Origin of the sequence: Micromonospora sp. 050-3 (assembly GCF_046549335.1) — a bacterium.
Lineage (GTDB): Bacteria > Actinomycetota > Actinomycetes > Mycobacteriales > Micromonosporaceae > Micromonospora > Micromonospora trifolii.
This window is the reverse complement of record NZ_JAJPVX010000005.1, coordinates 1-57671: the sequence shown is the minus strand read 5'-3', so window position 1 is coordinate 57671 and position 57671 is coordinate 1. Positions and strand designations below refer to the sequence as shown.

The 57671-nt window shown below is 70.9% G+C and carries 51 protein-coding genes, 2 tRNA genes, 1 other RNA gene and 1 pseudogene (1 of these 55 running past the window's edge); 23 read left to right on the top strand and 32 right to left on the bottom strand.

Annotated features, from left to right (window positions below; genetic code table 11):
* From ACLJOK_RS33435 to ACLJOK_RS33415, 5 genes are all read right to left on the bottom strand, one after another.
* On the bottom strand, positions 1-470 hold the start of the coding sequence (locus ACLJOK_RS33435) for an ABC transporter permease (protein ID WP_410822470.1). 493 nt of this gene lie to the left of the window's left edge; only the first 470 of its 963 coding nucleotides appear in the window; the start codon lies at positions 468-470; its stop codon lies off the left edge, out of view.
* Positions 467-1471, bottom strand: coding sequence for an ABC transporter permease (locus ACLJOK_RS33430; protein WP_124776655.1), 1005 nt, complete (start codon positions 1469-1471; stop codon positions 467-469). Before ACLJOK_RS33430 ends, ACLJOK_RS33435 begins: the two co-directional genes overlap by 4 nt.
* Positions 1472-1556: 85 nt before the next feature.
* Positions 1557-3218: an ABC transporter substrate-binding protein gene (locus tag ACLJOK_RS33425; protein ID WP_238682368.1), complete on the bottom strand. Its 1662-nt coding sequence runs from the start codon at positions 3216-3218 to the stop codon at positions 1557-1559.
* 314 nt (positions 3219-3532) lie between these two features.
* Positions 3533-4126, bottom strand: coding sequence for a recombination mediator RecR (gene recR / locus ACLJOK_RS33420; RefSeq protein ID WP_238657997.1), 594 nt, complete (start codon positions 4124-4126; stop codon positions 3533-3535).
* An 8-nt stretch (positions 4127-4134) separates the two neighbouring features.
* Complete coding sequence (locus ACLJOK_RS33415) at positions 4135-4443, bottom strand: YbaB/EbfC family nucleoid-associated protein (protein WP_007466279.1); 309 nt, start codon at positions 4441-4443, stop codon at positions 4135-4137.
* Positions 4444-4644: 201 nt separating this feature from the next.
* Here ACLJOK_RS33415 and ACLJOK_RS33410 point away from each other — a divergent pair, with 201 nt between their 5' ends.
* A complete protein-coding gene (locus ACLJOK_RS33410) occupies positions 4645-5319 on the top strand; it encodes a DUF998 domain-containing protein (protein ID WP_410822469.1) in 675 nt (224 codons plus the stop codon).
* A 62-nt stretch (positions 5320-5381) separates the two neighbouring features.
* Here ACLJOK_RS33410 and ACLJOK_RS33405 read toward each other — a convergent pair whose 3' ends face one another.
* Together ACLJOK_RS33405 and ffs are read right to left on the bottom strand one after the other, a co-directional pair.
* Positions 5382-8531 (bottom strand): DNA polymerase III subunit gamma and tau, encoded by a 3150-nt coding sequence (locus ACLJOK_RS33405; protein ID WP_410822468.1) that lies wholly within the window; start codon positions 8529-8531, stop codon positions 5382-5384.
* Between the two features lie 181 nt (positions 8532-8712).
* An RNA gene (gene ffs / locus ACLJOK_RS33400) (signal recognition particle sRNA small type) lies at positions 8713-8802 on the bottom strand.
* Positions 8803-8884: 82 nt separating this feature from the next.
* Here ffs and ACLJOK_RS33395 point away from each other — a divergent pair.
* A tRNA-Ser gene (locus tag ACLJOK_RS33395) sits at positions 8885-8969 on the top strand.
* 71 nt (positions 8970-9040) lie between these two features.
* Here the strand turns inward: ACLJOK_RS33395 and ACLJOK_RS33390 are convergent.
* Complete coding sequence (locus tag ACLJOK_RS33390; RefSeq protein ID WP_410822492.1) at positions 9041-9133, bottom strand: pentapeptide repeat-containing protein; 93 nt, start codon at positions 9131-9133, stop codon at positions 9041-9043.
* Positions 9134-9171: 38 nt separating this feature from the next.
* Between ACLJOK_RS33390 and ACLJOK_RS33385 the strand changes: the two genes are divergently transcribed.
* Positions 9172-10008: a class I SAM-dependent methyltransferase gene (locus ACLJOK_RS33385; protein ID WP_410822467.1), complete on the top strand. Its 837-nt coding sequence runs from the start codon at positions 9172-9174 to the stop codon at positions 10006-10008.
* A gap of 7 nt (positions 10009-10015) precedes the next feature.
* Here ACLJOK_RS33385 and ACLJOK_RS33380 read toward each other — a convergent pair whose 3' ends face one another.
* Positions 10016-10258, bottom strand: coding sequence for a flavin reductase (locus tag ACLJOK_RS33380; RefSeq protein ID WP_410822466.1), 243 nt, complete (start codon positions 10256-10258; stop codon positions 10016-10018).
* Positions 10259-10456: 198 nt separating this feature from the next.
* Here ACLJOK_RS33380 and ACLJOK_RS33375 point away from each other — a divergent pair, with 198 nt between their 5' ends.
* The gene (locus ACLJOK_RS33375) at positions 10457-11224 is read left to right on the top strand and encodes a helix-turn-helix domain-containing protein (protein WP_410822465.1); all 768 of its coding nucleotides are present in this window, start codon (positions 10457-10459) and stop codon (positions 11222-11224) included.
* Positions 11215-11406 (top strand): DUF397 domain-containing protein, encoded by a 192-nt coding sequence (locus ACLJOK_RS33370; protein WP_410822464.1) that lies wholly within the window; start codon positions 11215-11217, stop codon positions 11404-11406. Before ACLJOK_RS33375 ends, ACLJOK_RS33370 begins: the two co-directional genes overlap by 10 nt.
* Before the next feature lie 93 nt (positions 11407-11499).
* Here ACLJOK_RS33370 and ACLJOK_RS33365 read toward each other — a convergent pair whose 3' ends face one another.
* Positions 11500-13431, bottom strand: a complete 1932-nt coding sequence (locus ACLJOK_RS33365; protein ID WP_410822463.1) for a hypothetical protein — start codon at positions 13429-13431, stop codon at positions 11500-11502.
* Here ACLJOK_RS33365 and ACLJOK_RS33360 point away from each other — a divergent pair.
* Together ACLJOK_RS33360 and ACLJOK_RS33355 are read left to right on the top strand one after the other, a co-directional pair.
* The gene (locus ACLJOK_RS33360; protein ID WP_410822462.1) at positions 13360-13914 is read left to right on the top strand and encodes a hypothetical protein; all 555 of its coding nucleotides are present in this window, start codon (positions 13360-13362) and stop codon (positions 13912-13914) included. The two genes, ACLJOK_RS33365 and ACLJOK_RS33360, sit on opposite strands and share 72 nt — an antisense overlap.
* A 92-nt stretch (positions 13915-14006) precedes the next feature.
* A complete protein-coding gene (locus ACLJOK_RS33355; protein WP_410822461.1) occupies positions 14007-14501 on the top strand; it encodes a hypothetical protein in 495 nt (164 codons plus the stop codon).
* 14 nt (positions 14502-14515) lie between these two features.
* Here ACLJOK_RS33355 and ACLJOK_RS33350 read toward each other — a convergent pair whose 3' ends face one another.
* Complete coding sequence (locus tag ACLJOK_RS33350) at positions 14516-16066, bottom strand: alpha/beta hydrolase (protein WP_410822460.1); 1551 nt, start codon at positions 16064-16066, stop codon at positions 14516-14518.
* 38 nt (positions 16067-16104) lie between these two features.
* The gene (locus tag ACLJOK_RS33345; protein ID WP_410822459.1) at positions 16105-17265 is read right to left on the bottom strand and encodes a serine hydrolase domain-containing protein; all 1161 of its coding nucleotides are present in this window, start codon (positions 17263-17265) and stop codon (positions 16105-16107) included.
* A gap of 110 nt (positions 17266-17375) precedes the next feature.
* On the opposite strand from ACLJOK_RS33345, the gene ACLJOK_RS33340 reads away from it, so the two are divergent.
* Both ACLJOK_RS33340 and ACLJOK_RS33335 read left to right on the top strand, forming a co-directional pair.
* The gene (locus ACLJOK_RS33340; RefSeq protein ID WP_410822458.1) at positions 17376-18596 is read left to right on the top strand and encodes a sensor histidine kinase; all 1221 of its coding nucleotides are present in this window, start codon (positions 17376-17378) and stop codon (positions 18594-18596) included.
* Entirely contained in the window at positions 18584-19231 is a 648-nt protein-coding gene (locus ACLJOK_RS33335) for a response regulator (RefSeq protein ID WP_410822457.1), read from the top strand. Before ACLJOK_RS33340 ends, ACLJOK_RS33335 begins: the two co-directional genes overlap by 13 nt.
* 49 nt (positions 19232-19280) lie before the next feature.
* Here the strand turns inward: ACLJOK_RS33335 and ACLJOK_RS33330 are convergent, their stop codons facing one another.
* Positions 19281-20894 carry a carboxylesterase/lipase family protein gene (locus ACLJOK_RS33330; protein ID WP_410822456.1) on the bottom strand — a complete coding sequence of 538 codons (1614 nt, stop codon included), beginning with the start codon at positions 20892-20894 and terminating at the stop codon, positions 19281-19283.
* Between the two features lie 181 nt (positions 20895-21075).
* Between ACLJOK_RS33330 and ACLJOK_RS33325 the strand changes: the two genes are divergently transcribed.
* Together ACLJOK_RS33325 and ACLJOK_RS33320 are read left to right on the top strand one after the other, a co-directional pair.
* On the top strand, positions 21076-22011 hold the full coding sequence (locus tag ACLJOK_RS33325) for a TetR/AcrR family transcriptional regulator C-terminal domain-containing protein (protein ID WP_410822455.1): 936 nt from the start codon (positions 21076-21078) through the stop codon (positions 22009-22011).
* A gap of 291 nt (positions 22012-22302) precedes the next feature.
* Complete coding sequence (locus tag ACLJOK_RS33320; protein ID WP_410822453.1) at positions 22303-23274, top strand: ice-binding family protein; 972 nt, start codon at positions 22303-22305, stop codon at positions 23272-23274.
* A 48-nt stretch (positions 23275-23322) separates the two neighbouring features.
* Here the strand turns inward: ACLJOK_RS33320 and ACLJOK_RS33315 are convergent, their stop codons facing one another.
* Positions 23323-23955: a TetR/AcrR family transcriptional regulator gene (locus tag ACLJOK_RS33315; RefSeq protein ID WP_410822452.1), complete on the bottom strand. Its 633-nt coding sequence runs from the start codon at positions 23953-23955 to the stop codon at positions 23323-23325.
* A 166-nt stretch (positions 23956-24121) separates the two neighbouring features.
* Here ACLJOK_RS33315 and ACLJOK_RS33310 point away from each other — a divergent pair, with 166 nt between their 5' ends.
* Complete coding sequence (locus tag ACLJOK_RS33310; protein ID WP_354947919.1) at positions 24122-24871, top strand: SDR family oxidoreductase; 750 nt, start codon at positions 24122-24124, stop codon at positions 24869-24871.
* A 56-nt stretch (positions 24872-24927) separates the two neighbouring features.
* On the opposite strand, the gene ACLJOK_RS33305 is transcribed toward ACLJOK_RS33310, so the two are convergent.
* Positions 24928-25014: transfer RNA gene (locus ACLJOK_RS33305), tRNA-Ser, on the bottom strand.
* A gap of 75 nt (positions 25015-25089) precedes the next feature.
* Here ACLJOK_RS33305 and deoD point away from each other — a divergent pair.
* Complete coding sequence (gene deoD / locus ACLJOK_RS33300) at positions 25090-25797, top strand: purine-nucleoside phosphorylase (RefSeq protein ID WP_410822451.1); 708 nt, start codon at positions 25090-25092, stop codon at positions 25795-25797.
* Between the two features lie 127 nt (positions 25798-25924).
* Here the strand turns inward: deoD and ACLJOK_RS33295 are convergent, their stop codons facing one another.
* From ACLJOK_RS33295 to ACLJOK_RS33280, 4 genes are read right to left on the bottom strand one after another with little or no spacing between them, the layout of a single operon-like run.
* Positions 25925-27124, bottom strand: a complete 1200-nt coding sequence (locus ACLJOK_RS33295) for an ABC transporter permease (RefSeq protein ID WP_410822450.1) — start codon at positions 27122-27124, stop codon at positions 25925-25927.
* Complete coding sequence (locus ACLJOK_RS33290; protein ID WP_410822491.1) at positions 27124-27807, bottom strand: ABC transporter ATP-binding protein; 684 nt, start codon at positions 27805-27807, stop codon at positions 27124-27126. Before ACLJOK_RS33290 ends, ACLJOK_RS33295 begins: the two co-directional genes overlap by 1 nt.
* A gap of 8 nt (positions 27808-27815) precedes the next feature.
* Positions 27816-28907, bottom strand: a complete 1092-nt coding sequence (locus tag ACLJOK_RS33285; RefSeq protein WP_410822449.1) for a peptidoglycan-binding protein — start codon at positions 28905-28907, stop codon at positions 27816-27818.
* Positions 28904-29416 carry a hypothetical protein gene (locus tag ACLJOK_RS33280; protein ID WP_410822447.1) on the bottom strand — a complete coding sequence of 171 codons (513 nt, stop codon included), beginning with the start codon at positions 29414-29416 and terminating at the stop codon, positions 28904-28906. Before ACLJOK_RS33280 ends, ACLJOK_RS33285 begins: the two co-directional genes overlap by 4 nt.
* Before the next feature lie 141 nt (positions 29417-29557).
* On the opposite strand from ACLJOK_RS33280, the gene ACLJOK_RS33275 reads away from it, so the two are divergent.
* Together ACLJOK_RS33275 and ACLJOK_RS33270 are read left to right on the top strand one after the other, a co-directional pair.
* Positions 29558-30214 (top strand): response regulator transcription factor, encoded by a 657-nt coding sequence (locus ACLJOK_RS33275; RefSeq protein WP_410822446.1) that lies wholly within the window; start codon positions 29558-29560, stop codon positions 30212-30214.
* Complete coding sequence (locus ACLJOK_RS33270; RefSeq protein WP_410822445.1) at positions 30211-31365, top strand: sensor histidine kinase; 1155 nt, start codon at positions 30211-30213, stop codon at positions 31363-31365. The genes ACLJOK_RS33275 and ACLJOK_RS33270 overlap by 4 nt, the downstream gene beginning before the upstream one ends.
* A 14-nt stretch (positions 31366-31379) precedes the next feature.
* Here ACLJOK_RS33270 and ACLJOK_RS33265 read toward each other — a convergent pair whose 3' ends face one another.
* The 4 genes from ACLJOK_RS33265 to ACLJOK_RS33250 all read right to left on the bottom strand — a co-directional run bounded on the left by ACLJOK_RS33265 (position 31380) and on the right by ACLJOK_RS33250 (position 33285).
* Entirely contained in the window at positions 31380-31826 is a 447-nt protein-coding gene (locus ACLJOK_RS33265; protein ID WP_410822490.1) for a nucleoside deaminase, read from the bottom strand.
* A 145-nt stretch (positions 31827-31971) separates the two neighbouring features.
* Entirely contained in the window at positions 31972-32499 is a 528-nt protein-coding gene (locus ACLJOK_RS33260; protein ID WP_410822444.1) for a tRNA adenosine deaminase-associated protein, read from the bottom strand.
* 117 nt (positions 32500-32616) lie between these two features.
* The gene (locus ACLJOK_RS33255; protein WP_167493094.1) at positions 32617-32784 is read right to left on the bottom strand and encodes a hypothetical protein; all 168 of its coding nucleotides are present in this window, start codon (positions 32782-32784) and stop codon (positions 32617-32619) included.
* Between the two features lie 111 nt (positions 32785-32895).
* Entirely contained in the window at positions 32896-33285 is a 390-nt protein-coding gene (locus ACLJOK_RS33250; protein WP_410822443.1) for a hypothetical protein, read from the bottom strand.
* Here ACLJOK_RS33250 and ACLJOK_RS33245 point away from each other — a divergent pair.
* Together ACLJOK_RS33245 and ACLJOK_RS33240 are read left to right on the top strand one after the other, a co-directional pair.
* Entirely contained in the window at positions 33278-34111 is an 834-nt protein-coding gene (locus ACLJOK_RS33245) for a M23 family metallopeptidase (RefSeq protein ID WP_410822441.1), read from the top strand. The two genes, ACLJOK_RS33250 and ACLJOK_RS33245, sit on opposite strands and share 8 nt — an antisense overlap.
* A 1-nt stretch (position 34112) precedes the next feature.
* Positions 34113-35186, top strand: a complete 1074-nt coding sequence (locus ACLJOK_RS33240) for a PHP domain-containing protein (RefSeq protein WP_410822440.1) — start codon at positions 34113-34115, stop codon at positions 35184-35186.
* Between the two features lie 21 nt (positions 35187-35207).
* On the opposite strand, the gene ACLJOK_RS33235 is transcribed toward ACLJOK_RS33240, so the two are convergent.
* Positions 35208-36188 carry a DMT family transporter gene (locus ACLJOK_RS33235; protein ID WP_410822439.1) on the bottom strand — a complete coding sequence of 327 codons (981 nt, stop codon included), beginning with the start codon at positions 36186-36188 and terminating at the stop codon, positions 35208-35210.
* Between the two features lie 130 nt (positions 36189-36318).
* On the opposite strand from ACLJOK_RS33235, the gene ACLJOK_RS33230 reads away from it, so the two are divergent.
* Positions 36319-37989, top strand: a complete 1671-nt coding sequence (locus tag ACLJOK_RS33230) for a DUF885 domain-containing protein (RefSeq protein ID WP_410822438.1) — start codon at positions 36319-36321, stop codon at positions 37987-37989.
* A 107-nt stretch (positions 37990-38096) separates the two neighbouring features.
* Here the strand turns inward: ACLJOK_RS33230 and ACLJOK_RS33225 are convergent, their stop codons facing one another.
* The 3 genes from ACLJOK_RS33225 to ACLJOK_RS33215 form a co-directional block, all read right to left on the bottom strand.
* Positions 38097-39419 carry a DUF6114 domain-containing protein gene (locus ACLJOK_RS33225; protein WP_410822437.1) on the bottom strand — a complete coding sequence of 441 codons (1323 nt, stop codon included), beginning with the start codon at positions 39417-39419 and terminating at the stop codon, positions 38097-38099.
* A 92-nt stretch (positions 39420-39511) separates the two neighbouring features.
* Positions 39512-40135: a DUF6230 family protein gene (locus ACLJOK_RS33220; protein ID WP_112700053.1), complete on the bottom strand. Its 624-nt coding sequence runs from the start codon at positions 40133-40135 to the stop codon at positions 39512-39514.
* Positions 40136-40532: 397 nt separating this feature from the next.
* Positions 40533-41729: a DUF3068 domain-containing protein gene (locus tag ACLJOK_RS33215; protein ID WP_410822436.1), complete on the bottom strand. Its 1197-nt coding sequence runs from the start codon at positions 41727-41729 to the stop codon at positions 40533-40535.
* A gap of 111 nt (positions 41730-41840) precedes the next feature.
* On the opposite strand from ACLJOK_RS33215, the gene ACLJOK_RS33210 reads away from it, so the two are divergent.
* Together ACLJOK_RS33210 and ACLJOK_RS33205 are read left to right on the top strand one after the other, a co-directional pair.
* A complete protein-coding gene (locus tag ACLJOK_RS33210) occupies positions 41841-43106 on the top strand; it encodes an acyltransferase family protein (protein ID WP_410822435.1) in 1266 nt (421 codons plus the stop codon).
* A gap of 109 nt (positions 43107-43215) precedes the next feature.
* On the top strand, positions 43216-44394 hold the full coding sequence (locus ACLJOK_RS33205; protein WP_410822489.1) for a glycosyltransferase family 4 protein: 1179 nt from the start codon (positions 43216-43218) through the stop codon (positions 44392-44394).
* Here the strand turns inward: ACLJOK_RS33205 and ACLJOK_RS33200 are convergent.
* From ACLJOK_RS33200 to ACLJOK_RS33190, 3 genes are read right to left on the bottom strand one after another with little or no spacing between them, the layout of a single operon-like run.
* Positions 44379-44573, bottom strand: coding sequence for a hypothetical protein (locus tag ACLJOK_RS33200; protein ID WP_203122933.1), 195 nt, complete (start codon positions 44571-44573; stop codon positions 44379-44381). The genes ACLJOK_RS33205 and ACLJOK_RS33200 overlap by 16 nt on opposite strands.
* A gap of 35 nt (positions 44574-44608) precedes the next feature.
* Positions 44609-46339 carry a hypothetical protein gene (locus ACLJOK_RS33195; RefSeq protein WP_410822434.1) on the bottom strand — a complete coding sequence of 577 codons (1731 nt, stop codon included), beginning with the start codon at positions 46337-46339 and terminating at the stop codon, positions 44609-44611.
* Positions 46340-48217 carry a hypothetical protein gene (locus tag ACLJOK_RS33190; protein WP_410822488.1) on the bottom strand — a complete coding sequence of 626 codons (1878 nt, stop codon included), beginning with the start codon at positions 48215-48217 and terminating at the stop codon, positions 46340-46342.
* Positions 48218-48383: 166 nt separating this feature from the next.
* Here ACLJOK_RS33190 and ACLJOK_RS33185 point away from each other — a divergent pair.
* Together ACLJOK_RS33185 and ACLJOK_RS33180 are read left to right on the top strand one after the other, a co-directional pair.
* Positions 48384-52649: pseudogene (locus ACLJOK_RS33185) on the top strand (alpha-(1->3)-arabinofuranosyltransferase); the annotation flags it as partial.
* Between the two features lie 164 nt (positions 52650-52813).
* The gene (locus ACLJOK_RS33180; protein ID WP_410822433.1) at positions 52814-54154 is read left to right on the top strand and encodes a lipopolysaccharide biosynthesis protein; all 1341 of its coding nucleotides are present in this window, start codon (positions 52814-52816) and stop codon (positions 54152-54154) included.
* Here the strand turns inward: ACLJOK_RS33180 and nudC are convergent.
* Positions 54051-54968 (bottom strand): NAD(+) diphosphatase, encoded by a 918-nt coding sequence (gene nudC / locus ACLJOK_RS33175; RefSeq protein WP_410822432.1) that lies wholly within the window; start codon positions 54966-54968, stop codon positions 54051-54053. The genes ACLJOK_RS33180 and nudC overlap by 104 nt on opposite strands.
* A 182-nt stretch (positions 54969-55150) precedes the next feature.
* Between nudC and ACLJOK_RS33170 the strand changes: the two genes are divergently transcribed.
* Positions 55151-56971, top strand: coding sequence for a VanW family protein (locus tag ACLJOK_RS33170; RefSeq protein ID WP_410822431.1), 1821 nt, complete (start codon positions 55151-55153; stop codon positions 56969-56971).
* A 34-nt stretch (positions 56972-57005) separates the two neighbouring features.
* On the opposite strand, the gene ACLJOK_RS33165 is transcribed toward ACLJOK_RS33170, so the two are convergent.
* On the bottom strand, positions 57006-57254 hold the full coding sequence (locus ACLJOK_RS33165; RefSeq protein ID WP_410822430.1) for a hypothetical protein: 249 nt from the start codon (positions 57252-57254) through the stop codon (positions 57006-57008).
* Positions 57255-57671: the final 417 nt, after the last annotated feature.

Genomic DNA, 57671 nt, shown 5'->3' with positions numbered 1-57671 from the left:
ATGAAGCGCATCAGGGTGGTGTCGATCCACCGCCCCCACCGGCCCCCGAGACCGGCCGCGGCGCCGGAGACGCCACCGATCAGCGCGCCGATCGCCAGACCGATCAGTGTGGAGACCACGCCGACCAGCAGGGTCTGGCGGGCGCCGACGATCATCCGGCTGAACTCGTCCCGGCCCTGGTGGTCGTAGCCGAACCAGTGGTCGCCGTTCGGGCCGGGAATGGTACCCGGCTTGATCAGCCCTTCCCGGATGCCGATCGTGTCCGTCGCCGTGTACGGCACGAGGAACGGGCCGACCACAGCGACCAGCACGAAGAGCGCCAGGATGACGGCGCCGACGATCGCAGCCGGGTTACCGCGCAGCCGGCGGAACGCCTCCTGCCAGAGGCTGACGCCCCGCTCGTCGTCACGGGCAGCCAGCTCGGAGAGCCGGTCGATCTTGTCGCGCTTCTTGCCTGGGCTGAGTGTCATCGCACCCTCACCCTCGGGTCGATGAAGCTGTAGGAGAGATCGACCAGGAGGTTCACCAGCACGTACACCACCGCGATGATCAGGATGAAGCCCATCAGCACCGGATAGTCGCGTTGGCCGATGGCCTCGGCGACGAACGCTCCGATGCCGCTGAAGGCGAAGACGGTCTCGGTCAGCACCGCGCCGGAGAGCAGGCCGCCCGCGAGCAGACCGATCGAGGTGGCGACCGGCAGCATGGCGTTGCGCAGGACGTGCCGACGACGAACCGTCTGCTCGGTCAGGCCTTTCGCCTCGGCGGTCCGGACGAAGTCCTCGTTCAGCACCTCCAGCACGCTCGCCCGGGTGATCCGGACGATGATCGCCAGCGGGATGCTGGCCAGCGCGATGCTGGGCAACACCAAATGCCAGAGGGCGTCGGCGGCGGCGTCCCACTCACGGGTCATCAACCCGTCGAGGACGAAGAAGTTGGTGACCCGGGTCGCCCCGAGGGTCGGGTCCTGCCGGCCGCTGGACGGGAACCAGTGCAGGTTCTCCGAGAAGATCGCTTTGAGCACGTAGCCCAGGAAGAAGACCGGGATGCAGATGCCGATCAGCGAGCCGCCCACGGACGCGTGGTCCAGGAAACGGCCGCGACGACGGGCGGCCAGGTAGCCCAGCGGAATTCCGACGCCGATGGCGATGATCATCGCGGTGATGGTCAGCTCGACGGTGCCGGGGAAGCGCTCGATGAACTCCGTGGTGACCGCCCGCTTGGTGGAGGTCGAGGTGCCCAGGTCGAGCTTGATCATCCGCCGTACGAAGCGGCCGTACTGCACCAGGATGGGCTCGTCGAGCCCCATGTTGCGGCGGATCGCGGCCCGCATCTCGGGTGTGCCGCGCTCGCCGAGAATGGCGGTCTCGGGGCCGCCGGGAAGTCGGCGGAGCCAGATGAAGAGCAGGAGGGAGAGCCCGAACAGCGTGGGTATCAGCTGAAGCAGGCGTCTGACGATGAACCGGAACACGGCGGCCTCGAAGGGGTGCGGAGGGTTGCGGGCGGGCGCTGTGCGACAGCGCCCGCCCGCGTTCCTTGCTGCGTCAGATCAGGACTTACTTGAACTCGGCGGTCGCGTACCGCTCGTCGGTGAGCGGGCTCGCCTTGACGCCGGTCACGTCCTTGCCGAACACGATCGCCGGCGGCGAGTGCGAGATCGGCACACCGGGCAGGAAGTCCATCACGGACTTGTTCAGGGCCTTGTACTTCTCGGTCCGGGCCGCGATGTCGGCGGTGCCGTCCGCGTCCTTGAACTGGTCGAACAGGGCCTTGTTGTTGAAGCCCCACTCGTCCTTCGGCCGGTCGAAGAAGGTGCCGATGAAGTTGTAGGCGTCGCCGTAGTCACCGGTCCAGCCCAGGAAGTGGATGTCGTGCTTGCTACCCGAGGTGGTGGCGTTCAGGTAGTCCGGGCTCCACTTCAGCGGGATCGCCTCGACGGTGATGCCAACGGCCTTCAGGTCCGCCGAGAGCAACTCGAAGATGTCCTTCGGGTTCGGCATGTACGGCCGGGTGACCTCGGTCGGGTAGTGGAACTTCAGCGTCAGGTTCGACGCGCCGGCCTCGGCCAGCAGCGCCTTCGCCTTGGCCGGGTCGTAGGTGTACTTCGTGACGTCACCGTTCCAGCCCTCGACGGTGTCCGGCATGAAGTTGTCGGCGACCTTGGCACCCGGCGGCAGCTTGGAGGTGACCAGCTGCTGACGGTTCAGGGCGTACGCGATGGCCTGCCGGACACGGATGTCGGCGAGCTTCGGGTTGCCCTTCTGGTTCATCGCCAGGTAGAGCACGTTGAACGCCGGGCGCGTGAGCATGTTGAAGCCCTCGCTCTTCAGCGGCTCGACGTCCGCCGGGCCAACCAGGTCGTAGCCCTGGATGTCACCGGAGCGCAGCGCCTGCTTGCGAGCGTTCTCATCCGAGATCGTCTTGAAGATGAGGGTCTTCAGCTTGGCCTTGGCGCCCGAGTAGTCCTCGTTGCGCTCCAGGGTCAGCGTCTTGTTGGCGACGTCCCAGGTCTTGAACTTGAACGGGCCGGTGCCGGTCGGGTGCTCCGTCGCGTACGCCGGGTACTTGATGTCCTCGGCGGTGCCCGCGACGTTGCTCGCGTCGAACTCCTGCAGCGCCTTCGGGCTGTGGATGGAGAACGAGGGGAGCATCAGCGCGGCCGGGATCTTGCTGGAGACCCGGGTGAAGGACAGGTCCACAGTGGTGGCGTCCTTGGCGGCGCAGGACTTGAAGAGACTCGGCGGAAGATCCGCGTTCTCGTTCTTGGCGAAGCCGCCCATGACGTCCTGCCAGTACGCGGTCACGTCCGGGCTCTGCATGAGGCCCTTGGCGTTGTACCAGCGGTTGAAGTTGACGCAGACGGCCTCGGCGTTGAAGTCGGTGCCGTCGTGGAACTTCACGCCCGAGCGGAGCTTGAAGGTCCAGGTGGTGCCGGCGGCGTCCGGGGTCCAGGACTCGGCCAGACCGGGGGTGACCTTCGTGCCACCTTCCTCCGGTCGAACCAGGGTCTCGAAGACCTGACGCGCCACGCGCAGCGACTCACCGTCGCTGGCGAAGCTCGGGTCGAGCACCTTCGGGTCTCCGGCGACGCCGAAGACGAGGGTGTCCTTCTTGCTACCACCGGATTTGTCGTCGCGGTTGCTCTCGGCGCAGCCTGCTACCGCGAGGGCCGCGACCGCGATGGCCGCGATCGCGACCTTCGGCCTGGGTGCACGCATGTGTGCTTCACCTCGTCCTTGGGGGTACGGACAACGTGGTGACAGGGGTCACCGATGGCGGTGACCATAGCTCCCGAGGCGACCACCCGGAAACCGCTGAGTGGACGGTTGGTATCGGATCGTGCCTCAACCGCCGCTTGACATTCGATTCGTAGGTAAACAGCGGCAAAAACCGATCAATCAGCACCCGCGATGCCAAACTGTTACGTCGAACAGCCCCGATGAGGGCACAGGTGTCAGATCATTTCCGGGCAGACACGCAGCGGTGGCCGGCACCCAACACGGGTGCCGGCCACCGGCCGTACGTCAGGGGATCAGACCGCGCGGCGCCCTTCGAAGGCCCGACCAAGGGTGATCTCGTCGGCGTACTCCAGGTCGCCGCCGACCGGCAGCCCACTGGCCAGCCGGGTCACCGAGATGCCCATCGGCTTCACCATCAACGCCAGGTAGGTGGCTGTCGCCTCGCCCTCGGTGTTCGGATCCGTGGCCAGGATCAACTCCCGCACCCCGCCGCCACCGAGCCGGATCATCAGCTCCCGGATGCGCAGATTGTCCGGGCCGATGCCCTCCAGCGGATTGATCGCGCCACCCAGCACGTGGTAGCGACCGCGGAACTCACCCGTCCGCTCGATGGCCACCACGTCCTTGGGCTCCTCCACCACGCACAGCACCTCCTCGGTGCGACGCGGGTCGCGGCAGATCCGGCACTGCTCGGACTCGGCCACGTTGTAGCAGGTCGTGCAGAACCGCACCAGCTCCTTGACCTTGCGCAACGCGCCGGCCAGCCGGTTGACGTCGGCCGGATCCGCCGAGAGGACGTGGAACGCGATCCGCTGAGCGCTCTTCGGACCCACGCCCGGCAGCCGACCCAGCTCGTCGATCAGATCCTGGATGGCACCTTCGTACATCTGCCGGCTCAGAAACCGGGCAGGCCGAGGCCGCCCATGCCGCCGGCGACCGGGCCCATCTTGCGCTCGGTCAACTCCCGGGCTGCCTCGGCGGCGTTGTGCACGGCCGCGACGACCAGATCCTCCAGCGTCTCCACGTCGTCCGGGTCGACGGCCTTCGGGTCGATCTTGATGGCCTTGAGCTCACCGGAACCGGAGACGGTCGCGGTGACCAACCCGCCGCCGGCGGTGCCGGTCAGCTCGGCCTCGGCCAACTCGGCCTGGGCGGCGGCGATCTGCTGCTGCATCTTCTGCGCCTGCTTCAGCATCTGCTGCATGTTCGGCTGTCCACCTGGGCGCACGGGATGGCTCCTTCTCGCACTCGTCTGCTCGACCGCCGCTCAGCCTATCCGCTGGGACCGACCTCGCCCCGCCCGGTGCGTCCGCCCGCGCCGAGCCTCCGGGTACGGCTAGCCCTACCCCGAACCGGCCATCTGCTGGTAGTGCGCCCATAGCCGTCGCACTGGTCTGCTCGTGGCATGAATCTCAACCGCACCGGCCGTGTCGGCGCGCTGTGCTGGCTCGCGGCCGCGCCCATCTTCCTCGCCGCCAGCCTGATCACCGGGCTGCGGTGGCGCGAGCCGACCTACAGCTGGGCCACCCACAACATCAGCGACCTCGGCAACGCCCACTGCGGCATCTGGGACACCACCCGCCCCCGCTACGTCTGCTCGCCGTGGCACCCACTGATGAACACCGCGATGCTGGCCACCGCCGTACTGCTCGCCGTCGGGCTCCTGCTGACCTGGCGAATCCTCGGCCGCGGCCCGGTGGTGCGCACGGCCCAGACACTCCTGCTGCTGGCCACCGGCGGATACGCCCTCGCCGCCCTCTACCCGGCCGACATCGACGAGAACCTGCACGTCCTCGGCGCGTTCCTGATCATGGGATTGGGCAACATCGGCCTGCTCCTGGCCGGCCTCGCGCCACGCACCACGACGCTAGGCCGGTGGCGACGGCTCACCCTGACCGCCGGGCTGATCGCGCTAACCGGAACAACACTGTTCGCCGCGCAACAGGGCCTAGGGATCGGGGTAGGCGGCATGGAACGAGTAGCGGTGCTCCCGTTCCCCCTCTGGGCCTGCGCCCTGGGCGTCCTACTAACCGAGACGTCCCCCGCCCCCGTCGATCATGGGGTTGTGGTGCCGGAATAGATCAGCGACGAGCGGTTTGTCACCCACCGCAACTCCATGATCGACGAGGCCGGGGGTGGGGGTCAGCGGGCGTCGACTTCGTTGATCTTCTCGGCGCCGAAGGTTTCCCGGAGCAGCCGTACCGCCTGCTCCTCGCTCGACTCCCGCGCGGTCTTCTCGTCGATGATCTCGTCCAACGGCTCGTCGCCCGGGTCGAACCCCTCGAAGGCCGGGGCCGCCGCCGGTGCCACGCCGCCGGGCCGGCCGGCCCGCGCCGGGCCGTCGAAGTCCGGGTCGTAGGGCGGCTCGCCGGCCCAATCGGCGTCCGCGACGGGCCGGGCTGCCGCTCCGGTACGCGCACCGCGCCCCGCCGCCGCCGCGCGAGCCGCGGCGATGGCGCTGCTCACCGGCGCACCACCGGCTGTCGCCGGCTGCCGGGCCGCCGGTGTCGGGTTACCCCGCCCGCCCGGCTTACCGCCACCGGCCGCTGACCCGGGACCGCCCGAACCGCCTGGTCCGGTGCCGTTCGCGCCGCCGCCGTTCGCGCCACCGCCGTTCGCGGCGCTCCCGTTACCGGCGCCGCCGTTTGCGGCGCTCCCGTTACCGGCGCTGCCGTTCGCGCCGGTCGACGTCGGCGCGGAGTGGGCGGTCGACTCGTTTCCGGCCGACGCGCCGCCGGGTCGGGCGGCCTCCGGCCAGTCCTCGTCATCCTTAGCCTCGGCGGCGGGAGCGCCGCCGCCGGGGCGGGCTGCCTCCGGCCAGTCGCCGTCGTCCGCCGTCGGGGCGGACGGCGCTGCGCCCTGCCGACCAGCACCGTGACCAGCGGAACCCGCACCGGCACCGCCACGCGAAGCCGAGCCGGCAGCGCCGGTCGAGTTCGCGGCGGTCGGCGAGGCGTTCGTCGGGCCGGCGGCGGTCGGGGCGTTGGGTCCCGCAGTCCCCGGCCCGGCGGCGTTCGCACTTGGCGCTGCATTCGCGCCTGACCCAGCGGTCGAGCCAGGTGCACCGTTCGCGCCGGGCGCGGTGCCGTAGCCAGGCGCCGCGCTCGAACTTGGCGCAGCGTTCGCACTTGGCGCAGCGCTCGAACTTGGCGCAGCGCTCGAACTTGGCGCAGCGCTCGACCCAGGCGCAGCGCTCGAACTTGGCGCGGCGTTCGAGCCAGGCGCGGCGTTCGAGCCAGGCGCGGCGTTCGAGCCAGGCGCGGGGTTCAAGCCTGGCGCGGGGTTCGTGCTTGGCGCGGGGTTCGTGCTTGGCCCGGCTGGCGGCGCGCTCGTCGGGGTCGCGGCGGCAGTCGGGGTCGCGGGGTTCGTCGTGGCGGCGGGCGTGTCCGACGTGGCTGGCGGCGCGGCGGGGCGCGCCGGTGCGGTCTGCTGCGTGCGAGGTGAGCCGGACAGCGACACGCCACCGCGCTCGCCGGCCACCTCGCACCGGATCTGCCAGCGCCCGCCCAACTCCTCGTAGAGCGCGTCGGTGAGCACCGCCGCGTGGTCGGCCATCATCTTGGCCAGCACTGTCGACTTCACCGTCAGCACCAGCATGTCGCCGTCGAGTTCGCGGACGACAGCGTCCCGCATCAGGGCGGCGATCCGCTTGTTGGTCCGGTTGACCTTGCCGACCACGTCGGGCCAGACGCGGCGGACCGCGACAGCGTCCAGCGCGGCGGCCGGCGCTCCCGGTCGGGGCGGCGCGGGCGTGGCCGGGTCGGGAAGCACCGCCGACGGCGGCACCACGCGACGCGGGGCCGGCCCGGCGGGCGAGACGGGTACGGCCTGGTCAGCGGTCGACGCGCCGGGGGACGCCGGGATCGGCGAGTCGGCAGCCGAGACGTACGAGGCCGGTGCACCGGAGGTCGGAGCGGGTGCCTCGGTGACCGAAGCAGCCGGGGCGGGGGCGTCCGCAACGCTCCGGGTGGGGGGCGCTGCCGGGTCGACCGCCCACGGCGGTGCGGAGGTAGGGGCGTTCGCGGGTGCCGGGGTGGCGGCAGCCGGGACCGGGGTGGCTGGCTGTGGGCGTACCCCTTGGTGGTTGGTCGGCGCGGAGCCGGCGGCGGCCGACGGCGCGTCGGTGGCACCCACTGTGAGCCGGCGTTCCATCCGCTCCAGGCGCTGGAGCAGGCCGCCGGTGGAGTCGTCCGCGCCGGGCAGCAGCATCCGGGCGCAGATCAGCTCCAGCAGCAGGCGAGGCGCTGTGGTGCCGCGCATCTCGACCAGCCCGTTGTGCACGATGTCGGCGCAGCGGGACAGCGTGGCCGAGCCGAGCTGCGAGGCCTGGGCTGCCATTCGCTCGATCTGGTCGGCCGGGCCGTCGATCAGACCCTTCGCGGCGGCGTCCGGCACCTGCTGGATCACGATCAGGTCGCGGAACCGTTCCAGCAGGTCGGAGGCGAATCGGCGCATGTCGTGCCCGGCCTCGGCGACCCGGTCGACGGTGGCGTACGCGGCCGCGCCGTCCCCGGCGGCCAGCGCGTCGCACATCTCGTCGATCAGCGCCGAGTCGGTGACCCCGAGCAGCGCGACGGCCCGGGCGTAGCTGACCCCCTCCGCGCCGGCGCCGGCGATGAGCTGGTCGAGCACCGAGAGGCTGTCTCGCATGCTGCCGCCACCGGCGCGAACCACCAGCGGAAAGACCGCCGGCTCGACGGCGACGCCCTCGGCCTGGGTGAGCTGCTCCAGGTACGGGCGGACCACCTTCGGCGGGAACAGCCGGAACGGGTAGTGGTGGGTCCGCGACCGGATCGTGCCGAGGACCTTCTCCGGCTCGGTGGTGGCGAAGATGAACTTGACGTACTCCGGGGGCTCCTCGACCAGCTTGAGCAGGGCGTTGAAGCCCTGGGTCGAGACCATGTGCGCCTCGTCGATGATGTAGATCTTGAAGCGGCTGCTGGCCGGCGCGAAGAAGGCGCGCTCGCGCAGCTCGCGGGCGTCGTCGACACCGCCGTGGCTGGCCGCGTCGATCTCGATCACGTCGATCGAGCCGGCACCGTCGGCGGCCAGCGAGCGGCAGGAGTCACACTTGCCGCACGGCTCGGGGGTGGGGCCCTGCTCACAGTTGAGCGAGCGGGCCATGATCCGGGCGCTGGTGGTCTTGCCGCAGCCACGGGGGCCGGAGAAGAGGTAGGCGTGGTTGAGCCGTCCGCTGCGCAGCGCCTGCGACAGCGGCTCGGTCACGTGCTCCTGACCGATGACCTCAGCGAAGGTACGCGGCCGGTACTTGCGGTAGAGCGCCAGCGTCACTCGTCCCGCCTCCTCTCGACCGAGCCATTCTGCGCCGGTCGGGCGCGGGTGACCACCCACCACCCCGGGGCGCCTGGGCCTTCGGCCTTGATCGACTCGGCTTCCTGGAAACCGCGGTGTCCGCATGGCCGGGACACCGCGACATCACGGATGTCGAGTGGATCAACCGGCCCACAGACAAAAAGGCCTCCCGTGCACCCGGCAGAGCTCGCTTATCCTTGCTGCCTTCCGGCCCTGGGGAGGTTCACGAGATACCGCCGCACGGGAGGTACCGCCCAGCCTACCCGACCGCCCGTCGATCTTCAGGGGGTGGTGGGGTGGCCCGGCCGACACGGGCCTGTATCCTGGCTCGCGGAGGATTCGCCTAGAGGCCTAGGGCGCACGCTTGGAAAGCGTGTTGGGTTTACACCCTCACGAGTTCGAATCTCGTATCCTCCGCTCACCTGAGCAGCACGAACGACAGGGCCGGCCCCAACGGGGACCGGCCCTGAATCGTTTGTGCGGTGGCGTCAGCCCACCACCTGGACGTGCTCCGCGCCGTGCAACTCGGCGTTGGACAGGTTGGCGTCGCCGAGGTTGGCCTCCTCGAATCGGACACCGATCAGACCCGCACGCTCGGCTCTGTGGTCTCATCGACGGCGTGACCGACGCGGTGTGGGAGTGGGACGAGACTTTGTACGCGGGCAGCGCCAGCCACTACCGCGTCGGCCGGATGCCCTATCCGCCCAGCCTCGCCGAGGCGATCGGCGCCGCGCTCGACCTCGACGGCACCGGGCGACTCCTCGACGTCGGCTGTGGACCCGGTTCGGTGACTCTGCTGCTCGCGCCCCTGTTCGAGGCGGCGGTGGGCGTCGACGCGGACCAGGACATGCTCGTCGAGGCCCAGCGCAGAGCAGACGAGGTCGGGGCCACCAACGTCGAGTGGCGGCACCTGCGCGCCGAGGCCCTGCCGGCCGACCTGGGTACGTTCCGGGTGGTCACGTTCGCCCAGTCGTTCCACTGGATGAATCGGCCGCTCGTGGTTGGTCGCGTCCGCGACATGCTCACGCCCGACGGGGCCTGGGTCCACGTCGGCGCCAACACGCACCAGGGCGTGACCGGGGACGACAGGCTGCCGTATCCCCGACCGCCCTGGCGGCAGATCGACGAGCTGGTGGCGAGCTACCTGGGACCGGTCCGCCGGGCCGGGCAGGGGTTGTTGCCGACGGGGACCCCCTCCGGTGAGGGGGAGATCATGCGAACGGCGGGCTTCACCGGCCCCACCCGGATCACCGTCGAACAGGGGATGGTCGTGGAACGCACCGTGGACGAGATCATCTCGGCGGTGTACTCGCTCTCCAGTGCGGCGCCACACCTGTTCGCCGACCGACTCCCGGCCTTCGAGGCGGACCTGCGTCAGCTCCTGACCACGGCGGCACGGGGCGACCGCTTCGCCGAACGGCGACGCGACATCGACGTGGCGATCTGGCGTCCCTGACGTTCGGTCAGGGACGGACGCGGGCCCAGGAGAGGAAGCGGTCGGTCAGCCGGGCCGGGTCGACGTCGGTGAGGTGTTCGCCGGCCTCCGTTTGCAGCGTCGCCAGGTAGACGGTCAACGCGAGCCGGTCGTGCCGGTATTCGCCGAGCAACCGCAGCTTCGCCGCCGAGCAGGGCCAGGCGATGCCGCACGCGGCACAGCGCCAGGTGGGTCGGGTCGGCAGGTGGTTCCGGTAGCGGCGGCGGGGCACTGGCGGATCTCCTTCGCGGTGGGCGGGGGTCGCCCCGCCTCCCCGTCGGGGGCGACCCCGGACTGACGCCGACCGCCGGGCTCCTGCGCCTCCACCGGCCGCGCCGTCTTCTGTGGACCACCCTCGGGTGAGTTACGAGACAGATACACCGCGTAGCTATATGGTTCACAGATATTCAGGACATCCGATGGAGGGGCCGTGAACGACGCGCTTCGGGTGGCGCTCAGCGACACCGGGCACACCACCGAATCCCTCGCCGAGACCGTCGGCGTCGACCCGAAGACCGTGGGGCGCTGGTTGACCGAGGACCGCATCCCGCACCCGCGCCACCGGCTGGCGGCAGCGGAGGCGCTACACAAGGACGTGTCGGACATCTGGCCGGACACTTCAAGACGTCGTGACCCCATTTGGTTTCGCCCATGGCAGGAGATCGAGCGCGAGGCGGCGTCGCTTCGCTGGTTCGAGTCGACAGTTCTGCCGGGGTTGCTCCAGACCGAGGCGTACGCCCGCGCGGTGCTGGGCGGCGCGGGCCTGATCCCCCGGGGTGAGATCGAGCGACATCTCACGGTCCGACTCGGCCGGCAGGGCATCCTCAGGCGGGACGACCCGCCGCAGTTCACGGCGGTCGTCGACGAGGCGGTCATCCGCCGTCCGGTGGGCGGCCTCTCAACGATGCGCGAGCAACTGTTGGCCGTGGCGGCGGCGTGCGCCGAGCCGCACATCCGGGTGCACGTCGTGCCCAGCACTGTCGGCGCCTATGCCGGCCTCAACGGGCCTTTCGTGATCGCGCACAGCCACGACCACCGGATCGCCGGCTACCTGGACAACCAACTTCAGGGACAAGTGGCTAGCGACCCCGAGGACATCGCCGCCATGATGGCGGCATGGGAGAACGTGCGCGGCGAGGCGTTGTCCCACTGGCAGTCGGTCGCACTTATCCAGGAAGTGGCGGAGTCATGGAGCTGAACGGCGCCCGGTGGCGCAAGAGCAGCCGCAGCAGCGGCAACGGGGGCGCCTGCGTCGAGGTCGCCGACAACCTTCCCGGTGTCATCGGCGTACGGGATTCAAAGGACCCGACCGGCCCGGCGCTCGCCTTCGCGCCCACGGCCTGGCGCGCGTTCGTCAGCCAGCTCTCCCGGCGGGCCTGAACAGGCCCGACCACCCGTCGCCCCTCCGGCCGGGACTCGCGCAAACGCCCGGCCGGTCCAACAACAGACCGACCGGGCGTTGCCGAGCACCACTCAGAAAATCGTGCCACCACTCTGCGGCCCAGCGATCCGGAGACCGTAACGCTGGGGCCAGACGATCTCCGTCCGGTCGGACAGACCGCTCCACGTCTTGTTCTGCGGCACCAGCCCGCCGGCGGAGCCGTAGAACGGATTGATGACCCCGGACGGATATCCGGCGAGGTCACCCTTCACCTCTTCACCGATGGACGCCACGACGGCGTCGAGCCCGCTGGCGCGGCTGAGGTTCAGCAGGGCAATGGCGGTACCGAACCTGTCGCCGTTCTCGGACCCGTCCGGGACGGCCGAGTGGTTCTGGTCGAACGCCTGTGCACCGGCCCCCGTCAGCCCTGCGGCGGAGCCCTTGAGCAGGGTGATCATGCCGGCGTCGACCCGCGAGCCGACGTCCTCGCCGGGGGTACCGACCAGCACGTCCGCCTTGCCGTCACCGGTCACGTCGCCGACCGCCAGCACGCCGCCGAAACGGTCGTCGTCCTCGGGGTTGTCCGGCACGCCGGCCGTACGCTGGGTGATGATCTGCACCGCGCTGCTGGACAGGCCGCCGGAGCGGCCGGCGAAGGCCGCGATGAGACCACCGTTGATGTGCGGAGTCTGCGCGCCGGGGGCGCCGACGACCACCTCGCCCAGCCCGTCGCCGTTCAGGTCGCCGATTGCGAGCGCGTCACCCAGGTACCAGGCGACGGTGTTGGTGCCATCGGTGGGTTCGATCGCCGCACCGGTGACCGAGGTGGCACCGGTGGATGACACACCACTCGCCGAGCCCCACATCAGGGTGACCATGCCGGTGCCGCCCCAGCTCGCGCCGTCATTTTCCCGAGGGGCGCCGATGACCAGATCCTGGTATTGGTTGTTGTCGACCTTCCCGATCGCGAGCGTGAAGCCGAACTGGTCGTTGGTCTCAGCCCCTCCGGGCACCGCGGCCTGGTCCTGCTGAAGGTGCTGGGCCCCGGTCGCCGTGAGGCCGGCCGGCGCACCGAAGAGGACGGTGACCGCGCCGGCGATCGCCTTGCTTCCGATCGACTCTCCCCAGGCGCCGATGGCGAGATCGTCTCGGCCGTCCCCGTTGATGTCACCCGCCGCGAGCGAGCCACCGAACTGGTCGAATTCCTCCGGGCTATCCGGAACACCCGGCGAGTCCTGGTTGAAGTGGATTGCCGAGTTAACCACCAGGCCGTTGTAGCTGCCCGGAATGACCCAGACCCCGCCGGCCTGTGTCTTGTTCCGGGGGTCCGGCTCGCCAGGGCTGCCGATTGCCAGGTCGTCGTAGCGGTCGCCGTTGAAGTCCCCCGCCACGAGAGTCGTGCCGAAGGCGACGGCGCCGCCGTCCCCCGGAATGACACCCAAGAGGTAGTCGACTTTTGCGGCCGAGGAGTACCGCACTGTGACCACACCAGCCGGGACCAGCGGCAAGTTGTATTCGAACGGGTCGCCGGTGACGGCGATGTCGTCGATGCCGTCGCCGTCGAAGTCGGATTGGCCGACACCTGTGCCCCGCAGCCGGGGCGTCGCCTTCGGAAAGGACACCTCGTGGTGCTGGAGAACGACGCCGTCCCGGGTGATGGTCCGGACGCCTTCCGCCGCCTTTGCGGGGGCACTGATTGCCAGGCTGGCCAGAACAGTTGGGAGAACTAGAAAAGATGCGCTTCGCTGCATAGATACCCCGTTTCGATGGGTGCCTGGACACCATAGGCAGCCGACTCGATCTTCAAAATAAGACGAACGGGCAGTGCGGGTGACGGACCATCGGTAGTGGGCAACTGAGCGCGGACGGCGGGTACCGTCCGGAGGCGACCGGCGGGCCTGGAACCGTCGTACACATGTTCTATCCACAGGCTGTGGACGGCGGAGGGCTCGATGGCTTACCAGCTCAGCGCGGTGGTCGCGGACGTTGAGCTGCTTCGTGAGCAGACCGCCGAGCTGGATCACGCCGTCCTCGGCGAGCTGCGCCAGGACTTCGCGTTGCTGCCGGTCACTCCGCAGTTGGTGATCGAACTGACCGGGTCGTTGCCGGATTTCGCGACGGACGACCGCAGCGCCGCGCGCCCGTTCGGCCTGGTGTTGTCGGCAGCACTGGTCGAGGTGCTGACCCGCTGGTCACAGTCGGGGCCGGTGGCCTATGTGGAGGCGGAGTTCGGCGGTGGCGTCGGCTACCAGTCGGCAGCGGTGTGGTTGGGCGGGGCGCTGTCCTGGGGCCCGCGCTTCGACGGCGAGTTGGGCGCGCCGCGCGAGCAGTGGCCGATCAACGGTGCGCTGAGTCAGCTCGGCGTAGAGCCCGGCACCTGGATCGACAGGTTCGCCGAACTGGGGTTGCACCTGGAGCGGAGCACCGAGGGTTGGCTGGCGCACGGGCGGCGTCGACTCAGCGCCGACTACTGGGACGAGCTGGTCGAGCAGTGGGAAAACCAGTAATCCTGCGATCGGCAGCAACCTGAACGCTCCCGATCCGTTGGGGACTGGGGGATTCCATGAAATTGCGACAATTTGCGTTTATCGCCACGCTCTTGACGGCTGCCTCGATCGCGGGCAGCGGTGTACCGCCAACCGGGTCGATTCCGAACGGCCTGCCCGCCGGCAGCGTGGAGATCGTCGACCTGAACGGCCTGCGAAACATCGAGTTCGGCGTCACCGAGGACGAGCTGACCCGACGCGGCATCCTGCGTACCAGCCTGGACGCCTGCGGGCCGATGCTCGCCGGCCACGACACGGTCAGCCCGGTCTTCGTGGAGGACAAACTCGTGCTGCTCTGGGTCGGGGACCCGATGCGGACACCGGAGGGCATAACGGCAGGCTCGCCCGTCGACCAGGTCTGGGACCGCTACCCGGAGGTCAGTCGGCTACGCGCTCCACAGGGGACGCACCGCCTCGACGGGTTACTCGCCCGCAGCGGCGACCGCGCGTACCTGTTCCTGCACGACGGACGCACGGTCCGAAAAACCATCGCCGGGTACGCGGACTGGGCCCGCCGCCTCTTCGACGAGGGTGCGGGCCCATGCTGACCGGCGTGGACTGATCAGGACGACGTACGGCTGACGCAGTCGAGGTCTCTGGCCGGCAACTGTCCGTCGGCGAGGTAGGCGACGACCGCATCGTCGACGCAGACGTTGCCGTAGTTGCCGAAGACACCGTGAATCCGAGCGTCGTGCAGGGTGATCAGCCGGGAGCCGGTGAGCGCCCGGTGCATGGCCTGACCATGACGGTAGATCGTGCGAGTGTCCCCCGTGGACTGCACGATCAGTGCCGGCACGGAGTTCTGCACGACTGTCGGTCGCTCCCGGGGATGCTGAGGCCAGAACGCACACGGGCTGATCGCCCTGGTCAACTCCCCGAAACGGAGTTCAGCGGTCTGATGCTGCCGGATATCGCGCCAGTAGTGCCCGGCATCACGGCGTACCGGTACGTCCCCGCAGAGGATCGCGGCCTGCACGCTGCCGGTTGCCGACTCGGCACCGGTCAACAGAAACGACAGAGTGTCCGCCAGAGACGCGGTCGGCGTCGCGGAGCCCGACACCACTGCCTGCCAAAGCACCCGAACCGTGTCCGCGAGGTCGGCCTGGGTTTCGTCCCGATCGTCGCTGAGCCGATTGAGCAGCAGGTACGGGACCGTCTGCCGGTCCACCTGGTAGCCACCCACAGGTAGCGGGCGGCGGGTCGCGGAGGCGAGGATCCCGTCAACCACGGCCAGCACCTGCTGACCGTTGCGGCCCAGGCCGTATCGCTCGTGGTGGCGGGCCGTCCAGTCCGCCCAGTCGCGCAGTGCCACCTCGTTGGCGGGCCCGGCCTCACGCAGCACCCTCGCGCCGTAGCTGGCGGGGTCGACAGCGCTGTCCAGGACGATCCGATCGGCGCGCTCCGGGAACATCTGGGTGTAGACCGCGCCCAGATAGGTGCCGTAGGAGTAGCCCAGGTAGGAGAGTTTCTGCTCGCCGAGCGCGGCCCGGAGCAGATCCATGTCGCGGGCCGTGTTCCGGGTGGTGATGTGCGGCAGCAGGTCGGCGTGCCGGCGGGCACATCGGGAGGCCAGGTCCCGTTCGAACGCGGTCAGCCGGTCGAACGTGGCGCGGTCCGGTCCGGCGGAGCGAGTCCAGGTGCCCGTTGGCCAGCCGCAGTCCAGCGGGGTGCTGCGACCGACGAACCGAGGGTCCAGCCCGATGAGGTCGAACCTCGCCCCGACCTCACCCAGCCACTGTCGGATCGGCAGAACGTCCGACCTCCCTGGCGCACCGGGACCGCCGGTGTTGAGCAGCAGGACGCCGAGCCGGTGCGCGGTGTCGGTCGCCGGCAGCCGGGACAGTGCCAGAGTGATCGTGCGGCCGTCCGGGCGGGCGTGATCCAGCGGGACGGCCAGCTCGGTGCAGGACGCGCCGGCCTGGTCCAGCTCGGCACCAGCCGGGTCGGCCGAGCCCCGCTGGCAGGTGTGCCAGTCGAGCCGTTGCCGTTGGGGATCGGCCAGGTCGTCGGCTGCGGCGGCCGGCACCGGCCCGCCGGCAGTGGCGGTGATCGCCAGCACGGTCAGCGCGGCCACCATTCTCAGCGCCGTCGCGGTCCATCTGCTCCAGGTCATCGTCATCTCCTCGGTTGGATAATCGGCCCGGCGGCGGGTCACCGGGCCTCACACAAGGCGGTGTGCAGGGTCGTGGACAGCGCCTGCCAGCTCTCGTACGACGCCGGCTCGTCGTTCACCACCAACTGCGCCCGGCGACCGTCGGCGGTGACCCCGCCCACTGTGCGAAAGCCCGGCGTCGTGCCACCGTGGCCCCAGTACAGGGCCCCGCCGCAGCCGGCCAACGGCGTCGAGATGATCCCGAGCCCGTATCGGGCGTCGGGCCACAGCCGGTCCGGATCGGTCGGCACGGTGTGGGTCATCTCGGCGAGGCGGACCGGGTCCAGCAGTCGACCGCCGAGCAGCGCGGCGAAGAACCGGTTCTGGTCGGCGAGGGTCGAGACCAGCGCTCCACCAGCCCCGCCGTACGACATGTCGAACTCGGTGACGTCGCGCCGCCGCTCGACGCCGGCCAAGGCGTAGCCGCGCGGATGGGGGCCCCGGATCCGCACCGAGTCGCCCGGCCAGTAGGTATCGCGCAGGCGCAACGGCCCGATGATCCGCCGGGTGATCTCCACGCTGATGTCGCGGCCGGTGACCTGCTCGACGATCAGGCCGGCGAGGACGTAGTTGGTGGTCGAGTAGTGCCAACTGGTGGCTGGTGGCGGCTGGGCCAGCGCCATCGCGATCAGCTCCGCTGGCGCGAAGTGCCGATACCGCCAACGATCCACCCGGTCCCAGTCGAGCGCGTCGACGTGGTCGGGCAGGCCGCTGGTGTGCCGCAGCAGATCGCGGACGGTGATTCGTCGGCCGTCGTACCCGTTGCCACGGACCCGGCCTGGCAGGTACCTCTCGATCGCAGCGTCCAGGACGAGCTGGCCCTCCGCGACGAGTTGCAGCACCACCGTCGCGGTGAACGCCTTCGTCGAACTGCCGATCCGGATTCGTTCGTCGACCCGCATCGGCCGGCCCGTTCGCAGGTCGGCCCGGCCGCTGGCAGCAGACCACCGGCCGCACCCGGGTCCGCTCACCTCGATGGCCGCGCCGACCAACCGGTGGGTCCCGGTCAGCTCGTGCAGCGCGGCGGTCGTCGCCGGTCGGTCGGCGCACGCCGGCCCCGGTTGACGGGCCGCAGCTGGTGCTCCCGCGCCGGCAAGGGTGAGCAGGACAACTCCGGCGAGCACGCCGAATGTGTGCCGTCGTCGTGTCGGTCTTCTCATGTCGTCGACGCTAGGGACGGCCAGGCGGGGCCACGAGGGAGCAGAGACCCGGATCAATGGTGTAGCTGGCTACACTGCCCCGTCCGCCCCCGTCGGCGGAGAATGTGACGATGCGGCGGGCCTGGTTCGCGACGACGTACCTGGTGACCGGCGGGGCCACTGCGGTGGCGTCGGCGGTCGCGATCGGCGCGCTCGCCGGGGCACTCGGCTTGAGCATCGTCCTGGTCGGCATCGCGCTGCTGCCGCCAGCCGTGCGTGTCCTCCGGTCGATCGCTCGCCTGGAGCGGCGCCGCGCCGACCGGTTGCTGGGCCTGGCGATTCCGGCCGAGTCCCAGGTGCTGTGCGCCAGTCAGGCAGCGTGGCTACGCGCCTCCGCAGGCGATCCGGCCACCTACCGAAGTGCGCTCTGGCTGACGGTGCACGCCATCGCCGGTGTGCCGCTGGCTGCCGGTGTGCTGCTGCTCTGGCTACTCGCGCTGGGCGGGGTGATCGTGCCGCTGATGTGGTGGGCCGTGCCGGTCGAGGCGCCGCTCACCTTTGTCGTGCCGATCCGGAGCTGGGCCCAGGCACTGCTGGTGCCGCCCCTGCTCGGGCTCGCCGCGCTGGCACTTCTCCGGTGGGCTGTTCCGGCCTGCGCCGTCGCGTACGCCCAGGCGGCGCGACTGTCGTTCGCGCCGTCGTCGCGGAGCCGGTTGGAGCGGCGGGTCACCGAGCTCACCGCCACCCGGGCCGGCGCGCTCGACGCCCACGCGGCGGAGCTGCGGCGGATCGAGCGCGACCTGCACGACGGCACCCAGGCCCGGTTGGTGGCGATCGCCATTCAGCTCGGCGTCGCGCAACGTCAACGGGCAGCCGACCCGGCGCTGGCGGACCAGCTGATCGAGCGGGCACGGACGAGCGTCGAGGCAGCGCTGACCGAGCTGCGCGCCGTAGTGCGGGGCATCTACCCACCGATTCTGGCTGATCGAGGGCTGCCGGGCGCGGTGCACGCGCTCGCCGCCGACTGTCCGGTGCCGCTCACGGTCCGGGTCACCCCGCTGCGACGACTACCGGCGGCGTTGGAGAGCGCCGCCTACTTCGTCGTGGCGGAAGCGCTGGCCAACATCACTCGGCACAGCAGGGCGACCGGGGGTGACCTGCGGGTGGAGCACCAGGCGGGTCAGCTGGTGGTGAACGTGACCGACGACGGCATCGGCGGCGCACAGTCGGCGACCGGCACCGGCCTGACCGGCATCCGGCGCCGGGTCGCGGCACTGGACGGCACTGTCGAGCTGAGCAGCCCGATCGGCGGGCCGACAGTGCTACGGGTGGAGTTGCCGTGCGCGTCCTGATCGCCGAAGACAACGTCCTGCTCCAGGAAGGGCTCAATCTGCTGCTCAGCACCGCCGGCTTCGAGGTGACGGCAGCGGTGGACACACCTGACGACATCATCGCGGCAATCGACCGGCAGCGGCCCGACGTCGCCATCATGGACATCCGACTGCCGCCGACGTTCCGCGACGAGGGGTTGCGCACCGCGTTGGCCGCGCGCCGGTTACACCCCGGGCTGCCGGTGCTGCTGCTGTCCCAGTACGTCGAGCGCGCCTACGCGACCGAGCTGCTCGTCGACGGGCAGGGCGGCGTCGGCTACCTGCTCAAGGACCGGGTGTCCCGGGTCGAGGAGTTCCTTGACGCGCTACGTCGGGTCGCCGCCGGAGGCACCGTGCTGGACCCGCAGGTCGTGGCCCAGCTCGTCACCGCCCGGCGCAACCCGCTCACCGATCTCACCGCACGGGAACGCGAGGTGCTCGCGCTGATGGCCGGAGGCAGCACCAACACGGGCATCGCCGCCCAGCTCGTGATCACCGAGCGCGCGGTGAGCAAGCACATCGGGAACATCTTCACCAAGCTCGACCTGCCACCCGACGGCGACGTGCATCGCCGGGTCGCCGCCGTGCTCACCTTCCTCAAAGATCCGGGCCGGTGAGCGGGCCGGGTCCCCCGGAGGCGGCCCACTCGTCGCGCCCGTGACGGCATCAGCGGCGGAGCGACCGCCAGAAGTCGTACGAGTGGGCCGCCGCGAAGTCCGTCCTGCCCGATCCGCCGCCGCCGGCGAACACCCGCACGTACGGGCCGTCAGGGTGGAGTCGAGGCCAGCCCGCCCGACCCGTCCGGGCGAAGTCGGTCCAGGACCTGACCATCGCGTCGGAGAGCCGCCGCTGGGTCGGCGTCAACGCCTCGGCGTAGTCGACTGTGAACAGGTACGGCAGCTCGGCGCAGTGGTACGCGCCGGTGGCGAACGTCGGTTCGGGTCCCTCGGTGAAGAACGGCGCGTCCTCGTCGGCGAACTCGTACGCGAACGTCGGCACCCGCCGCGCGATTGCCAACGCGGCGGAGTAGACCGGCTCGGCGTAGTCGTGATCGGTCAGCACGGCGCCCAACGTCGCGCTGGCGGGATGTGCGGGGTCGCGCGGATAGCGGGCCAGCACCTCGGCCGCGTGGTCACCGAACATGGCGCGCACCTGATCGCGGTACTGGTCGTCGGTGAGCGGGCACGACTCCGGCTCCTGGTCGGGCTTGGGCGGCTCCGGGCAGTTGAGCCCGAACCGTTCCATCCCCCACACCACGAGCCGGGACTCGTCCCGGTTCATCCCGGTCAACACCGGCACCGGATGCAGCTTCCCGGTGGTCAGCGCGTCCGCCGGGTCCACCGGTAGCGTGCGGCCGTCGACGACCGGGCCCAGGTCGACCCCCGCGCCGGGGTAGCCGACCGTCTCGATCAGCCGGGCGGGGGTACGTCCGCGCAGGCAGGCGGCGACCACGGCCGGGTCGGTGCAGCCGATCCTCCGGGCGAACTCCTCGGCCGCAGCGATGGCCTCGGCCCGGGTCTGGACCGGGTTGGCGCACGAGTTGCTTTGCATGATCGCCCGGTGGAACAGGCCAGCGGAGCCCGGCGCGGCGAGCTGCGCGCAGACGCTGGTCGCCCCGGCGGACTGGCCGAACACCGTGACGTTGCCCGGGTCGCCGCCGAAGGCCGCCGCGTTGCGCCGCACCCAGCGCAGCGCGGCCTGCTGGTCCTGCAACCCGAAGTTGCCGGTGATCCCGTCCCGACCGGCCAGCGCCGGATGCGCCAGGAAGCCGAGCGCACCGAGCCGGTAGTTCACCGTGACGACGATGACGTCACCACCCGCGGCCAGCCGCTGCCCGCCGTAGCCGTCGCCGCTGCCGAACCGGAAATCCCCGCCGTGCAACCAGACCATCACCGGTCGAGGCGTTCGTGCGGCAGAGCGCGGGGTGGTGACATTCAGGTAGAGGCAGTCCTCGGACTCGGAGGGTGCGTCCATCGGCAGCCCTTGCAGCTGCGCGCAGGCGGCACCGGGCCGGCTCGCGTCGCGTACTCCGGTCCACGTCGAACCGGGCTGCGGTGGGGCCCAGCGCAGCGCGCCCAGCGGCGGGCTTGCGTACGGAATGCCCTGGAACGAGAGGTGGTCGGCCGCAACGGTCCCCCGCACCGCACCCTGGTCGGTCCGGACGACGGCCGCGCTCCGGCGGTCGTCGTTGGCCGCGGCCGGACCAACGGCCATCGCCGAGCCGACGAGGACGACAGCGCCCACAGTGGCGGCCCATTGGGGGTACGGAACTTTTCTCATGCTCTCCCCATTTCGTCGAGCCGGTACGGCGTACGCACCGGGCTGCGCCGAGCATGTCGAGCTGGCAACCGTCGGGCCAGGGAGCTCTAGTACGCCGTGGCAGGAAGGGCGCGACCATCGACGGGCGACCTGCCGGTGCTCTAGTGCGCTACGGTCACCGCGAGGCCGACGGGAGGCGACCGTGGCGGAGATCGACGAGACCGCTCCCCCTTATCTGCGCATCGTCGGGGAGTTGCGACGGCGCATCGTGGCAGGCGAGTTGGGCCCCGGCGACCGGGTGCCGTCCACCCGGCAGATCGTCCGGGAGTGGGGCGTTGCCATGGCGACCGCCAGCCGGGCGCTCACCGTGCTTCGGCAGGAGAACCTGGTCCGGACGGTGCCGGGTGTGGGCATGGTGGTGACCGGCGCGACGCCGACCACGCCGAGTCGGGGTGCCCCGTCCGCAGGTCGGCGGCTGCCCGTACAGGGTTTGGCCCGCGACCAGGTGGTGCGGACCGCCATGACGATCGCCGACGCCGAGGGGTTACCGGGGCTGAGCATGCGGCGCATTGCGATGGAGTTGGACGTCCCCACCATGTCGCTGTACCGGCAGGTTCGGGGCAAGGATCAGCTTCTCGTACTGATGGCGGACGCGGCCTTCGCCGCGTATCGACTGCCGCGCACGTTTCCGCCCGGGTGGCGAGCCCAACTGGAGTTGCTCAGTCGACTTCAGTGGTCGATCTACCGGCGGCATCCGTGGCTGGCGCAGGTCATCTCGCTGACCCGCCCGCTGATGGCACCGCACGCCGTCGCGCACACCGAGTGGGCGCTGCGCGCCCTCGCCCGGCACGGCCTGGATCAGCACACCCAGCTCCATCTGGTGGCCGCGCTGGCCAACCATGTCCGAGGCACCGCCATCAATTTGGAGCGTGAGATTGAAGCGGAGCAGGACACCGGGCTGACCGACGACGAGTGGATGGCGGCCCAGGCCGAAGTGTTCGGTGGGTTGCTCGCTGCGGGCGAGTTTCCGCATCTGGCCCGACTCAGTCGCACAGCTGTCGACCTCAATGTCGAGAGTCTCTTCGAATTCGGCCTGCAACGTCTGCTCGACGGCATGGAGCAGCTACTCGGACAATGACCGATTAAATCATTTTTGTACCCGTTTATGGCACTATGGGTCGCTGAAGGGCTACCGCCCGTCGAGCTTCCCGAGGAGACCATGGCGATGCTTGCCCACACTGGCCCATCTCGAAAGACCACTGGGATGACCCGGGTAGCCACCGCCCTGACCCTGTTCACTGCGGCCACTGTCCTGGCCGTCCTGACTGGACCACGCAGTGCGAGCGCCGCCGAGCTGCCGGTGCCACTCGGCACGGCCGCCAACTTCGCTGTCCTCGCCGGCACGACGGTCACCAACACCGGGCTCAGCGTGGTCACCGGCGACCTGGGCGTGAGCCCGGGCACCGCCGTGACCGGATTTCCTCCGGGTCAACTGAACGGCGCGATTCACTCCAACGACGGCCCTGCCGTGCAAGCCAAGAGTGATCTCGCCATCGCCTACAACGACGCCGTCTCGCGGACGACCACGGGCATCGTCTCGGATCAACTCGGCGGCACCACCAAGACGACCGGCGTGTACGAATCCGTCGCGGGCACGTTCGACATCACCGGAGACCTGACCCTCGACGCGCAGGGTGACCCGAACGCGGTCTTCATCTTCAAGACCACCACCACTCTCATCACCGGCGCATCGAGCATGGTGGACCTGATCAACGGCGCCCAGTCATGCAACGTCTTCTGGCAGGTGGGAAGCTCTGCCACGCTGGGCGCTAACTCCACACTTCGCGGCAACCTCCTCGCCTTCACCTCGATCACCGTCGGCGCCGCGCTCGAGGTCGACGGCCGAACGATGGCGATCAACGGCGCGGTCACCATGGACACGTCCACGATCACCAGATCGACCTGCGCGGTGCCGGGCGAGTTGTCGATCAGCGCGCCGGAGACGGCCGATCTGGGCAGCGCCGGCCTGGGCGGAGCAGTGTCGGGCAATCTGGGACCGGTCACGGTGACGGATGAGCGCCTCCTGTCGGAGCCGACCTGGACCGCGACCGTCGTCGCGACGAACTTCGTCACCAGCGGCGTCCCGGTTCACACGATTCCCAACACCAACGCCTCCTACTGGTCGGGCCCGGCCACCGCAACCAGCGGCATCGGTACCTTCACCTCAGGCCAACCCACTTCGGCAGACGCAGAGATCATTAATGTCGAACGCACGGCGTTCACCCTGACCGACGGTGTCGGCAACAACTCGGCCACCTGGGATCCCGTCGTCTCGGTCCAGATCCCCCTGACGGCCGTCGCGGGCGTCTACACCGGAACGATCACGTTCTCGGTCGCCTGAAGGCTGCCGCCGGCGGTTGCAGGCGGCGCTGCTCGAACGGGCGACCGTTCAGAGCGTCTGAGTGGCCGACTCCGGCAGTCGCGCCCCGGACGCGGCGGCGAAACCGGCGAGCGCGATCTCCGCGGCCTGTCGTAGGTCTTCCCTGCTGACGCCGGCGGCGGCATGCACCGCCTGCCCCTCGGTCACGATCATGATGAAGCGGGCGAGCGCGACCGGATCGGCCTGCGCGGGTAGGTCACCCTCGGCGACGGCGCGGGCGAGCCGGTCGGCGAGTGCGCCTTCACCGCCCAGGCGGCTGGCGGCGAGGAACCCGGCGATCGGCGCGTTCTCGGTGGAGCAGCTGGTGCCGCCCTGGATCGACAGGCAACCGGCCGGCCGGTCGGTCCGGGTCACGGCGACCACGTTCTCGCGCAGCAGGGTGGCGACCACCTCGTACGCGGTCGGTTGGGCGAAGGCGTCCCGCGCGTACCCCATGTCCTTTTCGGCGTAGCGGGCCACGGCCTTGCGGAACAGCTCCTCCTTGCCGCCGAAGGCGGCGTAGAGGCTGGGCTTGTTGATCCCCATCGCCTCGGTGAGGTCGGTCACCGAGGCGCCTTCGTACCCCTGACGCCAGAACACCTCGACGGCGCGCTCCAGCGCCTCGTCGGCGTCGAAGCCCCGTGGTCGCCCTCGCTGCGGCACAGCCCACCACCCTTCTGCGCCCATCCTACCGGCAGCGAAAACCGATCGGTACAGAAATTTGCGGACCCGGCCGATGGTTGCTACGGTCGGATACGTACCGCTCGGTACAAAATGATTGAGGCCCGGCCGGCCGCACACGACCACACCCCAACAGAGGAGATCCATCGTGGGACAGCTCGACGGCAAGACCGCTCTCGTCACCGGGGGTACCACGGGCATCGGCCTGGCCACCGCCCGCCGCTTCGCGGCCGAAGGCGCGTACGTCTTCGTCACCGGCCGTCGCAAGGGCCCGGTGGACGAGGCCGTGGCCAGCATCGGCGCCAACGTCACCGGCATCGCCAGCGATGTCAGCAAGCTCGACGACCTGGACCGGGTCATGCGAGCGATCGAGGAGCGGGGCGCTGGGCTGGACGTGGTGTTCGCCAACGCCGGCGGTGGTGAGTTCCGTTCGCTCGACTCGATCACTGTCGAGCACGTGGCCAACACCTTCGACACCAACATCTACGGCACCATCTTCACAGTGCAGAAGGCTCTGCCCCTGCTCAACGAGGGCGCGTCGATCGTGCTCACCGGCTCGACCGCCGCCAGCAACGGCACCCCGGCGTTCAGCGTCTACGCCGCGTCCAAGGCGGCCATCCGCTCGTTCGGCCGCACCTGGGCCGCCGAGCTGATTGGCCGAAAGATCCGGGTGAACACCCTGGTGCCCGGCTCGACCGAAACCCCCGGGCTCGCCGGCCTCGCGCCCAGCCCCGCGGAGGCCCCCGGGTTGCTCCAGGCCATCGCCTCGGGCGTGCCCATGCAGCGCATGGCGCACCCGGACGAGATCGCCAACGCCGCGCTCTTCCTCGCCTCCGACCAGAGCAGCTTCATGACCGGTGGCGAGTTGTTCGTCGACGGTGGCGAGCAGCAGCTCTGACGCGAAAACGCCCGGTCGATCCTCGCGGATCGACCGGGCGTTTCTGCATTTCAGAGCGGTGGCGGAGGGATTTGAACCCTCGGAGGGCGTTAACCCTCACACGCTTTCGAGGCGTGCTCCTTAGGCCGCTCGGACACGCCACCGCCGACGAGGGTACAGGACCGCCGGTTCCGACGCCGAACCGGTATCGCCCGGGCCGGCCTGGCAGGATCTTTGCCATGAGTACGCACATCGGCGCGAAGCCGGGCGAGATCGCCGAGCGGGTCCTGATGCCGGGTGACCCCCTGCGGGCCAAGTGGATCGCGGAGACCTACCTCGAGGGCGCTACCTGCTACTCGACGGTTCGGGGCATGCTGGGCTTCACCGGCCGCTGGAACGGCGTCGAGGTTTCCGTCCAGGGCTCCGGCATGGGCATGCCGTCGGCCTCCATCTACGCCCACGAGTTGATCAACGAGTACGGCGTGAAGACGCTGATCCGGGTCGGCTCCTGTGGTGCCCTCAGCACGGACCTGCAACTGCGGGACGTGGTGGCGGCGATCGGGTCGTCCACCGACTCGAACATGAACCGGATGCGGTTCGACGGGCTGATCGACTACGCCCCGGTGGCCGACTTCGGGCTGCTGCGTACGTCGGTCGAAGCGGCCGAGCGGCGCGGCATCACCATGCACGTCGGGCCGATCCTGGCGGCGGACGCCTTCTACACCGACCGGCCGGACCTCTACGACACCCTCGCCGACTACGGCGTGCTGGCGGTGGAGATGGAGTCGGCGGCGCTCTACACGATCGCCGCCCGGTTCAAGGCCCGCGCGCTGACCGTGTTGACCGTCAGCGACCACATCAAGACCGGTGAGAAGACCACCTCGGAGGAGCGCGAGCAGACCTTCAGCCAGATGGTCGAGATCGCCCTCGACACGATCATCGCCTGAGCCGTCTGACCGGGCGGGCAACACCGCGGAGAGCGTGATGACTGTGGGGCATCAAGATGCCGCACAGTCATCACGCTCTTTCGCGTCCGACCCGCCCGACCCGTCCGCCCGCAAGAGGCCGCAGAAGTCAGACGACTGCCAGGGCCTCGGTCGGCGCGAGGCGGGCGGCGCGCACCGCCGGGTAGAGGCCGGCGAAGCCGCCGATGACCACTGTCGCGCCCACCCCGCCGAGCATCGCCCAGGCCGGCACCACTGTCGGCCAGTCCTGCGACAGCGCGTAGCCCGAGGTGACCAGGATGCCCAGCACCACCCCACCGATCCCGCCCAGCGCGGAGAGCAGTAGCGACTCGGTGAGGAACTGGGCCCGTACCTGACCGCGGGTGGCGCCGAGGGACCGGCGCAGGCCGATCTCGGCTCGGCGTTCCAGCACCGAGATCACCATGGTGTTCGCCACACCGACCCCACCGACCAGCAGGGCGACCGCGCCCAGGCCCAGCAGCAGGCCGGTGAACGCGTCGTCGGTCGCCTGGGCGGCGGCCAGCGCGTCCGAGGGCCGGGACACCTCGACCTCGTTCGGCGCCTCCGGGTTGGTGGTCGCGCCGAGCACCGACCGGACCGCCTCGACCTGTGACTCCTGTGCCCGGGTGTAGACGGTTGTCGGGTGACCGTCGAAGCCCAGGTATTCGGCCGCCGCCGCCCAGCCGATCAACGCCGACGTGTCCAGCTCCGGGGCGAGCGGTGCGGCGGCGAGGGTGCCGACCACTGTGAACGGCCGCCCACCCAGCCACACCTGCACCTGCGGGTCCGCCGAGGTGATCCCGAGCCGCTGCGCGGCGGTGGCGCCGAGCACGACCGCCGGGTAGCGGGCGGTCGCCTCGTTGAGCCAGGTGCCGGTGGTCACCTCGGCTCCCACGGTGCCAAGTAGGTCAAGTCGGGCCGCCCGGGTGGCGATGCCACCGGTCTCCGCCGCCGGAATCCGATCCGAGCGGTACACCTTGGCGTCGGGCACCTGCCCGGTCGCGGACACCTCGGTCACCGGGCCGATCCGCCCGATCATCGCTGTCGACTCCTCGGGCAGTTGCGCGTCAGCGCCGAACAGGGTGCTGCCCGGCTCGACGGTGAGCAGGTTGGTGCCGAGCGCGTCGAGCGCCCGGTCCAGCTCGGCCCGGGACGACGAGGAGATGCCGACCACCGCGATCATCGCGGCGATGCCGATCGCGATGCCCAACGCGGAGAGGAACGCCCGCAGCGGACGGGTCCGCAGCCCCACCCCACCGACGCGCAGGACGTCCGCCGGCCGCAGTCGGGCCGGGGTCAGCGTCGCCATCAGCCGACCCCGCCCGACGCGAGGGCCGAGTCGTGCCGCACCGCGCCGTCGCGCATCCGCACCTGCCGGGGCAGGCTTCCCGCGATCTCCCGGTCATGGGTGATCACCACGACGGTGGTGCCAGCGCGGTGCAGGTCGTGCAGCAACTCCAACACCCCGGCACCGGAATGGGAGTCCAGGTTGCCGGTCGGCTCGTCGGCGAGCAGCACCGCCGGCTCGCCGACCACCGCGCGGGCCACGGCCACCCGCTGCCGTTCCCCGCCGGACAGCTCGTGCGGCCGGTGCCCCAACCGGTGGCCCAGGCCAACCCGGACCAACGCGGCCTCCGCCCGGTCCCGCCGCCTCCTGAGAGGTACGCCGGAGTAGAGCAACCCGTCGGCCACGTTGTCCACGATCGGAACGCCGGGGGCGAGGTGGAACTGCTGGAAGACGAAGCCGATGCGGGTGGCCCGCAACGCGGACAGCTCCCGGTCGGTCAGCTTCGCCGCGTCGTACCCGTCGATGAGGACGCTGCCCGTCGACGGCCGGTCCAGGGTGCCGATCAGGTGCAGCATTGTCGACTTGCCCGATCCGGATGGGCCGACGATCGCGACCAACTCGCCGTGGCCGATCCGCAGCGACACGTCGTCCAACGCGACGACGCCGCCGGCGTACCGCTTGCTGACCCGGTCGAGCACGATCACCTCGCCGCTCACGTCGGCACCACCACCGTCGTGCCCTCGATGAGGCCCGTACCGGTGACCTCGACCCGGCCGTCGGCGAACAACCCGGTGGTCACCGCGAGGACCCGACTCGCGTCGCCCTCGGCGACCTGGACGCCGTAGCCGCCCTCGGCCAACGCCAACAGGGCCGCCACCGGCACGGTGAGCACGTCGCGGCGCTCCGAGACGGTGAAGGTGACATCCGCGCTGGCCTGGTCGAAGCCGGTGAGGGCCTTCGGGTCGGTCACCGCGACGGTCACCTCGATCTTCGTCTCGGCGTCGCCAGCCTGCCCGTCGGCGCCGGCCGCGCCGGCCTGGACGACCGTCTCGACAGTGCTGATAGTGCCCGCCACCGCCCCGCCGTCCGGCAGCCGCACGGTGACCTTCGCGTCGCGCTTGGCCAACCGCTGGTCGTCCATGCCCAGTTCGACGGTGACGACCCGGCTGGTGCCGGTAAAGGTCAGCACCGCCTGGCCGGGTTGGGTGAGGTCGCCGACGTCGGCCTGGTGGCTCTCCACCCGGACCTCCCGGTCGGCGTACACGATCCTCCCCGGCTCGACCCGACCGGTTTCGGCCAGGCCCAGGTCCTCCTGCCAGTCCCGGACGGCATCCGCGGTGGCGCCGGTGTACTCGTCGTCGACAGTGAAGCCGGTGTAGCCCAGCGCTTCGAGGTTCCGTTCGAACTGCGTGACGTCGGGCCCCTCCACCCCCGAGGCGAGGGTCCGGTACGCGGGCAGCCCGCCGTAGAGCAGCACCACCTCCTCGTTGTCGACCAGGTAGAGCGCCCTGCCCCGCCGTACCGTCGACCCGGTGGCCGCCAGCGCGGTGACGGTGCCGCTGAGCTTCGCCGTGGCGGTACGCGTCGTGCCGTACCCCAGCTCACCGTCCGCGGTCTCCGAGTCGGCGAGGGTCTGCCGGGTGACAGTGGCGGTGGCGGGCGGCGCGCTGCCGGCCTGGGCGCGGCCCCCGTCGGTGCCGCCGCCGAAGCCCACAGCGGCGACCACGCCCACCGCTGCGACCAGCAGGACGACGCCGCCGGTGACGGCGGCGCGCAGCCGCGAGCGTCGGATGGCGCCCGTCACCGGCCACCTCCGAACTGCGGCGCGTGCTGCCGGCACTTCTCCAGCGCGGCCTTCATGGCCGGGTCACCGATGTTGATCGCATTGCCCCCCGTCCCGATGCGGACCCGCCCGTCGGCGTCCGGGTCCGGGAAGTCCGGCACCCCGTTCTCCCGCATGCACTTGGCCAGCGTCCGCATCTGCTCGGCCTGCTCGGGGTCGAGCTGCGGTCCCTGCCCGCCGTTGGGCAGCTTGTCCTGGCACTTCTCCATGGCTGCCTGGACCTTCTGCTGATCCACGTCCGCGCCGAACCGGAAGCCGGGACGCCCGCCCGGCTCGGGGTCGGGCATGTCCACTCCGTTCTCCCGCATGCAGCGGGCGAAGGCGAGTTGCCGCTCCGAGTCACTGACCGGCGTGCCGCTCGCCGTGGCCTCGGCCTTCGCCCCACCGGCGGTCGCGACCCTGCCGCCGTCGTCGCCTCCCGCGCCGCACCCGGACAGCGCCAGGGCGAGCAGGACGGGGATCGCAAGCATCTGTCGTCGCATGGTGTCCGCTTCCGCTCAGGTCCGGCGCGGTTCGCCGAACGTGACACCCAGTGCACGGCAGCGGGCGTATCCCCGGCGTTACCGTCAGCGGTTATGCCGCCGTTACCGCACCCCGAGCACCATGGAGGGGTGAGAGTGCTGGTGGTCGAGGACGAGAACGTGCTGGCGGACGCCATCGCCGAGTGGCTGCGTCGGGAGTCGTTCGCTGTCGACGTGGCGTACGACGGGGACGCCGCGTTGGAGCGGCTCGGCGTCAACGAGTACGCCGTGGTGGTCCTGGACCGGGACCTTCCGATCGTGCACGGCGACGACGTGTGCCGGGCGATCGTGGACGCGGGTGGGGAGACCCGGGTGCTGATGTTGACGGCGTCGGCGGCGGTCCGGGAACGGGTGGCGGGGTTGGCGCTCGGTGCCGACGACTACCTGACCAAGCCGTTCGCACTGGTCGAGCTGTCGGCCCGGGTGCACGCGCTGACCCGCCGGTCCCGCCCGGCGGCGCCGCCGACGCTGCGTCGCGCCGGCATCCAGCTCGACCCGGCCCGACACGAGGTACGCCGGGACGACCGGCACGTGGCGCTGTCCCGCAAGGAGTTCGCGGTGCTGGCCGAGCTGCTGCGCGCCGACGGGGTGGTGGTCTCCGCCGAGGACCTGCTGGAACGCGCCTGGGACGAGCACATCGACCCGTTCACCAACGTGGTCCGGGTGACAGTCATGAAGCTGCGCCGCAAACTCGGCGACCCGCCGGTGATCGAGACGGTTCCCGGGGCGGGGTACCAGATCCGATGAAACGCCTGACGATCCGCGCCCGACTCACCCTCATCTACGGCGGGCTCTTCCTGCTGGCCGGCGTGGTCCTGCTCGCCGTCACGTACGTGCTCGTGGATCAGCGGATGCCGCAGCCGTTCGGGGTGAAACTGAGCGACCTGCCGAAGACCTCCCCCACGACGCCCAGCGGGCAGAACGTCGACAACCTGCGCGCCCTGTTGCAGGAGGTGCAGGACGAGGCGAAGCGCAACGCGTTGGAGTCGCTGCTCACCCAGGGCGGTATCGCGTTGATCGTGGTGTCGGCGGTGGCGATCGCGTTCGGCTGGCTGCTCGCCGGTCGGGCGTTGCAGCCCCTGCTCCAGATCACCGGCACGGCCCGCCGGATCGCCGGCGCGGACACCGCCGGCCGTGGCCTGCACGAGCGGATCGCGCTCACCGGCCCTCCCGACGAGGTACGCGAACTCGCCGACACCTTCGACGAGATGCTGGAACGGCTGGACCGTTCCTTCGACGGGCAGCGCAGGTTCGTGGCGAACGCCTCGCACGAGCTGCGTACCCCGCTGGCGCTCAACCGCGCCCTGGTGGAGCTGGCGATCACCCGCCCGGACGCCTCGGCGGAGACCCGGCGACTGGGCGAGTCTCTGCTGGCGGTCAACGAGCGCCACGAGCGGCTGATCGACGGTCTGCTGACGCTGGCCGACTCGGAGAACGAGCTGACCGAGCGTACGCCGGTCGACCTGGCCGAGGTCTGCGCGCACACGACCGATCAGGCCGGGAGGCAGGCACCCGGCGTGCCGGTTCGGCGGGCCCTGGCCCCGGCGCCGACCAGCGGCGATCCGGTGCTGTTGGAGCGGCTCACGTTCAACCTGGTGGAGAACGCGTTGCGCCACAACCTGCCCGCCGACGGTTGGGTGGAGGTGCGCACCGGGCTGGTCGACGGCCGGCCCACCCTCACTGTGACAAACACCGGCCCGGTCATCCCCGGCTACGACGTCGAGACGATGTTCCAGCCCTTCCGTCGGCTGTCGCGGGAGCGGGTCGTCGGCGCGCGAGGCTTCGGGCTGGGGCTGTCCATCGTCCGCGCGGTGGCCCGGGCCCACGGCGGCACCGCCGAGGCGCAGCCCCGCCCGGACGGCGGTCTGATCGTCACTGTCACCCTGCCGCCGGCCTGACCGGCGGCCCGGCCTCAGCGGAAGAACGCGCGCAGGACGGTGGCGGTCTCGGCCTCCAGCACCCCGCCGTAGACCTCGGGGCGGTGGTTGAGCCGACGGTCCCGCAGCACGTCCCAGAGCGATCCGGCCGCGCCGGTCTTGGGTTCCCACGCGCCGAACACGACTGTGGAGACCCGGGCCAGCACCAGCGCCCCGGCGCACATGGTGCACGGTTCGAGGGTGACCACCAGGGTGCAGCCGTCCAGCCGCCACCGGCCGGTGCGCTCGGCGCCCCGGCGTAGGGCCAGCACCTCGGCGTGGGCGGTGGGATCGCCGGTCAGCTCGCGCTCGTTGCGTCCGGTGGCCAATTCGGTGCCGTCCGGCCCGTAGAGCACCGCCCCCACCGGCACGTCGTCGACGTCGGTGCTGACCGTGTCGTCGACTTGTGGACCGGCGACGGCGATCTCCAGGGCGCGGCGCATCCACAGCTCGTGCCGCTGTCGCCGGCCGACCTCGCCCAGGTCGGCCAAACCCTCATGGGCGCCGGGCCCCGCGCGGCCCACCGCGCCGGGGGTCGGCTGGCCCGGTCGGATCGACTCCAGCGACGGATCGGTGGCGTCGGCCGGCTCAGACCTCACGCAGCTCCTCGACCTCGTCGGCACAGCCGAGCACCTGGCAGATCTCGGCGGTGACGTCCGCCGGCATCATCCCCTCGTGGGTGCAGAGGGTCAGCAGCTTCTGCGCGGAGATGCCCAAATTGGCCAGCAGGTCGGCGTCACCGACCGGGTCGGCCTCCGGGTCGACGACGGGCTGCTCGCTCTCCTCGTCACCGGTGCTCACCGGGCGTGGCTCGTCGTCACCGTCGAGCCCGGTGACCGAGGTCTTCAGGTCACCGACCAGCAGCGACCCGAGCTGCGACTCCTCGGCGTAGGTGGAGTCCGAACCGAACACCCGCAGGTCCTCGCCCTCGTCGAGGCGCAGGATCACCAGGTACGCGTCGTCGGCCTCAACGAAGAGCAGCGACACGTCGGCCTCCAGGTCGACGTCACGCAGCCGGTCGGCAACCTCGTCGATGTCGGTGGCGCCACGCAGGCTGACCTCGGCGGCGGTCCAGCCACTGTCATCGCGCACCACGGCCGCAGCGAAGTACGACACGGTCCCCCCAATAGCCCTCGACACAGCGTCGACTCGTTACGCGTGCACGTTAGCCGGTCGGGTCGGCAGGCGACCCGTCAACGCCCCGAAGGGCGGGTCATTCCTGACAAAGTCGGATCAGCCGACGACTCGACGGCGGGTGGCGATGAGCTGGCGCAGACGCTCGGTGCGCTGCCGCTGCGGTCGGCTGCGCTGGCGGACCGCCCGGGCGCCCGCCAACTCGGCCAGCAATTGCAGGCGACGGCGACTGCGATCGGGATCCTGCCGGGGGGTGGTCCAGGCCATAGTCCCGAGCGTGCCCAGTCTCGGCGGCCACGTCAAGACGGCGTTCGCTACGCAGCCAACCGGGCACACGGTGCAGTCACCGAGCGGGGTTTCGGGACCCCTCCGTGCCGGTCACCACAGCGGCCAGTCACCACTGGTCGCCCAGCGGACCGCCACCACGGCGGCGGCGATGCTCCAGCCACCCGCCGTGACGATGGCGACCCCTGTGGCCACCCCTCGGTCGCCGTAGCGGACCAGTACCAGGGCGGTGACCCAGGCCAGCAGGCCGGCGATCACCGTCCACCACGCGTAGCTGGCCACGTCGGTGCCGAGCAGGCCGAACAGCAGCAGCCCACCGGCCGCCGCGCCGCCACCGGCGGCGACACCACCGCCAGCGACCGGGTGCGGCTCGCGGTAGGTGGGCCGGGTCGGTGGCCCGGAGGGGAAGAGACCCGACGGGGTACGCGGCAGCGGGCGGACGGCGCCGAAATCCGGGCCAGGGTCGGGTCGGGCAATGGTCACCGTCGCTGCCCTCCCTCACGCGTGCCGCTCGTGCCCACGGTACCGGCTCTGCCAGGATGACCGGATGTCCTCGCCGACGATCAGCCGCCGCGCTCGTCCGGCGTACCCGATCCTGCTGCTGCTCGCCCCGGTGCTGGCCGCCGGCTGCGCGACCACCCGGCCGGGGGTACCCGACGGCGCCGCGCCGACGCCGCCGGCGGTCTGGGCGACCGCCGAGCAGCCGGCGTCGCAGCCGCCCAGGCCGACGGCGACCGAGCCGAGCGCCCCGGCGCCGTCGTCGGCCAGGCCGTCGGCGACGGCACCCCGCACCGGCCTGAAGCATGTCTTTCCGGTACGCGCCGACGACGTCGACTACCACCCGACGCACGGGGCGTACCCGGCGACGGACCTCTTCGCCGACTGCGGCGAGCCGTTCGTCGCGGTGACCGACGGGACGGTGCTGGAGGTGAGCCGCGTCGACAAATATCGCAAGCGTGGGCCACAGGGCCCGGACAATGGCGGCCTGTCGGTCTCGCTGCTCGGCGACGACGGGGTGCGCTACTACGGCTCGCACCTGAGCGTCGTGAGCAGCGGCGTCGACGCCGGGGTGCGGGTCCGCGCCGGGCAGCAACTCGGCAAGGTGGGCCGCACCGGCAACGCGAACAACGTGTGTCATGTGCACTTCGGCATCTCGCCGTCGTGCGCGGGCAAGGACGGTTGGTGGATCCGGCGCGGGGTGATCTGGCCGGCGCGTTACCTGGACTCCTGGCGGGGCGGTGGCAACCGGGAACCGGCAGCCGAGGTCACCGCGTGGCAACGCCGGCACGGCTGCCCGAAGGCGCCCTGACATGGCTCGCGCGAGAGATCCCATCGCCGATCTGCGCCGGATCGCATTCCTGCTGGAGCGGGCGAACGAGGCCACCTACCGCGTACGCGCGTTCCGGTCGGCGGCGAAGGCGCTGGCCGGCCTGCCTGCGGCCGAGCTGACCGAACGAGCCGGCAACGGCACGCTCACCGAACTGGCCGGGGTCGGTGACGTCACGGCCCGCTGCGTGGCGGAGTCCCTCGCCGGTGAGGAACCGGTCTACCTCCGCCGGCTGGTGGCGACCGAGGGCAGCGACCTGGACGCCGAGGCCACGGCGCTACGCGCCGCCCTGCGCGGCGACTGCCACACCCACTCGGACTGGTCCGATGGCGGCTCGCCCATTGAGGAGATGGCGCTGGCCGCTGTGGAGTTGGGCCACGAGTACCTGGTGCTGACCGACCACTCGCCCCGGCTGACTGTGGCCCGTGGGCTGACCGCGGAGCGGCTGCGTCGGCAGCTCGACCACGTGGCGCAGGTCAACGCGGCGCTGCCGGAGGGTTTCCGGATCCTCACCGGGATCGAGGTGGACATCCTCGCCGACGGCTCCCTGGACCAGAACGACGACCTGCTGGCGCGGCTCGACGTGGTGGTCGGGTCGGTGCACAGCGGTCTGAAGGACGAGCGGTCGAAGATGACCCGGCGCATGGTGAAGGCGGTCGCCAACCCGCACCTGGACATCCTCGGTCACATCACCGGGCGGATGGTGTCGTCCCGCCCGGCCGGGGTGACCGGTCCGGGCGATCGGGGGCACCGCGCGCGTACCCGGGCGGAGAGCGACTTCGACGCGGACGCCGTCTTCGCCGCCTGCGCCGAGCACGACACCGCCGTCGAGATCAACTCTCGGCCGGAGCGGCAGGACCCGCCGAAGCGCCTGATCCGTCGCGCCCTGGAGGCCGGCTGCCGGTTCGCCATCAACACCGACGCGCACGCGCCCGGCCAACTCGACTGGCAACGGTTCGGCTGTGAACGCGCCGCCCTCTGCGGCGTCCCCGCCGACCGCGTGATCAACACCTGGTCGGCAGAGCAACTGGTGACCTGGACGCACATCCGCGCCTGAGCAGCCCACCGCGGTGGTCTGTCAGCGGCGGGCGGGTTCGGCGGCGGGTATGGCGGGTGCGCCGACGCCGACGACCGGGCTGCTCCGGCGGCGACCGAACATCCCCTGCGAGACCGCGACCCCGAGCAGCACGATCAGCGCGCCGACCGGTTGGTGCCAGTTGAGTCGTTCGCCGAGCGCCAGAGCGCCGATCAGCACCGCGAAGATCGGAATCAGGTACGTGACTGTGGACGCGGTGCTCGCGCCGGCCACCCGGATGTTGCGCATGTTGATCACGAACGCGAGCCCGGTGCCGAGCGCGCCGAGGGTCAGCACACTTGCCACCACCCCTGCCGACAGCTCGTTGGGCAGCGGCGGCAGGCCGGCGACGAAGGGAGTCACGATGGCCAACTGCGCGGCGGCGAGCAGCAGTTGCGCGGTGGAGAGCGACAGACCCGAGTACGCGCTGCCGGCGACGAACCGCTTCTGGTACGGGATGGCCACGCCGTAGCAGGCCGCCGCACCGAAGCACATGAGCTGCCCGGTGAAGTGCGCCCCGCCGATGCCCTCCCAGACCCCGAGCACCACCAGCACCCCGACGAAGCCCAGCCCGAGCCCGACCGCACGGCGCACTGTGAGCCGCTCGGTGCGGAAGACCAGCACCGCCAGTGGCAGCACGATCAACGGCGTGGTGGCGTTCCAGATGCCGGCCAGCATCGACTCGACCCGCTGCTCGCCGTAGCCGAAGAGAGTGAACGGCACGGCCACACCGAAGGCGGCGACCACTGTCAGGTGCGCCCAGACCCGGGGCTCGCGAGGCAGCCGGTCGCGCAGCATGGCGAGGACCACCAGCAGGGTCAACGCGCCGGCGACGACCCGGTAGAGGGTGAGTTGGACCGGATGCAGCTCGGCCACCCCGACCTTGATGAAGAGGAAGCTGGAACCCCAGATCGCGGCGAGGGCGACGAAGCCGGGCAGCCAGGCGCGGACCGGCGCTTTGTCAGGAGTGGTATCGGTGGTCACCCCTGACACTCTGCCGCAACCGTGCGACAAAGTCGCGCGCCTTTCGGCCGTCACGCCGTGCCTGAACCCGCAGCTCCAACACGACAAACGTCGGCGACATACGGGTGGGATGGTCACGTAGGGTCGCAGCGTGGGACGAATTGATGAACTCGCCAACCGCTACGTGGCCGAGTGGGCGCCGTTGAGCCCCACCGGCGCGACCTTCGTCGGCATCGCCGGCCATGACGACCAGCTCGACGACCTCTCGCCCGACGGCTACTTGGCGCGCGCGGACCTCACCCGCCGGACGCTCGCCGAGCTGGAGGTGACCGAGCCGGAGACCGAATCGGAACGGACCGCCAAGGAGGCCATGCAGGAACGACTCGGCCTGGACCTCGCCCGGTACGACGCCGGCGAGGTGACCAGCGAGGTCAGCGTGATCGCCAGCGGGCTGCACGAGATCCGCATGGTGTTCGACCTGATGCCGACCGCGACCAGTGACGAGCAGGCCAACATCGCCGCCCGGCTCAACGGCTTCGGTGCCGCACTCGAGGGCTACAAGACCACGCTGCGTGAGGCGCTCGCCGCCGGTGATATCAGCTCGAAGGTGCAGCTGGTCGAGGTGGCCAAGCAGTGCGACATCTGGGTCGACCCGACCGGTGACAACTTCTTCCACGGGCTGGTCGAGCGGCTCGGGGCGGAGGGCACGCTCGGCTCGGAGCTGCGTCGGGGTGCGGCGGCGGCGACCGCGGCGACCGCCGAGTTCGGCCAGTTCCTGCGTACCGAGATGGCCCCGCACGGGCGGGACAAGCAGGCCGCCGGGCGGGAGCGCTACGAACTCGCCTCGCAGTACTTCCTCGGCGCCAAGATCGACCTGGACGAGACGTACGCCTGGGGCTTCGCGGAGCTGGCCCGCCTGGAGGCGGAGATGCGGGTCGTGGCGGGGCGCATCGTCGGTCCGGGTGCCAGCGTCGACGAGGCAGTGGCCACCCTGGACGCCGACCCGGCCCGCACCATCCGGGGCAAGGAGGCATTCCGGGACTGGATGCAGGCGCTGGCCGACAAGGCGATCACCGAGCTGCACGGCACCCACTTCGACATCCCGGAGCAGGTCCGCCGCATCGAGTGCTGCCTCGCCCCGACCAGCGACGGCGCCATCTACTACACCGGCCCGAGTGAGGACTTCTCCCGCCCGGGTCGGATGTGGTGGGCGGTTCCGCAGGGCATCAGCGACTTCTCCACCTGGCGAGAGGTGACCACGGTCTACCACGAGGGCGTGCCAGGTCACCATCTCCAGGTGGCGCAGACCGCCGTCCGGGCCGACCTGCTCAACCGCTGGCAGCGGCTGCTCTGCTGGGTTTCGGGGCACGGTGAGGGCTGGGCGCTCTACTCGGAGCGGTTGATGGACGAGCTGGGCTACCTGGACGACCCGGGCGACAAGCTGGGCATGCTCGACGGCCAGGCGATGCGCGCGGCGCGGGTCATCGTGGACATCGGCATGCACCTGGAGCTGGAGATCCCTAGGGACAATCCCTTCGGTTTCCACCCGGGCGAGCGGTGGACGCCCGAACTGGGCTGGGAGTTCATGCGGGCGCACTGCCGGGTTCCGGACGAGAACCTGCGCTTCGAGCTGAACCGCTACCTGGGCTGGCCGGGGCAGGCGCCGTCGTACAAGGTGGGTGAGCGGATCTGGCTCCAGGCCCGCGAAGACGCCAAGGCCCGCAAGGGCGCAGATTTCGACCTGCGGGAGTTCCACCGGCAGGCGTTGGACCTGGGTGCGCTGGGTCTCGACCCGCTGCGTCGGGCGCTGGCCCGGCTCTGACCGGGCACGGCTGCGCGCGCCGACGGTACGACGAGTCCGTCGCCGCGCGCAGCCACACCCCGCGCCGGGGATGCTCGCGACCGAGTGCCGATTCCGGGGCGGTGCGCTCAGCCGAGGGTGAGTGCCAACGCCGGGCGGGCGGTCAGCGTGTCGCTGGTGACGTACGCCAGGTCGATGGTGGGGTCGGTGAACGTGATCGGGATGGGCGAGGTGATCGGAAGTCCGTCCGGTAGCGGCAGATCCGGAGTCAGCGTGATCTTGATGCCGAGCAGTCGGCCGACGAACCGGGTCGCGTAGAAGGCCACGTCTCCCCGGACGGTCAACTGGTTGGTCGCGTACCGCTGGTCGCGCCCGGCGGGGCCGTCGGCCCGCAGCAGGAAGTCGGTGGTCACCGCCTCCCGCATGCTGAACTTCAGCACCTTGAGGTCGCCCTTCACTGTGTGCAGGTCGGTGACCCCATCGAACCGCAGCCCGGTCATCCGCACCGACGACCCGGTGAGCTTCGACGGCGTCTGGGCCACAGTCGGCAGGGTCGGATCGGCGGCGATCCGCGGTAGCGGCCTGCCCGGCTGCACGGTTCCCGGCTTGTCCGCTGCGCCGGGCTTGCCCGGGGTCGGCTTGCCCGGTGGCTGCGCCGGGCAGTCGGTGGGGTCGGGACGGGGCGTCGCCGTGCTGGTCGGCCGGCCCGCCGGCGTGCTGGTCGGCGTGGCGGTGGGGCGCACCGAGGGCGCGGGGTCCTCTCGGCCTCCGAGGCCGAGCAGATCGCCGATTCCGTCCAGGATGTCGGTGATCACGTTGCCGCCCTGTGCCGGGCTCGGGGCAGGCGTCGGCGCGGCCGCGCTGCGGCTGGGTGGCGGCGTGACGGCCCGGGGCGGCGTGGGGCAGCCGGTCGAGGCCGGTCGGCTCGGCGCGGCCTGCACCGCTCGGGGCTGACCGGCCAGCCCGACGGCCGCCAGGCCGAGGATCACGAAAGCGATGGCGAAGGCTCGGCCATCGCCGTCCTGCTCGATCTCGGCCTGTGGTGGGGTGGGTGGTGCGGGGCGGATCGGGGTCCAGGCGAAGGCGAGCGCGCTGCCGACGATGCCGAGCAGCAGACCGACGAAGAAGCCGCCGAGGTTGAGCCCGATCAGCGAGTACACAGCGGTGACCGCCGCGACGACCGAGTAGAACAGCCGCTGCGCCGGGGTGAACCAGAGCAGCAGGCCACAGGTCACCAGGATGATCGGGATCAGCAGCGAGAGCAGTCCGGTCGCACCGCTGTGGAAGCTGAGACCGTTGAGGGTCATCCGGGTGGAGGCGAACATCTCCAGCCCGGCCAGGGCGATGAGCAATCCGCCCCAGAACGGCCGGCTGCGCTGCCAGCGGCGGAACAGCCGCCACGCCTGAGCCGGACCACCGGGCCGGGCGTGGGACGGGTTCGCGGTTGTCACGTACTCCTCCTGGCCGAGCGGGGACGGGACCGAGCGGGGATGAAGGCATGGGCCCGGCCCGCGGTGTCGACCACCGCGGGCCTCGGCTCAGCTCAGAAGCACTCCTTGCCCTTGGCGTCGTCACCCACGTTGACCTTGAGTCGGAGGCCGACCAGGTTGAACGTGGCCGCCGTCGTGTAGCGGGACACCTGTTGCAGGTTGGTGATGGTGACGTGGTCGGAGTTCTGGCCGAACGAGCCGGCCTGCGCCGTCGGGTTCAGGTCGGTGGCGTCCCGACCGATCCTGATGTTGGTGAAGGTCGCGTTGCCGTTCAACGAGTCCATCGCGATCAGCAGGTCCTTGGCGCGGGCGGGTTCCTTGCCCTCGCCGGCGTTGATGGTGAGCACCACCGGCAGTCCCGGCAGGTCGGCGCGGACGGACTGGCAGAGGCTGTACAGCTCGGCGCTGCTGATCTCGGAGAGAGCGATCGGGTGGACCTGGCCGGACTTCCCGTCCTTGCCCTTCTCGCGGACGATGCCGCCGTACTGCTTGAAGCCGTCGCCCTCCAGGCGGTCGGCACCGATTTTGAACGTCTGTCCGGAGACGGTGATGTCGGACGCGATCGCGCCGGTCGACATTCCGAAGAGGATGGCGCCGGCAGCCGCCGTGGCGGGCACCATCATGGCGGCGAACCGCCACCATCGGGTACGACCCTGACTGTCCAACCGATCCTGCACGGGTTCCTCCTCGGGTCGATGCGCGCGAGTGGCCGGTCCCGAGCGGGCGGTCAGCACTGGGAGCCCGCGTTCTGTTACCGGCTGGTAACCATCGGGCTTGATGGTGCACCCGCTGCGGCGCAGGTCACAACCCCCTGATTACCGGGCGGTAACAGTCGCGCGACGAGGCGGAGGTGGGGCATCACAGAAAGTGAGCGCACTCGCCATCGCAACCCTCCTATATGTCCACAAGGCGGGCATAGATCAGCGGCGGACTCAGCGCACGGTGACGCTACATTGACTAATTACAATCGAATAACAAATGTAAAGCAGGCAGGTCGTGCGGGTTGCCACACGACCGAGGGGCGGACCGCTCAGCGGTCCGCCCCTCATGTCCCTACGTCCGGTCGTACGCGCGTCAGCGCTGCTCCACCTCGCCCGGAGCCGGCCGCTGGGTCGGCACCGTCGGGTCCTCCGACTTCCAGTTGGTCGAAGCCGGCGGGATCTCGTCGCTCAGTGGCCCGCCGACCGGCTGCGGCCTGGGCTGCTCGACGGTGTCCGTGTCGCGCACCGGCTCCTGGTCCACCCGGGTCGGCGTCGGGTCGTCGAACGCCGGCTCGGCGCGGTGCCGGGCCGTTCCACCCTCGGGCCGGGTCACCAGCCACACACCGAAGACGACGGCGATCAGGCCGAGGACACCAGCGACGATCGGACCCCAGAAACTGATCAGGCCGATCTTGAAGCGGTTGTCCTTGACCGTCTCGACACTGCGGCTGACCGTGTCGTCGGTGTAGTTGAAGTCCGCGTCCAACAGCACAGTGGGGGTGCCGGTGTTGGGGCGCAACTCCTTGTGCTGCTGCTCCCGCACGTTCACGTAGGAGCCGGTGACCGGGTCCACCCAGAGCGTACGAATGTTGCTGTAGACGATCTGGCCGCTGGTGGCGCCGGGCGCGAACTTGCCGACCAGCGTCTGGATGCTGCTCTCCGGGGTGGCCAGCACCTCGTTCTCGATCCGCTGCTCGAAGCGGTACGCCTCGATGCCCTTGATCTTCTCGCTGCCGACGAACTTGGCCGGGACAGCCCGCTTCAGGTCACGGTCGAAAACCTGGTAGTCGCGCTTGTCGGTGCCGAACGGGAACTTGTAGATCTGGCCGGTGTACTTCACGTTGCCGACCGGAGTCCCGTCCGCCCCGGTCTCGTTGAGCCACTGGTCCTTCCACGAGGCGGCCGCACCGGAGATCCGGTAGAGAGCGAGTTCGGTGCTGTACTGGCTGACCACGTCCTGGTTGTCGGTGCGCCGGACCGTCTGGTAGACGTCCCAGATCACCGCGTCGCCCTTGAGGTCCTTGGGCAGCCGATCCCTGGTGTCGTCGGGCTGTGGAATGACCTCCACATTGGACACGAGATCGCCCTGCGGAACCTCGATGCTCACCGAGCTCCCGGTTGCCGTGATCTTCAGGAACCTGGCGTTCTTCGCCTCGGCGACGGACGTCGTTGGCTCAAGATCGTAGGGGAGCTTGGTCACGGCGGGGGCCACGTAAAACGGCAGCCCGGCCGCGAAGACCAGCAATAAGACGCCAAGCCCGAAGAGCGCGGCGCCCACGCGAAGCTTCACTCATCCTCCTGTAACCTGCCGCCCTACGACCTGTTGTCCGGGGCACCCGATCCTTAACATGGCGGGAGGTTACTCCCCGGTCACCTTCAAAGCGACCCCCTGGATGTCCAGATGTCCACAGCCGCCGCGCCAACAGTTTCGGAGCCTTCGGTAACCGGCCGACTTCCCGCCCTCGACGCGCTGCGAGCAATCGGCGCGGTGGCGGTCGTCGGTCACCACGTCGGGTTCCAGACCGCCGTCACCATGAACACCACCTGGGGCGGCTGGCTGGCTCGACTGGACGTCGGCGTCGCCATCTTCTTCGTACTGTCCGGGTTTCTGCTGTTTCGGCCGTGGGCGCTCAGCGCTGCGACGGGCCGCGCCCGGCCCCGCGCCAAGCGCTACCTGTGGCGGCGAGCCCTGCGCATCCTGCCCGCCTACTGGTTGGCGGTCGTGGTCTGCCTGATCGTCCTGCCGCAGAACGGGCAGGCGTCCGTCGGCGACTGGATCCGCCACCTCACCTTCACCCAGATCTACCAACCCGGGCAGTTGCGCGCCGGGCTCAGCCAGACCTGGAGTCTCGCCACCGAGGTCGTGTTCTACCTGATCCTGCCGCTGGTCGCGGTGCTCGCCGTCGGCCGGTCCTGGCGTCCTGTCCGCACCATCGTGATCGTCAGCGGGAGTGCGCTGCTGACCGCCGGGTGGCTCACCCTGATGGGGCTCGGCTGGCTCGACACCGCCCTGCACACCATGTGGTTCCCCTCGTACGCCGCCTGGTTCGGCGCCGGCATGGCACTGGCGGCGGCGCATGTCGCCCTGCGCACCGGGACCGCGCCGGCGGCCTTCCGGGTCCTGGACGACCTGGCGTCGGCGCCGGTCACCTGCTGGGCCGCCGCAGTCGGCCTGATGGCGATCGCGACGACGCCCGTCGCCGGCCCCCGCGACCTCGCCGAGCCGACGGCCGCCGAGTTCGGCGTCAAGCTGGCCCTGTACCTCGTGATCGCGGCGCTGATCCTGATCCCGGTGGCCTTCGGCGGGCCGAGCCGGGCCAAGGAGGTCTTCGGCAGCTCGTCCGCCCGGTGGCTCGGCGTGGTCTCGTACGGACTGTTCCTGTGGCACCCCATGGTCATCGAACTCATCTACCTGGTCGACGACCGACAGCTGTTCACCGGCGGACTACTCAGCACCTTCGCCCTCACCATGGCCTTCGGCCTGGTGTACGCCGCTGTCAGCTACTACGGCGTCGAGCGGCCCCTGCAACTGCTCGGGTCGCAGGGGCGGCGCCGATCAACCGGGCGTGGGCAGACGTCCGGGACCCCCGTCACCGACGTGGCCACACCGGCCACCACACCGCCGACCGTCGCCGCTGGCACTCCGGTGCCCACTGTCGGCGGGTAGCGCCCAGCGCTGGCCCATCGGGGCATTGCCGGCCGGCCTACCAGCCCCTAATGTGACGCGGGTCGCTAAATTACTTGAGAGTAGGGTTCGCGTGGAGCGTCGCTTCGGCATGCCCGGACACGTGTTGTTCCTCAACTGGCGAGACACCCGTAACCCCGAGGGTGGCGGTTCCGAGGTGTACGTCGAGCGGATCGCCGCCGAACTGGTGGCGCGCGGATTCCGCGCCACTCTCTTCTGCGCGGCCCACAGCCAGGCTCCCGCCGACGAGATCAACGAGGCGGGCGTACGGCTGGTGCGGCGCGGCGGCCGACACAGCGTCTACCTCTGGGCGGCGCTCTGTTACGTCGCGGGCGCGCTGGGCATCGGCCCGCTGGCGGCCCGCCGCGGCGGGCGGCCCGATGTCCTGGTCGACGTCTGCAACGGATTGCCGTTCCTCGCCCCGCTGTGGGCACGACGCCCTGTGGTCAAGCTGATCCACCACGTGCACCGCGAGCAGTGGCCGGTGGTGCTTCCACAGTGGGCGGCCCGGTTCGGCTGGTGGATCGAATCGTCGCTCGCCGTACGCCTCTACCAGCGGTGCCGGTACGTCACCGTCTCGGAGGCGACCCGCCGAGAGCTGGCAGTGCTCGGCGTGCCGCCGGAGCAGGTCTCCGTGGTGCACAACGGCACCCCGACGCTGCCCCACACCGACGCCGAGCGGGCGACGTTCCCGCTGCTCGTGACGCTGAACCGGCTGGTGCCACACAAGCGGGTGGAGGTGGCGCTGCGGGCCGTCGCGGCCCTCGCCGACGAGCTGCCCCAACTACGTCTGGTCGTCGCCGGCCAGGGCTGGTGGGAGTCGCACCTGCGTGAACTCGCCGCCGAGCTGGACATCACCGAGCGGGTGGACTTCCGGGGCTTCGTGACCGAGGAGGAGAAGGCCGCACTGCTCGCCTCCGCCTGGGTGGCCCTGACCCCGTCCCTCAAGGAGGGCTGGGGGCTCACGATCGTGGAGGCGGGTTCGGCGGGCACCCCGACTGTGGCGTTCCGGGCAGCGGGCGGAGTCGCCGAAGCGGTCGTCGACGGGCGTACCGGCCTGCTGGCCGACGACATCGACGACTACCTGATGAAGGTGCGCACGCTGCTGCACCAGGATGAGCTGCGGCGGGAGATGGGCGCCGAGGCCCGGGAGCACGCGGCCAGCTTCACCTGGCAGGCTGCGGGCGGGCGCTTCGAGGCGATCCTCAAGGGTGTGGAGTCGCCCCGCCCAGTGCAGCAGCGGGGCGAGCCGTCCTACCTGTCGCCGTAAACCGCGGGGGCGTACGGGTCTTTCTTTCCGGCCCGCTTGGCCGCCTCCGAGACGAGCTTGGCCTCCTGTGCGGCCTCCTCGTCGGTGGCGGTCGCGGCGGCCGAGATCCCGCCGAGAGCCAGGATCCCCAGCAACGCCGCCACCAGGCCAGACACGACCAGGGTCAGAGCTCTACGCATGCCAATCCTCCAATGGCGAGACGTGCGAGCGGACGTTACCACGCGGTAGCTCGCCGGTGTAGTGCCGAAACGGCGGCAGCGATGACCACCAGAAGGGCGGCGGCGAGGGCCGCCACCACGGCCAGTCGGGCCGGCCCGGACGGGCCCGGTTGCAGCACTGTCGTCGGATTGCGGTACAGCGTGAGGAACGGTCCGTCGTAGATCCGCTCGAGGCCGCCGACTACCTGAGAGTCCACCTCACCGGAGACCTCGCGCTGCACCAGCACCCAGCGCACCCCGGTGGTCCAGACCGGCCGCCCCTCGGCCAACGCCCGGCGCATCTCACGGACGCGCGGGTTCTCGCCGGCCACCGCGACGTCGCCGACCCGGAGCGTGTCGTCGGTCAGCACCGTCCCCGGCAGGTAGCGGGGCGCCGGGTCCAGGACGACCCGACCAGGATTCCACGGGTACGCCCGGTAGGCGCTCATCGGCAGCGAAAGAACCTCCCCCGGCTCTTCGTCGATGTACTCGGCCACGACCTGCCAGTCCGCCGGGTAACTCACCGGACGAAGCCGGCCGGCACCGCCGTATGCGAGGTCCGGCAGGACGGCGACCGGCAGGAGCAGCAGCCCGACCAGGACCACCCCGGCCACCTCCCGGTCGATCCGGGCCACCAGCCGCTCGGCCCCCAACGCCGCGCACACCACCAACAGCAGGGCGTACGGTGCCAGGAACTTCTGGCCGTCTCGCAGCAGTCCCGCGCCGGGCAGGTGCACCACCGCCCAGCGCAGCACAGCGGCCCCGCCGGGAAGCACCCCGAAGGCCGCGAGCAGGCCACCGATCCCGGCGAGCACCGCCAGCCGCGCCGCCACAGCCGGGGGCAGCCGGCGCCGCAGCAGGCCCGCACCGACACCGGCCAGGACCAGCAGCACCACTGTCGCCACCGGCACCAGCGGCGCGGCACGACTGGCGGGTGTGGCCTGTGCGCTCCAGATGCCGCCGGTGCCGGCGAGCGCCACCAGCGGGCCGGCCCAGTTCTCCGAACGCGCCGCGAACGCCGTCACCCCCGCCGGGTCCGAGGAACCCCCCGCGCCAGTGACCAGGGCCGCGACCACCCAGGGGACGTTGAGCACCGCGACACCGGCGAACGCCCGCCGCGCCCACTGCGACGTCAGCTGCGACCGGGGCGCGCGCATCCGGTCCGACGCCAGCACCAGCACCGTGCCCAGCGCGATCAGACCGCCGGTCGGCGTGATGGCCGCGGGAGCGGCGGCGAGCACCACCCGGGCGAGCGCGCCGTCGCGTCCGGCCCGCAGGTCCAGCGCCGCCCGCACCAGCCAGGGCAGCGCGGCGTACGCGAGCAGCAGCCCCCACTGCCCGATCAGCAACCGCTCGGCGAGGTACGGCGTCCACGCGTACGCCAACGCGGCGAACAAACGCACCGCGCGCCGGTCGGTCGGCACCAACCGGCCGGCGCCGACCGCCGCGAGGAAGACAGCCCCGGCGAGCGCCAGCCGCTGCACCAGCCAGCCCGGCACGACCTGGGTGACCAGCGAGACCAGTGCGTCCATCGGCACCGCCCGGGGCAGACTCTGCGCCGGAGCGACCAGATCCCAGGTCAGTGGCTGCCGGGGTACGAACACCATGTCGTACAGCAACGCGTAGCCGGGCGCCGCCAGCGGGGCCAGCACCACCACGGTGACCGCCGCCGCGAGCGCGTACAGCGACAGCGTGTCCCGCGCCCGCCGAACCGCTGCGGCCTCGACGCCGTCGGTCGGCTCAACCATTCACGACGCCGGCACCGCCCGGCCGACGGTGATCAGCTCGGTGCACACCCCGACCCCTGGCGTCTGCACTGTGACCTCGACGGCGTCCCCCGCACCCTCCATCAGGAAGAACAGGTCGTTCAGCCCTTTTCGCAGGGTGATTTCGCGCGTGGCGTCCCCGAGCCGGAACAGCGCTGTCGAGTCACCCGAGCTGAGGTAGCCGAAGTGCACCACGTACGGCCACTCCACCAGGTACCCGTCCAACGGGATCCGAGTGGGTTGGCCGCCCTGGGCCAGGTGCCCGCAGCCGTCCACCGGACCGGGCACGATCTTCCGACCCTCTACCACTACCGGACGGATCCGGCCGAGATCATCGAACGTCGACGGTCGCGCGGCCTCCGTCACGAAGGTGGGTCGACGCTCGGCCGGGCGGAAGAAGTGCGACTGGCGATTGTCCGGCCAGAAGTAACCGGCGACGACCCGGTCCGGGACTGCGGTGTCGAAGAAGACGGTGCCCGGCGGCGCGGCGGCCAGCTCGGCCTGCGTCGTCGCGAGATAGTCCCGCCCGTACTTGGTACTCCAGTTGTCGCCGAAACGGGCAGTGCTCCACAGGGTGCCCACGCCAAGTGTCGCCAGGACGACGATCATCGAGACCAGGCCGACCGCGAAGGCACCCGGCTCCCGCAGGACCGTCGGCACCGGCCACGCCGACACCTCGTCCTCGTCGGTGTCCTTGATCCCCAGCAGGGCCGCGCCGACACAGATCGCGGCGACCAGCACCACGTCGGCCACGTACCGGGGGACGACGCCGACCAGTGGGCCGAGCGGGCCGCCCAACCGGGTGACGGCGAAGAGCGTGGCGACCAGACCGAGGTAGGAGGTGAGCAGCAGCCAGGCCCGGCCGGCCGACGGGCGTCGCCGGACGGTGACCACGACGAGCGTCGCCAGCACCGCCCAGGACAACCACTTGGCGATGTCGTACGGGTCGGCGAGCGGGGGACCGTCACCGGCGTAGGTCCAGCGCCACGGACCACCGAGCAGACCCGGCACCACTGTCTCGCCGACCAGGTCACCGAGGAAGTTGAGGACCGGACCGACCGAGGTCGGGTCCCGCAGTTCACCGGAGGGGCGGGTCAGGTAGAACGCCAGGTATCCCCCCGACAGCGCGCTGAGCATCAGCCAGGCCGGCCAGTGCCGGCGGATCGCCGTCGCGAGACTGCGCCACACCCCACCGGACGTGAAGAGAAAGACCGTCAGCAGGAACAGCAGCGGCACGATCAGCAGGGACTTGGTGTCGAAGAGCAGGCCGAACACCAGCCAGAGCGCTACCGCCACGAGGTGCCGCAGGCGACCGGTCCGCACGTACCGGACCTGGGCTGCCACCGCCATGACCAGTGCCAACTGCATCGGCAGCACGAGCAGCCCGACCAACCACAGCGAGGAGACCTCAAGCGTCAGCGGGCTGAACACGAACAGGCACAGCGGAATGAGCAGGCCCCAACCGGGCCGAAGCAGGTCGCGCAGCAGCCGGTAGACAGCGAGCCCGGTCGCCGCCTGACCAACAGCCAGCAGCAACACCCACGGCCAGGTGGCGAAGCCCGCCGCCCGCACCATCGCCCACGCCACCAACAGGCCGCCGGGCATGAGGTGGTTGTTGAACGTACGCAGGAGATAGTCCGCGTCCAGGCCGGTGTCGAGAACCTGGGCGGCGATGACGAACTCGTCCTGCGAGAACCAGCCACGGGTGGCGAGGCCGGCGCGCCAGGCGACGGACACGGCGATGAGGGCGATCGCCACGGCGCGAACGGCGTCGGCGCGAAGCCATCGGCCGATCGGCCCCGGCCCGCCGCCATCGGACGCGACGCGTTCCGGATGCGTCTCGGCCTCAGCTTCTGGCATTGACATGGTCGGCAGCCTGCCACACGCTTACACGCCGTGGGGACGGCCGTTCTCCCGATAACGCCACCGCAGCGCCCCTGGTCGCCCGTCCGTGCCCGGTCCGGATAACGTCGCGCGACAGTCGTCGGCTGCAGGTGCGCGTCCGGCCGTGAAGACAGGAGCCGAAATGCGTGCAGAGGTGGCCAGTGGCGCCGCTCCGGGGTCCAGCCGGAGCCGGCACACGGCCCGACGGTTCCGGCACCTGGTCATCTGCATCGCGCTCACCGCCCTCGCCTTCCAGCAGGCCCCGGGCCAGGTCGTCCCGGACACCAAGGTCGACCTGTTCGTCAACCCGGCCGGGTGGCTGCTCCGCTCGCTGCACCTGTGGGACCCCACCGGCACGTTCGGCCAACTACAGAACCAGGCGTACGGCTATCTCTGGCCGATGGGCCCGTTCTTCCTGCTCGGGTCGGAGTCCGGCCTCGCGCCGTGGGTGGTGCAGCGGCTGTGGTGGGCACTGCTCTTCTGTGTCGCCTACCTGGGGGCCGTGCGCCTGGCGGGCAGGCTCAACATCGGAACGCCCGCCGGGCGCATGATCGCCGGCGTCGCCTTCGCGCTGTCACCGCGCATCCTCACCCAGCTCGGCTGGTCCTCGGTGGAAGCCTGGCCCAGCGCCGTCGCCCCCTGGGTGCTCATTCCACTGGTCGGCCTCGCCGCCGGCACGCGACTGCGACGCGCCGTCGCCGCATCGGCCATCGCCGTCGCCTGCGCAGGTGGGGTGAACGCCACTGCCGTGTTCGCTGTGGTGCCACTGGCCCTGCTCTGGCTCGCCACCCTCCAGCCCGTACGCCGCCGGGTCACCGCCATCGCCGCCTGGTGTGGCGCGGTGGCCCTGGCCACCGCGTGGTGGCTGGTTCCGCTGCTGGTCCTCGGGCGGTACAGCCCACCCTTCCTGGACTACATCGAGACCGCCCGAAACACCACGAGCGTCACCGACGCGGCGACCACCCTGCGCGGCGCCTCCTACTGGGTCGCCTACCTGGCCTCCCCGTTCGGACCGACCATCCCGTCCGGGGCGCGACTCGCCAACGAGGCGGTGCTCGTCGCCGCCACCCTGGCGGTCGCCGCTCTCGGTGTGCTCGGGCTGTCCCGACGGGGGATGCCGCACCGCCGGTTCCTCATCACCGGTCTGGTGCTCGGCGTCGCGCTCGTCGGTCTCGGGCACGTCGGCGACCTGCCGAACATCCTCGCCGGACCACAGCAGGAGTTCCTCGACGGCGTCGGCGCACCCCTGCGCAACGTGCACAAGTTCGACGTCCTGCTCCGCCTACCCCTGTGCCTGGGCATGGCGCACCTGATCGGGCTGGCCGTCCGGGCGGCGCGCACCGCGCCCGCCCGGCACCGTCCGCGAACCGTCGCACGCGCCTGGCTGACCGCCGGCGCCGCCATCGTCGCCGTCACGGCGGTCGCCACCCCCGCCCTCGCGGGCGGTCTCGCCACCCCCGGCAGCGTCAAGGAGGTGCCCGGCTACTGGCACGACGCCACCGACTGGCTCGACGCGAACACGGGGCGCGGGCGGGTGCTCGTCGTACCCGGGGCACGCTTCCCGTCGTACGACTGGGGCAACACCACCGACGAGATCGCCCAGCCGCTGCTCAACAGTCGGTGGGCGGTACGCAACGCCATCCCCTTCACCCCGCCGACCACGATCCGGCTGCTGGACGCGATCGAGTCGACGCTCGCCACCGGCACTGGGTCGACCGGACTGGCGGACCTGCTGGCCCGATCCGGGATCAGCCACGTCCTGTTCCGCGCCGACCTCGACCACGGCCGCTCCGACACGGCCCGCCCAGCGGTGGTCCGCCAGGCGCTGGAACGCTCACCCGGGCTGACCCGCGTCACGTCCTTCGGCCCCCTGCGCGGCGGGCCCTCGTCTCCCGACGAGTTTCGCGACCATGGTCTCGACGTGCCCGTCCGGGCGCTGGAGGTCTACCGGGTCGACCGGCCCGTCGAGCCGGTGGTCGCCTATGACAGAGCCGACGTGACAACAGTGGTGGGCGGCCCGGAATCACTGCTCGACCTCGCCGCGGCAGGGCAGCTCGGCTCGGCGCCCACCATTCTGGCCGGCGACGCGTCGACCGCCGACGTCGCCGGGCCGGTGGCGATGACCGATGGGTTGCGCAGACGCGACGTGTCGTTCGGCGGACTGCGCGACAACACCTCCCAGACGCTGACCGCCGACGACACCTTCGAGGTCGACGCACCGGCCCACGACTACCTGCCCGAGTGGGGTGCCCAGCACTCCACTGTCGCCCGTTTCGAGGGCATCAACGCGATCCGCACCTCGACCGCCCGCTCGCAGGTGGACTCCCCTGGCGGCGCCCGCCCCGAGCACCAGCCGTACGCGGCGATGGACGGCAACCCGGCGACCTCCTGGCAGTCCGCGCCGTACTCGCCCAGCGACCAGCAGTGGATCGAGGTGGGCCTCGCCAACCCGACGACTGTCACCCGGGTCGAGGTGTGGTTCGACCTGAAGGCCGATGCCCTGCCCACCACGGTGACCGTCAGCGCCGGGTACGAGAGCAGCACCATCGAACAGTTCAGCGACCACATGGTGTTCGAACTGCCCGGCGTGCACGCCACTCGCGAGGTCCGGGTCTCGGTCGACAGCGCGTACGACCTGCGCCCGTTCGGAAACGGCTCGGTCGGCATCGCCGAGATCAAGGTTCCGGGCATCCAGACCAGCCGCACCCTGGTCCTGCCCGCCGCACCTGCCACCGACCGGCCGGCGACCGTCGTCGTGTCGGCGGCACCCACCACGCCGGCCTGCTTCTCCGTCGACGGGCAGCCGCGCTGCTCCACCGACGCCATCCGTGGTTCCGAGGATGCGTCCACAATCGACAGGACCCTGACCCTGCCGGCGGCCGGCGCGTACGACGCCAAGCTGTGGGCGCGGCCCACGGCCGGCCCCGACCTGGACAACGCCCTCGACAAGGTGGTGACCGACGCGCAGCCGCTGCGTCTCGCGGCACAGATCAGCGCCTCCTCGACGGCCGTGCCCGACCCGACCGGCCGGGCCGGGGCCGCGCTCGACGGGAACCCGACCACCAGCTGGTCACCGGCGATCGACGACGAGGCACCGATCCTGCGACTCAAGTGGCTCAAGCCGCAGACCATCACCGGGCTCCGCTTCTCGGTCGACGACAAGACAGCCGCCACCCGTCTCGGCAGTGTGCGGGTGGTCGGCGACGACGGCTTCCGCAGCAGCCTGCTCGGCGACGACGGGCTGCTCCGTCTGGACCCGCCGATGCGGACCGACGAGATCACCATCCAGTTCCTCGACAAGCCGTCCGCCACCAGCACCGACCCGTACAAGCTGCGGTTGCCGGAGAAGTTGCCCATCGCGGTCGGTGAGGTGACAGTGCTACCCGGAGCGCCCACGGTCGGACCGCGCCTCGACACACCCCTGGCGCTGGCCTGCGGATCGGGGCCGACGCTCCAGATCGGCGCGGCGCGGGTGACCACCACGCTGAGCGGCACGCTCCGCGACCTGCTGGAAATGCGCGAGATGCCGGTGACTTCGTGCGGCCGGGCCACGCCGCGGCAGCTCGACCTGGGCCGCGGGGAGCACCGCATCGTCGCCACCCCGAGCCAGTTGGCCTCACCCACCCGGGTCGCCCTGGTGCCCCGGACGGCCACGCCGGCCTCGACGGCCACGGCAATTCCGCCGACCGCCAGCGCCACCGAGATCGAATCCTGGGCAGCCACCGAGCGACGGGTACGGGTGGGCAGTCATCCCGTCGACCGGGTGCTCGCCGTGCGGGAGAACACCAACACCGGCTGGCAGGCCACCCTCGGCGGGCGAACGCTGAAACCACTGGTGGTGGACGGATGGCAGCAGGGCTGGATCCTTCCCGCCGGCGCCTCCGGGGAGGTGCTGTTGCGTTTCGCCCCGGACACCCCGTACCGGGCGGGGCTTCTCCTCGGCGGCACCCTGCTCGCGGTGGTGGTCCTGCTCGCGGTGCTGCCCGCCCGACAGCCCACCGGGGGAACTTCGGCGACCGTCGTGCCGCGCGGCCGAGGCCGGGTCACCCGCTCGCTGCCGCTGCTGGCCGTCGGGGCCGCCGCGCTGGTCCTGTGGAGCGGCCTCATCGGCGGTCTGCTGGTCGCTGCGGGATTCATGCTGGCGGTTCCCGGCCCACGTCGCCTGCCCTGGCCGGCCGACCCACGTCGGGCCAGGACGATCAGTCGCGCCGTCGAGACCTGGCTTCCCGGCGCGCTCGTCCTGCTCGCCGGGTTGCTCTACCTCGACGCGACGCGGCGGAACACCGACGCGCTGGTGCAACTCACGATCGTCGTCGCCCTGGGTGCCCTCTGGCTCTCCACCGCCGCCCGACGACGGCCCGTACGCCGGGCCAGGCCGACCGCCGCGACCTCGGCCGTTCCGGCGGCCGTGCTGGTCGCGGCGGACGAGAAGCCGGACGCCCCCGAGCTGGACGTCCCCAAGCCGAACGGGACCGAGCCGAACGGGACCAAGCCGAACGCGACCGAGCCGGCGAGGACCGGCCAGTCGGCCGGGCCAACCGACGGGCAGCCTCCGACCTTCTCCGAGATCACGTGAGCCCCCGACGACCCGTCCGTCGGGAGACGACGGCCCAGACGGAGCTGACACGCGGCTGGAGTACGGGCCTCGGCGCTGCCGGAGTCAGCGTCACAGTGGCCGGGGTTCTCGTCAACGGCCTCGCCTACCTGGTGCCGGTGCTGGCCGCCCGGCGGCTCGACCCGGCCGACCTGAGCGCGCTCGCCGCCGCCCTCGGGCTAGTGGCCATCGTCGGTGTGCCCGGGCTCGGCCTGCAACTGGCCGTCGCCGTGCACCACTCCCGCCACGGTGCCTCCGACACCCGGCGGCTCACAGTGGTCACCGCCGCCGTGTGCGCGGGCACCCTCGTGGCGGCGACACCACTGCTGGTCACCGCCCTGGATCTCCCGGTCGAGATGCCCGCGCTGCTGGCGGTCACCGCCGCGGCGATCGTGCTCTCCTCGCGGTCCCTCGGGGAGTTGCAGGGTGGCCAGCGCTTCGTGCGACTCGCCATCGGGATGACAGTGCTCGCCGCCGGCCGCTACGGCGGCGTGATCGCCGGGTTGCTGCTCGGCGCGGGACCGACCGGCGCGCTGGCGGTCGGCGCGTTGACCGCCGCCCTCACCCCGGCGGTGCTGGCCCGACTCGCCCGTGAGCCCCAACGGTCGTCCACCGCCCCACGGCTGACCGTCGCTCAGGTCGTTGCCGGCTGCGGTGCGACCCTGGCGATGCTCGTCGTCTCCTACGCCGATCTGCTGCTGGCCCGACAACTGCTGTCCCCGTCGGATTCCGGGGCGTACTCGGTCGGCACCGTCCTGAGCAAGGGCGCGCTCTGGGCGCCGCAGGTCGCCGCCGTCCTCGCTCTACCGCGGCTGGCCCGCGGTGACCAGCGCAGCCGGAGGGTTGCGCTCGCGGTGACGGGCGGGTGTGGCCTGGTGCTGGTCCTCGCCTCGACGCTCGCCGGAGGGCTCGCCTTCCGCCTCGCCGGTGGGCCCGACTACGACCACCTGGGCCGGTACGCGCCCCTCTTCGCGGCGGTCGGTGCGCTCTACGCGGTGACGTTCGTGCTGCTCAACGACCGCCTGGCGGCCGGCGCACGCTGGGCGGCGGCACCGCTGTGGGTGGGCGTGGCCGGCCTGGTGGCCGTCACCGCGACCCTCCGGCCGCACAGCGTCCCCGGTCTTCTCCTCGCTGCCCTGGGCACTGCCATCGTCACCACCGCGCTGATGGCGGTCACGGCCCGTCGGCCCGCGCCGGTTCCGACGACCGAGCCGACTAGCCCTCCGCAAGCCAGTCCGTCAGCAGTCGGTGGTCGATCGAGTCCACCCGACCCAGCGGACGACCCGAGGCCGCCCGGTCCCGCAGCTCCGCCCGGGTGAACCACCGCGCCTCCAGCAACTCCTCGCCGTCCACGCGTACGTCGTCGGAGGTGGCGGTGGCCCGGAATCCCACCATCAGGCCGGCGGGGAACGGCCACGCCTGTGACCCCTGGTAGGTCACGTCGGTGACTGTCACGCCCGCCTCCTCGCCCATCTCCCGGCGGACCGCGTCCTCCAGGCTCTCGCCGATCTCGACGAAGCCGGCCAGCGTCGAGTACGCGTCCTCGGCCGCGCCCGCGTGCCGGGCCAGCAGACAGCGCCCCGACCGACCGGGTGCCTCGACCAACACGATGATCGCCGGCTCGATCCGGGGGAACAGCAGGCGTCCGCACTCCGTCCCGGTGCAGGTCCGCAGGTGCCCGCCGCCGTCGGCGACGGCCGACGCGCCGCACGTCCCGCAGAATCGCTGCTGCCGGTGCCAGTGCAGCAAACCCCTGGCGTACGCATGGACGGCCGCGTCGCCGGGTTCGAGCCGCCCGACCAGTGCTCGCACGTCGACGGACCGCACCGCACCGGCCATCTCGACGGCGGACCGCTCGGGAAGCGCGGAGAGGTCCGCGGCGAACACGGCGGTCTCCCCATCGAGCCCCAGGAAGACGGTCTCGCCGGCGGCGGACCGGACCAGCGCCGCACGCTCCGCGCTGAGCCGAACCGGCCCGTGCCCGTCGACGAGACAACGGTCCCGCCACATCGGCAACAGCACTGTTGTCGACTCGGTGAGCAGCGCGCCCAACCGCGTCGGATCGGTGCGCAACGGGCCCGCCCGGTCCAGCGATCCGCCCCCGTACGCCAACACCCGCTCCGCAGTGTCCACCCGGTCACCGTGTCACGTCGGCGGTCCGCCGTCGGCACCGCCCCCGGACCGGTGCGACACGCCGAACGACACGCGGTACCAGCGCCTGATGGGCGCAGCCACCGAGGACGGCCGGGCATTCGTTACCGTAGGTGCCTCCGGGAGGGAGGACCTCCCGCGGCACCCTGGCGATCGAGGTTGCAGTGACGCTGTACGGCGAAAACAGTCCACCCGCCGACGACCGGCCCACCGTGCAGGTCACCGCGGTCACCTGGCCGGACGATGGACCTGAGCCGGTCACCACAGCCGCTCCCGGCGAGCCGGACGGCGGCCCGCGCCGGCCGCGCCGGGTGCGGATGCTGCTCGCCGCCGGCATCACCGGTGGCGTCCTCGCCGCCGTGGCGGGTGCCGGCGCCTGGGCGTACGCCGGTGACGTTCCCCGTGGCACCAGCGTGCTCGGCACAGAACTGGGCGGCCGGAGCCGCGCGGACGCCGACCGGGAGTTGCGGGCGGAGCTGGACCGGCGGGCGGCAGCGCTCGCCACGCCGCTGAAGGTCACAGTCGACGGACGTACCGCCGAGATCAACCCGGCCGACGTGGGGCTGACCGTCGACGTGCCGGCGACCGTCGCCGCAGCCACTGAGGCGGACGCGCACCCGGTCAGTCGGTTGGTCGGGTCCCGCACCGTCGAGCCGGTGGTGACCGTCGACGTGGGCCGGTTGGACGACGCGCTCCGTAAGGTGCTCGGCGACCAGGCCCAGGGCATGACGATGCCGGCGATCACCTATCAGGGCACCACGCCGAAGGTCGTACAGCCCAAGCCCGGGCTGGCCTTGAACCCGGAGCGTTCCGCCGAGGTGGTCCGCACCGGCTGGTTGGCCGGCGCCCCGGTCACCGTGCCTCTGGTGGAGACCCACCCGGCGACCACCCCGGAGGAGTTGGACCGGATGGTCAGCGAGCTGGCGAAGCCGGCCGTCGCCGCCCCGGTCACCCTGCGCACCGACAAGGGCCAGGTGACGATCCCGCCCGCCGCTATCGCGAAGAGCCTCCGGTTCGGCGCCGACAAGACCGGGAAGCTCACCCCCTCGGTGGACGTCAAGCGGCTGAGGACGGCGCTCGGCGACAAGCTGGCCGCCATCGAGGTGCCGCCGAAGGACGCCACTATGACGATTTCCGGTGGCCGGCCCACAGCCAAGGAGGGGCGATCCGGCCAGCAGCTGGACACGGCGGCCCTCAGTCGCGACCTGCTGGCCGTGCTACCGAAGGCGGACGGCCGCCAGGTGACCGGCGAGTTGAAGCCGACGCCGCCGCAGCTGACCGGGGAGAAGCTCGCCGGCCTGGGCATCAAGGAGCGGGTGTCGACCTTCACCACCCGGTTCACCGGAGGCATGACCTCGTCGCGCAGCCAGAACATCGCGACCATCGCGAGGCAGGTGGACGGCACGGTCGTGCTGCCCGGGAAGACGTTCTCGCTCAACGGACACACCGGCGAGCGCGGCTACGCCCAGGGCTACCGGGACGCACCTGTCATCCTCGACGGCAAGCTCGTGCCGGGCGTAGGCGGCGGCACCTCGCAGTTCACCACCACGCTGTTCAACGCGACCTACTACGCCGGCCTGGAGGACGTCGAGCACAAGCCGCACTCGTACTGGTTCGACAGGTACCCGGCGGTCATCGAGTCGACCATCTTCTGGCCCAATCTGGACTTCAAGTTCCGCAACAACACCGAGTACGGCGTTCTCATCGACACGTCGTACACGTCCAGCACGATCACCGTGTCCATCTGGAGCACGAAGATCTACGACAGCGTGAAGACCGAGTACGGCCCACGCCGCAACATCACGACGCCGAAGCAGATCCACCTGGCTCCCGGCCCCTCGTGCATCGAGACCAACGGCATCAACGGCTTCACCCAGGACGCGTTCCGGGTCATCAAGAAGGACGGCGCGGTGGTCAAGCGGGAGAAGTTCACCTGGCGCTACGACGCGGAGCCCCGCTACGTCTGCGGCCCGAAGACGTCCTGAGGCCCACCCACTCCGGGTCAGCTCAGGTCCGGGGTCAGCTCGGCCGCTTTGCCGCCGTGCCATTGCGCTTGCCGCCCTGCGGTGGCATCGGCACCGTGCGAGTCTCCTGCACCCGGATCTCGGCCCGGAACCGGTGCGCCGCGGGGTGCCACATCTCCTCGAACGGACCCATGACCTCGCCACCGATGCCACGACGACGGACCCGGGACGCGAGCCACCAGAGGGTGCCCAGGACCGCCGCCACGCAGCCCGCGAACACCACAAAAATCAGGACCTCATCCACAGGCCGAGCCTAGCCCTGGACGCCAGGCCCAATCCTGGACCGCCGCGATCTTGCACTTTCGGTCGTCGCAACGCGAAATCTGAGCCGGTTTGTCGGCGCACAAACTGCAAAATCGCGGGGTCAGATGGGGCGCGGGCGCAGACTGCGGGCCTGTTGATCGCAAGCTCGCTGACCGCCCCGTGGCCCGACCGCATGATCGCGCAACATCCCGGTTGTAGTGGCCTCACGACGTGCGGACACCACTTCCCGTAGCCCCGCATATATCAGGATCCCGGGTCGATCAACCAGACAGGGAAACGCAGATAAGGCCACCCCCGAATGGGGGTGGCCTTATCTGAAAGATTGTCCGGCGGCGTCCTACTCTCCCACACCCTCACGAGTGCAGTACCATCGGCGCTGGAGGGCTTAGCTTCCGGG

Coding starts and splice junctions, on each gene's coding strand:
- ACLJOK_RS33425 (WP_238682368.1), bottom strand. CDS start 3,218: ATGCGTGCACCCAGGCCGAAGGTCGCGATCGCGGCCATCGCGGTCGCG.
- recR (WP_238657997.1), bottom strand. CDS start 4,126: ATGTACGAAGGTGCCATCCAGGATCTGATCGACGAGCTGGGTCGGCTG.
- ACLJOK_RS33415 (WP_007466279.1), bottom strand. CDS start 4,443: ATGCAGCAGATGCTGAAGCAGGCGCAGAAGATGCAGCAGCAGATCGCC.
- ACLJOK_RS33410 (WP_410822469.1), top strand. CDS start 4,645: ATGAATCTCAACCGCACCGGCCGTGTCGGCGCGCTGTGCTGGCTCGCG.
- ACLJOK_RS33370 (WP_410822464.1), top strand. CDS start 11,215: ATGGAGCTGAACGGCGCCCGGTGGCGCAAGAGCAGCCGCAGCAGCGGC.
- ACLJOK_RS33360 (WP_410822462.1), top strand. CDS start 13,360: ATGGCTTACCAGCTCAGCGCGGTGGTCGCGGACGTTGAGCTGCTTCGT.
- ACLJOK_RS33350 (WP_410822460.1), bottom strand. CDS start 16,066: ATGACCTGGAGCAGATGGACCGCGACGGCGCTGAGAATGGTGGCCGCG.
- ACLJOK_RS33345 (WP_410822459.1), bottom strand. CDS start 17,265: ATGAGAAGACCGACACGACGACGGCACACATTCGGCGTGCTCGCCGGA.
- ACLJOK_RS33340 (WP_410822458.1), top strand. CDS start 17,376: ATGCGGCGGGCCTGGTTCGCGACGACGTACCTGGTGACCGGCGGGGCC.
- ACLJOK_RS33330 (WP_410822456.1), bottom strand. CDS start 20,894: ATGAGAAAAGTTCCGTACCCCCAATGGGCCGCCACTGTGGGCGCTGTC.
- deoD (WP_410822451.1), top strand. CDS start 25,090: ATGAGTACGCACATCGGCGCGAAGCCGGGCGAGATCGCCGAGCGGGTC.
- ACLJOK_RS33295 (WP_410822450.1), bottom strand. CDS start 27,124: ATGGCGACGCTGACCCCGGCCCGACTGCGGCCGGCGGACGTCCTGCGC.
- ACLJOK_RS33280 (WP_410822447.1), bottom strand. CDS start 29,416: ATGCTTGCGATCCCCGTCCTGCTCGCCCTGGCGCTGTCCGGGTGCGGC.
- ACLJOK_RS33270 (WP_410822445.1), top strand. CDS start 30,211: ATGAAACGCCTGACGATCCGCGCCCGACTCACCCTCATCTACGGCGGG.
- ACLJOK_RS33265 (WP_410822490.1), bottom strand. CDS start 31,826: ATGCGCCGCGCCCTGGAGATCGCCGTCGCCGGTCCACAAGTCGACGAC.
- ACLJOK_RS33255 (WP_167493094.1), bottom strand. CDS start 32,784: ATGGCCTGGACCACCCCCCGGCAGGATCCCGATCGCAGTCGCCGTCGC.
- ACLJOK_RS33245 (WP_410822441.1), top strand. CDS start 33,278: ATGGTCACCGTCGCTGCCCTCCCTCACGCGTGCCGCTCGTGCCCACGG.
- ACLJOK_RS33240 (WP_410822440.1), top strand. CDS start 34,113: ATGGCTCGCGCGAGAGATCCCATCGCCGATCTGCGCCGGATCGCATTC.
- ACLJOK_RS33210 (WP_410822435.1), top strand. CDS start 41,841: ATGTCCACAGCCGCCGCGCCAACAGTTTCGGAGCCTTCGGTAACCGGC.
- ACLJOK_RS33205 (WP_410822489.1), top strand. CDS start 43,216: ATGCCCGGACACGTGTTGTTCCTCAACTGGCGAGACACCCGTAACCCC.
- ACLJOK_RS33200 (WP_203122933.1), bottom strand. CDS start 44,573: ATGCGTAGAGCTCTGACCCTGGTCGTGTCTGGCCTGGTGGCGGCGTTG.
- ACLJOK_RS33195 (WP_410822434.1), bottom strand. CDS start 46,339: ATGGTTGAGCCGACCGACGGCGTCGAGGCCGCAGCGGTTCGGCGGGCG.
- ACLJOK_RS33190 (WP_410822488.1), bottom strand. CDS start 48,217: ATGCCAGAAGCTGAGGCCGAGACGCATCCGGAACGCGTCGCGTCCGAT.